Origin of the sequence: Bradyrhizobium canariense, assembly GCF_018130465.1 — a bacterium.
Lineage (GTDB): Bacteria > Pseudomonadota > Alphaproteobacteria > Rhizobiales > Xanthobacteraceae > Bradyrhizobium > Bradyrhizobium canariense_C.
Genome location: NZ_JAFCKJ010000014.1, coordinates 54,221 through 108,461, shown reverse-complemented (window position 1 = coordinate 108,461; position 54,241 = coordinate 54,221). Strand labels below are relative to the sequence as shown.

General features: G+C 64.3%; 57 protein-coding genes, 1 tRNA gene and 1 pseudogene (2 of these 59 cut by a window edge). 34 read left to right on the top strand and 25 right to left on the bottom strand.

Translation table 11 applies throughout. The features are described from left to right. A protein-coding gene (locus tag JQ591_RS28975; protein WP_211399413.1) for a hypothetical protein crosses the window boundary here: on the bottom strand, positions 1–250 show its 5' end (the start). The gene continues 344 nt to the left of window position 1, outside the view; the window shows 250 of its 594 coding nt (coding positions 1–250); it begins with the start codon at positions 248–250; the stop codon falls past the left edge of the window. A 152-nt stretch (positions 251–402) separates the two neighbouring features. Beyond that, positions 403–807: a DUF4260 domain-containing protein gene (locus tag JQ591_RS28970; protein ID WP_211399412.1), complete on the bottom strand. Its 405-nt coding sequence runs from the start codon at positions 805–807 to the stop codon at positions 403–405. A 139-nt stretch (positions 808–946) separates the two neighbouring features. Between JQ591_RS28970 and JQ591_RS28965 the strand changes: the two genes are divergently transcribed. Then, positions 947–2,479, top strand: a complete 1,533-nt coding sequence (locus JQ591_RS28965; protein ID WP_211399411.1) for an acyl-CoA carboxylase subunit beta — start codon at positions 947–949, stop codon at positions 2,477–2,479. A gap of 120 nt (positions 2,480–2,599) precedes the next feature. Further along, positions 2,600–2,947, top strand: a complete 348-nt coding sequence (locus tag JQ591_RS28960; RefSeq protein WP_211399410.1) for a hypothetical protein — start codon at positions 2,600–2,602, stop codon at positions 2,945–2,947. Between the two features lie 24 nt (positions 2,948–2,971). Here JQ591_RS28960 and JQ591_RS28955 read toward each other — a convergent pair whose 3' ends face one another. From JQ591_RS28955 to JQ591_RS28945, 3 genes are all read right to left on the bottom strand, one after another. Continuing rightward, positions 2,972–3,124: a hypothetical protein gene (locus tag JQ591_RS28955; protein ID WP_211399409.1), complete on the bottom strand. Its 153-nt coding sequence runs from the start codon at positions 3,122–3,124 to the stop codon at positions 2,972–2,974. Between the two features lie 96 nt (positions 3,125–3,220). After that, positions 3,221–3,868 (bottom strand): glutathione S-transferase family protein, encoded by a 648-nt coding sequence (locus JQ591_RS28950; RefSeq protein ID WP_211399408.1) that lies wholly within the window; start codon positions 3,866–3,868, stop codon positions 3,221–3,223. Between the two features lie 209 nt (positions 3,869–4,077). Next, on the bottom strand, positions 4,078–6,036 hold the full coding sequence (locus tag JQ591_RS28945; protein ID WP_211399407.1) for an alpha/beta hydrolase domain-containing protein: 1,959 nt from the start codon (positions 6,034–6,036) through the stop codon (positions 4,078–4,080). A 278-nt stretch (positions 6,037–6,314) separates the two neighbouring features. On the opposite strand from JQ591_RS28945, the gene JQ591_RS28940 reads away from it, so the two are divergent. Continuing rightward, a complete protein-coding gene (locus tag JQ591_RS28940; RefSeq protein ID WP_211399406.1) occupies positions 6,315–6,584 on the top strand; it encodes a twin-arginine translocation signal domain-containing protein in 270 nt (89 codons plus the stop codon). 163 nt (positions 6,585–6,747) lie between these two features. Here JQ591_RS28940 and JQ591_RS28935 read toward each other — a convergent pair whose 3' ends face one another. The 3 genes from JQ591_RS28935 to JQ591_RS28925 all read right to left on the bottom strand — a co-directional run bounded on the left by JQ591_RS28935 (position 6,748) and on the right by JQ591_RS28925 (position 9,050). Further along, positions 6,748–6,999, bottom strand: coding sequence for a GCG_CRPN prefix-to-repeats domain-containing protein (locus tag JQ591_RS28935; protein ID WP_211399405.1), 252 nt, complete (start codon positions 6,997–6,999; stop codon positions 6,748–6,750). Between the two features lie 217 nt (positions 7,000–7,216). Then, positions 7,217–8,227 carry an alpha/beta fold hydrolase gene (locus JQ591_RS28930; RefSeq protein ID WP_211399404.1) on the bottom strand — a complete coding sequence of 337 codons (1,011 nt, stop codon included), beginning with the start codon at positions 8,225–8,227 and terminating at the stop codon, positions 7,217–7,219. Positions 8,228–8,351: 124 nt separating this feature from the next. Continuing rightward, entirely contained in the window at positions 8,352–9,050 is a 699-nt protein-coding gene (locus JQ591_RS28925) for a winged helix-turn-helix domain-containing protein (protein ID WP_211399403.1), read from the bottom strand. A gap of 155 nt (positions 9,051–9,205) precedes the next feature. On the opposite strand from JQ591_RS28925, the gene JQ591_RS28920 reads away from it, so the two are divergent. The 3 genes from JQ591_RS28920 to JQ591_RS28910 are packed head-to-tail and all read left to right on the top strand — an operon-like array spanning position 9,206 to position 10,761. Further along, positions 9,206–9,514 (top strand): NIPSNAP family protein, encoded by a 309-nt coding sequence (locus JQ591_RS28920; RefSeq protein WP_211399402.1) that lies wholly within the window; start codon positions 9,206–9,208, stop codon positions 9,512–9,514. Between the two features lie 35 nt (positions 9,515–9,549). Beyond that, the gene (locus tag JQ591_RS28915; protein ID WP_018456489.1) at positions 9,550–9,900 is read left to right on the top strand and encodes an antibiotic biosynthesis monooxygenase family protein; all 351 of its coding nucleotides are present in this window, start codon (positions 9,550–9,552) and stop codon (positions 9,898–9,900) included. A gap of 51 nt (positions 9,901–9,951) precedes the next feature. Continuing rightward, a complete protein-coding gene (locus tag JQ591_RS28910; RefSeq protein WP_211399401.1) occupies positions 9,952–10,761 on the top strand; it encodes an isocitrate lyase/PEP mutase family protein in 810 nt (269 codons plus the stop codon). 58 nt (positions 10,762–10,819) lie between these two features. Here the strand turns inward: JQ591_RS28910 and JQ591_RS28905 are convergent, their stop codons facing one another. Further along, on the bottom strand, positions 10,820–11,212 hold the full coding sequence (locus tag JQ591_RS28905; RefSeq protein ID WP_211399400.1) for a hypothetical protein: 393 nt from the start codon (positions 11,210–11,212) through the stop codon (positions 10,820–10,822). Between the two features lie 163 nt (positions 11,213–11,375). Between JQ591_RS28905 and JQ591_RS28900 the strand changes: the two genes are divergently transcribed. Beyond that, positions 11,376–12,026: a trimeric intracellular cation channel family protein gene (locus tag JQ591_RS28900; RefSeq protein WP_211399399.1), complete on the top strand. Its 651-nt coding sequence runs from the start codon at positions 11,376–11,378 to the stop codon at positions 12,024–12,026. A 1-nt stretch (position 12,027) separates the two neighbouring features. Here the strand turns inward: JQ591_RS28900 and JQ591_RS28895 are convergent, their stop codons facing one another. Continuing rightward, a complete protein-coding gene (locus tag JQ591_RS28895; protein WP_211399398.1) occupies positions 12,028–13,254 on the bottom strand; it encodes a c-type cytochrome in 1,227 nt (408 codons plus the stop codon). Between the two features lie 281 nt (positions 13,255–13,535). On the opposite strand from JQ591_RS28895, the gene JQ591_RS28890 reads away from it, so the two are divergent. The 9 genes from JQ591_RS28890 (at position 13,536) to JQ591_RS28850 (ending at position 26,990) form a co-directional block, all read left to right on the top strand. Then, complete coding sequence (locus tag JQ591_RS28890) at positions 13,536–17,027, top strand: indolepyruvate ferredoxin oxidoreductase family protein (RefSeq protein ID WP_211399397.1); 3,492 nt, start codon at positions 13,536–13,538, stop codon at positions 17,025–17,027. Between the two features lie 621 nt (positions 17,028–17,648). Beyond that, positions 17,649–18,806 (top strand): thiolase domain-containing protein, encoded by a 1,158-nt coding sequence (locus JQ591_RS28885; RefSeq protein ID WP_211399396.1) that lies wholly within the window; start codon positions 17,649–17,651, stop codon positions 18,804–18,806. Next, positions 18,806–19,195, top strand: coding sequence for a Zn-ribbon domain-containing OB-fold protein (locus tag JQ591_RS28880; RefSeq protein ID WP_211399395.1), 390 nt, complete (start codon positions 18,806–18,808; stop codon positions 19,193–19,195). The genes JQ591_RS28885 and JQ591_RS28880 overlap by 1 nt, the downstream gene beginning before the upstream one ends. Positions 19,196–19,394: 199 nt before the next feature. Then, positions 19,395–20,255: a MaoC family dehydratase gene (locus JQ591_RS28875; RefSeq protein ID WP_211399394.1), complete on the top strand. Its 861-nt coding sequence runs from the start codon at positions 19,395–19,397 to the stop codon at positions 20,253–20,255. Between the two features lie 161 nt (positions 20,256–20,416). Next, positions 20,417–21,295, top strand: coding sequence for an SDR family oxidoreductase (locus JQ591_RS28870; protein WP_211399393.1), 879 nt, complete (start codon positions 20,417–20,419; stop codon positions 21,293–21,295). Between the two features lie 104 nt (positions 21,296–21,399). Beyond that, a complete protein-coding gene (locus JQ591_RS28865; RefSeq protein ID WP_211399392.1) occupies positions 21,400–22,353 on the top strand; it encodes a dihydrodipicolinate synthase family protein in 954 nt (317 codons plus the stop codon). A gap of 4 nt (positions 22,354–22,357) precedes the next feature. Next, positions 22,358–23,173: an NUDIX hydrolase gene (locus JQ591_RS28860; protein ID WP_211399391.1), complete on the top strand. Its 816-nt coding sequence runs from the start codon at positions 22,358–22,360 to the stop codon at positions 23,171–23,173. 80 nt (positions 23,174–23,253) lie between these two features. Further along, the gene (locus JQ591_RS28855; RefSeq protein ID WP_211399390.1) at positions 23,254–24,180 is read left to right on the top strand and encodes a DMT family transporter; all 927 of its coding nucleotides are present in this window, start codon (positions 23,254–23,256) and stop codon (positions 24,178–24,180) included. 122 nt (positions 24,181–24,302) lie between these two features. Next, on the top strand, positions 24,303–26,990 hold the full coding sequence (locus JQ591_RS28850; protein ID WP_211399389.1) for a PAS domain S-box protein: 2,688 nt from the start codon (positions 24,303–24,305) through the stop codon (positions 26,988–26,990). Between the two features lie 103 nt (positions 26,991–27,093). On the opposite strand, the gene JQ591_RS28845 is transcribed toward JQ591_RS28850, so the two are convergent. Beyond that, positions 27,094–27,444, bottom strand: a complete 351-nt coding sequence (locus JQ591_RS28845) for a GrlR family regulatory protein (RefSeq protein ID WP_211399388.1) — start codon at positions 27,442–27,444, stop codon at positions 27,094–27,096. A 253-nt stretch (positions 27,445–27,697) separates the two neighbouring features. Between JQ591_RS28845 and JQ591_RS28840 the strand changes: the two genes are divergently transcribed. After that, positions 27,698–28,195 (top strand): hypothetical protein, encoded by a 498-nt coding sequence (locus JQ591_RS28840; protein WP_211399387.1) that lies wholly within the window; start codon positions 27,698–27,700, stop codon positions 28,193–28,195. A 49-nt stretch (positions 28,196–28,244) separates the two neighbouring features. Here JQ591_RS28840 and JQ591_RS28835 read toward each other — a convergent pair whose 3' ends face one another. After that, complete coding sequence (locus tag JQ591_RS28835) at positions 28,245–28,628, bottom strand: VOC family protein (RefSeq protein ID WP_211399386.1); 384 nt, start codon at positions 28,626–28,628, stop codon at positions 28,245–28,247. Positions 28,629–28,808: 180 nt separating this feature from the next. Between JQ591_RS28835 and JQ591_RS28830 the strand changes: the two genes are divergently transcribed. From JQ591_RS28830 to JQ591_RS28820, 3 genes are all read left to right on the top strand, one after another. Beyond that, a complete protein-coding gene (locus tag JQ591_RS28830; RefSeq protein WP_211399385.1) occupies positions 28,809–29,381 on the top strand; it encodes a hypothetical protein in 573 nt (190 codons plus the stop codon). A 159-nt stretch (positions 29,382–29,540) separates the two neighbouring features. Continuing rightward, positions 29,541–30,098 carry a hypothetical protein gene (locus JQ591_RS28825; RefSeq protein WP_211399384.1) on the top strand — a complete coding sequence of 186 codons (558 nt, stop codon included), beginning with the start codon at positions 29,541–29,543 and terminating at the stop codon, positions 30,096–30,098. Between the two features lie 152 nt (positions 30,099–30,250). After that, positions 30,251–30,327, top strand: a tRNA-Arg gene (locus JQ591_RS28820). 573 nt (positions 30,328–30,900) lie between these two features. On the opposite strand, the pseudogene JQ591_RS35485 reads toward JQ591_RS28820, so the two are convergent. Next, positions 30,901–30,975 (bottom strand): annotated as a pseudogene (locus tag JQ591_RS35485) (hypothetical protein); the annotation flags it as partial. Between the two features lie 822 nt (positions 30,976–31,797). Between JQ591_RS35485 and JQ591_RS28810 the strand changes: the two are divergent. Beyond that, complete coding sequence (locus tag JQ591_RS28810; RefSeq protein WP_211399383.1) at positions 31,798–32,181, top strand: hypothetical protein; 384 nt, start codon at positions 31,798–31,800, stop codon at positions 32,179–32,181. Between the two features lie 238 nt (positions 32,182–32,419). Here the strand turns inward: JQ591_RS28810 and JQ591_RS28805 are convergent, their stop codons facing one another. From JQ591_RS28805 to JQ591_RS28795, 3 genes are all read right to left on the bottom strand, one after another. Beyond that, the gene (locus tag JQ591_RS28805) at positions 32,420–32,572 is read right to left on the bottom strand and encodes a hypothetical protein (RefSeq protein WP_018455284.1); all 153 of its coding nucleotides are present in this window, start codon (positions 32,570–32,572) and stop codon (positions 32,420–32,422) included. A gap of 178 nt (positions 32,573–32,750) precedes the next feature. Further along, entirely contained in the window at positions 32,751–33,716 is a 966-nt protein-coding gene (locus tag JQ591_RS28800) for an AraC family transcriptional regulator (RefSeq protein WP_211399382.1), read from the bottom strand. Between the two features lie 463 nt (positions 33,717–34,179). After that, positions 34,180–34,452, bottom strand: a complete 273-nt coding sequence (locus JQ591_RS28795) for a hypothetical protein (RefSeq protein WP_106944274.1) — start codon at positions 34,450–34,452, stop codon at positions 34,180–34,182. Positions 34,453–34,767: 315 nt separating this feature from the next. On the opposite strand from JQ591_RS28795, the gene JQ591_RS28790 reads away from it, so the two are divergent. After that, entirely contained in the window at positions 34,768–35,229 is a 462-nt protein-coding gene (locus JQ591_RS28790; RefSeq protein ID WP_211399381.1) for a host attachment protein, read from the top strand. Positions 35,230–35,258: 29 nt separating this feature from the next. On the opposite strand, the gene JQ591_RS28785 is transcribed toward JQ591_RS28790, so the two are convergent. Next, positions 35,259–35,522, bottom strand: coding sequence for a hypothetical protein (locus tag JQ591_RS28785; protein WP_211399380.1), 264 nt, complete (start codon positions 35,520–35,522; stop codon positions 35,259–35,261). Positions 35,523–35,825: 303 nt separating this feature from the next. On the opposite strand from JQ591_RS28785, the gene JQ591_RS28780 reads away from it, so the two are divergent. From JQ591_RS28780 to JQ591_RS28770, 3 genes are all read left to right on the top strand, one after another. Next, positions 35,826–36,272, top strand: coding sequence for a hypothetical protein (locus JQ591_RS28780; protein WP_211399379.1), 447 nt, complete (start codon positions 35,826–35,828; stop codon positions 36,270–36,272). Between the two features lie 102 nt (positions 36,273–36,374). After that, positions 36,375–37,247 (top strand): DMT family transporter, encoded by an 873-nt coding sequence (locus tag JQ591_RS28775; RefSeq protein WP_211399378.1) that lies wholly within the window; start codon positions 36,375–36,377, stop codon positions 37,245–37,247. A gap of 98 nt (positions 37,248–37,345) precedes the next feature. Then, positions 37,346–38,092, top strand: a complete 747-nt coding sequence (locus JQ591_RS28770; RefSeq protein WP_211399377.1) for a hypothetical protein — start codon at positions 37,346–37,348, stop codon at positions 38,090–38,092. Between the two features lie 56 nt (positions 38,093–38,148). Here the strand turns inward: JQ591_RS28770 and JQ591_RS28765 are convergent, their stop codons facing one another. Together JQ591_RS28765 and JQ591_RS28760 are read right to left on the bottom strand one after the other, a co-directional pair. Beyond that, the gene (locus JQ591_RS28765; protein WP_211399376.1) at positions 38,149–38,466 is read right to left on the bottom strand and encodes a histone; all 318 of its coding nucleotides are present in this window, start codon (positions 38,464–38,466) and stop codon (positions 38,149–38,151) included. 66 nt (positions 38,467–38,532) lie between these two features. Continuing rightward, positions 38,533–40,008, bottom strand: a complete 1,476-nt coding sequence (locus tag JQ591_RS28760) for a cryptochrome/photolyase family protein (protein ID WP_211399375.1) — start codon at positions 40,006–40,008, stop codon at positions 38,533–38,535. Between the two features lie 96 nt (positions 40,009–40,104). Here JQ591_RS28760 and JQ591_RS28755 point away from each other — a divergent pair, with 96 nt between their 5' ends. After that, positions 40,105–41,835, top strand: coding sequence for a methyl-accepting chemotaxis protein (locus JQ591_RS28755; protein ID WP_211399374.1), 1,731 nt, complete (start codon positions 40,105–40,107; stop codon positions 41,833–41,835). A 57-nt stretch (positions 41,836–41,892) separates the two neighbouring features. Here the strand turns inward: JQ591_RS28755 and JQ591_RS28750 are convergent, their stop codons facing one another. Beyond that, positions 41,893–42,552: a peroxiredoxin gene (locus tag JQ591_RS28750; RefSeq protein WP_092030414.1), complete on the bottom strand. Its 660-nt coding sequence runs from the start codon at positions 42,550–42,552 to the stop codon at positions 41,893–41,895. 391 nt (positions 42,553–42,943) lie between these two features. Between JQ591_RS28750 and JQ591_RS28745 the strand changes: the two genes are divergently transcribed. Next, entirely contained in the window at positions 42,944–43,516 is a 573-nt protein-coding gene (locus tag JQ591_RS28745) for a hypothetical protein (protein WP_211399373.1), read from the top strand. A gap of 64 nt (positions 43,517–43,580) precedes the next feature. Here JQ591_RS28745 and JQ591_RS28740 read toward each other — a convergent pair whose 3' ends face one another. From JQ591_RS28740 to JQ591_RS28720, 5 genes are all read right to left on the bottom strand, one after another. Beyond that, a complete protein-coding gene (locus JQ591_RS28740; protein ID WP_211399372.1) occupies positions 43,581–45,449 on the bottom strand; it encodes an alkaline phosphatase family protein in 1,869 nt (622 codons plus the stop codon). Between the two features lie 874 nt (positions 45,450–46,323). Continuing rightward, positions 46,324–46,641 carry a response regulator transcription factor gene (locus tag JQ591_RS28735; protein ID WP_211399371.1) on the bottom strand — a complete coding sequence of 106 codons (318 nt, stop codon included), beginning with the start codon at positions 46,639–46,641 and terminating at the stop codon, positions 46,324–46,326. 48 nt (positions 46,642–46,689) lie between these two features. Then, on the bottom strand, positions 46,690–47,913 hold the full coding sequence (locus JQ591_RS28730) for an ABC transporter permease (RefSeq protein WP_211399370.1): 1,224 nt from the start codon (positions 47,911–47,913) through the stop codon (positions 46,690–46,692). Then, on the bottom strand, positions 47,910–48,635 hold the full coding sequence (locus JQ591_RS28725) for an ABC transporter ATP-binding protein (protein ID WP_211399369.1): 726 nt from the start codon (positions 48,633–48,635) through the stop codon (positions 47,910–47,912). Before JQ591_RS28725 ends, JQ591_RS28730 begins: the two co-directional genes overlap by 4 nt. After that, on the bottom strand, positions 48,632–50,059 hold the full coding sequence (locus tag JQ591_RS28720; RefSeq protein ID WP_211399485.1) for an efflux RND transporter periplasmic adaptor subunit: 1,428 nt from the start codon (positions 50,057–50,059) through the stop codon (positions 48,632–48,634). Before JQ591_RS28720 ends, JQ591_RS28725 begins: the two co-directional genes overlap by 4 nt. Before the next feature lie 590 nt (positions 50,060–50,649). Here JQ591_RS28720 and JQ591_RS28715 point away from each other — a divergent pair. The 7 genes from JQ591_RS28715 to JQ591_RS28685 all read left to right on the top strand — a co-directional run. Then, on the top strand, positions 50,650–51,297 hold the full coding sequence (locus JQ591_RS28715) for a response regulator transcription factor (protein ID WP_211399368.1): 648 nt from the start codon (positions 50,650–50,652) through the stop codon (positions 51,295–51,297). 171 nt (positions 51,298–51,468) lie between these two features. After that, a complete protein-coding gene (locus JQ591_RS28710; protein WP_211399367.1) occupies positions 51,469–51,870 on the top strand; it encodes a curlin subunit CsgB in 402 nt (133 codons plus the stop codon). Positions 51,871–51,990: 120 nt separating this feature from the next. Next, positions 51,991–52,383: a curlin gene (locus JQ591_RS28705; protein WP_211399366.1), complete on the top strand. Its 393-nt coding sequence runs from the start codon at positions 51,991–51,993 to the stop codon at positions 52,381–52,383. Positions 52,384–52,414: 31 nt separating this feature from the next. Then, the gene (locus JQ591_RS28700) at positions 52,415–52,792 is read left to right on the top strand and encodes a curlin (RefSeq protein ID WP_211399365.1); all 378 of its coding nucleotides are present in this window, start codon (positions 52,415–52,417) and stop codon (positions 52,790–52,792) included. A gap of 83 nt (positions 52,793–52,875) precedes the next feature. Next, on the top strand, positions 52,876–53,289 hold the full coding sequence (locus JQ591_RS28695; RefSeq protein WP_283817966.1) for a curlin: 414 nt from the start codon (positions 52,876–52,878) through the stop codon (positions 53,287–53,289). 20 nt (positions 53,290–53,309) lie between these two features. Next, complete coding sequence (locus JQ591_RS28690) at positions 53,310–53,600, top strand: hypothetical protein (RefSeq protein ID WP_211399364.1); 291 nt, start codon at positions 53,310–53,312, stop codon at positions 53,598–53,600. Between the two features lie 211 nt (positions 53,601–53,811). Next, positions 53,812–54,241 carry the 5' portion of a hypothetical protein gene (locus JQ591_RS28685; protein ID WP_211399483.1) on the top strand. The gene runs 11 nt beyond the window's last position, so the window shows 430 of its 441 coding nt (coding positions 1–430); it begins with the start codon at positions 53,812–53,814; the stop codon falls past the right edge of the window.

Genomic DNA, 54,241 nt, shown 5'->3' with positions numbered 1-54,241 from the left:
TTTGCTTGACCATGGCGTCGGACGCCATCTCACCGGCCTCGCGCAGCTCGGTGTTGCGCGTGTTCTCTTCGTGCTCCCGGTGATAGAGGCGTTCCGCCGACATCGCCCGCTGCGCCAGCGACTCGATCAGCGCGGCCGCGCGCAACAGCATCTCGCCGTTCCGCCCCGACACCATGCTGGCCATGCGCCGCAGGAAGTCGGTGGTTTCGGACGATGGGTTCGGCGGCAGTGGGACAACCGTCGCGGACATGAGGTGATGCTTGCAGCCGGAAATGATGACCGCCGCCGTACCGACTGAGCTCACGCAACATTCGGCGCCTGATCGCGAGCCTGGAGCAAGCCTGAATCGGCAGGTCCGGTCAACCGGGCCGGGCCCCCAAATTTGCCGGCAGCGCGCGGGGTTCAGGTACCCTTCTGCCGGCCGATCCGGCCGAGATGGGTGAAGCCGAACCCGGCCGAATATTTCAGGCCATAGCCCAGTGCCCGGTCGATGCCGATATGAGCGAGCCAGATCAAGGCGATGGACAGGGTGAGCGGCGAAGCCAGGCCGAAGCCGAGCGTCAACAGCGTCACCGGCGCCATGTAGCTGTGGGTGGCGTTGTAGACCAGCGCGCCGAATTTGGCGTCGGCAAGATAGGCGAGGAAGCTCAGATCGGGGACGAGGAAGAGCAGGGCAAAGACTGCCCAAGAGCCGTCCCAGGTCCAGTAGAGCATCACCATCCCCACAAACAGGGTCAGGCCCTCCAGCCGCAGCAGGATGTTGACGCCGCCCGTCGCCGCGCCGGTCTCGACCGTTCCTTCGGTCATGCTCACCTCCCAAGGCAAAACGTTGTAATCCCTCACGGTTTCGGCCCGGACAAGGCAGCCCTGCGAGGCCGAAAGGCGCTTTCCGGCTCGCAAAATGCCGTGTTAGAACCCCGCATCACTTAAGAACTGGCGGGAGCAAATGAAACACATCCTGGACGCCCTTGAAGACCGTCGCGCCGGCGCAAAGCTCGGCGGCGGGGAGAAGCGCATCGAGGCGCAGCATGCCCGCGGCAAGCTGACCGCGCGCGAGCGCATCGAGCTCTTGCTCGACAAGGGATCGTTCGAGGAATTCGACATGTTCGTCGAGCACCGCTCCACCGAATTCGGTATGGAGAAGAACAAGGTGCCCGGCGACGGCGTCGTCACCGGCTGGGGCACCGTCAACGGCCGCAAGACTTTTGTCTTTGCCAAGGACTTCACGGTGTTCGGCGGCTCGCTGTCCGAGACCCACGCGCTGAAGATCACAAAACTCCAGGACATGGCGATGAAGGCGCGGGCGCCCATCATCGGCCTCTATGATGCCGGCGGCGCCCGCATCCAGGAAGGCGTCGCCGCGCTCGCCGGCTATTCCTACGTGTTCCGCCGCAACGTGCTTGCCTCCGGCGTGATCCCGCAGATCTCCGTCATCATGGGCCCCTGCGCCGGCGGCGACGTCTATTCGCCTGCGATGACCGACTTCATCTTCATGGTGAAGAACACCAGCTACATGTTCGTCACCGGCCCCGACGTCGTGAAGACCGTCACCAACGAGGTCGTCACGGCGGAAGAGCTCGGCGGCGCCTCGGTGCACGCCACGCGCTCCTCGATCGCCGATGGCGCCTTCGAGAACGACGTCGAGACGCTTCTGCAGATGCGGCGCCTGATCGACTTCCTGCCGTCCAACAACACCGACGGCGTGCCGGAATGGCCGAGCTTTGACGACATCGGCCGGGTCGACATGTCCCTGGACACGCTGATCCCCGACAATCCGAACAAGCCCTACGACATGAAGGAGTTGATCCTGAAGGTCGTGGACGAGGGCGACTTCTTCGAGATCGCGGACGCTTTTGCCAAGAACATCGTCACCGGCTTCGGCCGCATCGCGGGCCGCACGGTGGGCTTCGTTGCCAACCAGCCGATGGTGCTGGCCGGCGTGCTCGACTCTGACGCCTCACGGAAAGCCGCGCGCTTCGTTCGTTTTTGTGATGCCTTCAACATCCCGATCGTCACCTTCGTCGACGTGCCGGGCTTCCTGCCGGGCACCGCGCAGGAATATGGCGGCCTGATCAAGCACGGCGCCAAGCTCTTGTTCGCGTACTCACAGTGCACCGTGCCGCTGGTCACCATCATCACCCGCAAGGCCTATGGCGGCGCCTTCGACGTCATGGCCTCCAAGGAGATCGGCGCCGACATGAACTACGCCTGGCCGACCGCCCAGATCGCGGTGATGGGCGCCAAGGGCGCGGTCGAGATCATCTTCCGCGCCGACATCGGCGACCCCGACAAGATCGCGGCGCGAACGAAGGAATACGAAGACCGCTTCCTGTCCCCCTTCATCGCCGCCGAGCGCGGCTACATCGACGACGTCATCATGCCGCACTCGACCCGGAAGCGGATCGCGCGGGCGCTGTCGATGCTGAAGGACAAGAAGGTCGAGACGCCGGCGAAGAAGCACGACAATTTGCCGTTGTAGAGACGCGTAACCCGGATGAGCGTAGCGACATCCGGGTTTTCCATCCAAGTCCCGCATGTCGCTTCGCTCATGCGGGACTACTGATTTTGCTTCTGGCTTGGCATCCTCGATCCAAATCGAATGACCGAAGACGATCCAACCGACGAGATTTCCGACATCGAAGATCGGATCGAGGCTTTGGCCGAGATCGCGGAGCGATGCCGGAAGTACATTCTGGCGTCCAAGATCGCCATTGGTGGCGGAGGCGCGCTGCTGTTGAGTACGATCCTCGGCTTGTTGGGGGCCGGTCAGACTACCGCGCTGGGATCCATCGCTCTGGTGCTCGGCGGAATTGTTTCACTTGGCTCGAACGTCAGCACGTTGCGGCAGACGGACGACGCTATCGGTGTTGCGGAGGCGCGCCGTTTGGCATTGATCGGTAGGATCGACCTTCGCGTGGTCGCCGATACGCCGATGAAGCTGGTGTGACGCGGCGCTTGGCGGGCGCCAATGTCACGCCGCGGCCCTGCGCGTCAGCACCTGCAGCTCCTCGCGGCATTCGGCTGCAAACGCCTGAAGCTGCTCCACGGTGTGCCGGTCGAGGATTGCCTTTGCCAGTCTTTCGGCGCGGGCAAGCTGGTCTCTGAGATATGCGATGCGGGCCATGTGTCACCTTCCGCAGGGGTTATTTGATGGCGGCGAGCCTACGGCTAACACCGGGCTAGTTATGTGAGGCACGTCACATGCTAGGCAGGCACGGCGTCAGCGGTTCGCGTCCGCCGCAGCGAAATGCACCATCTGGTCGGCGTGGGCCTTGGCGAAGGCCGGGCGGGCGGTGGCGCGCGCGACGTAGGCGCGGCAGGCCGGATGCTCCGTCAACCCGTCGAAGTGATCGACGAGGCGCAGCACGTCCGACATCAGGATGTCGGCGACGGAGAAGGAGCCCGCGAGCCATTCGCGGCCGGCCAGCACCGGCTCCATGTGCTTGAGGCGAAGCTTGAGAAAGTCGTCGAAAAACTTCACGGCTGGTGAGCCGTCATCATTTCCGGTGAACCTGAAAAGTGCCCAGGGCAGGCTCGCCATCTCCACGGAGTTGAGTGCTGCAAACAGCCATTCCGTCGCCTCAACGCGGCCGCGCGGATCTGATGGCATCAGCTTCGCGCTGAGTTCGCCAAGATGCTGCAGGATCGCACCGCTCTCGAAGATGGAAATGTCGCCGTCGGTCAGCCACGGTACTTGGCCGAAGGGCTGATGCGCGAGATGCGCGGCGCCGCGGTCGTCGAAGGGCACGCTGGCGACGCGGTAGGGCAAGGCGGCCTCTTCGAGCGCCCAGCGTACGCGAAGGTCGCGCACGAACCCGCGCGGCAGTTCGGGAACCCAATTGAAGGTGGTCAGGGTGAGGTCGGCCATGCGGTGTCTCCGTGCTGTCTGGGCATAGGACGGACGAGGGGCGCGCGTTCCGACAGCGGGGTGGAATTTTTTGCAAAGTTGGTAGGGTGGATTAGCCGAAGGCGTAATCCGCCAACGTCTGCTCCGCCGGATAGAGAAGAGGTGGATTACGCCAGCGGATTGCGCTTCGCGCAGCCGCGAGCTAATCCACCCTACGGCCGCTGGCTCCCTCACTGCCCAAGCTTCGCCAGCTTGCCTTGCTTGGCCGCCTCGACCGCGCGCTCGGCATCCTCCGGCAGCAGCAACCGCTCCGCGACCTGCCGCGCCGCCTCACGTCGAACCGCGGCCGCATACGCGCCGTCATCCGCATAACGCTCCGCGATCGAGAGCCGCGGATCGTGCACTTCCTTCCGCGCCGCTTCCGTCGGCGCGAACGGCACTACCGCGCCCTGCAGCGGATACAGCGCCGTCGGGCCAAATCCCTGCGCCCGCGGATTCCACGCCGTGTAGGTCGCGCGTGGCACCGCGAGTGCGAGCTGGCGGATACCGGCGATGGCCATGCCGTCATTGTCCGCCTTTGGCACGAACACGGGATAGCGGCCGATCTCCTTCGGCGGCAGCACGCTCTGGTCGGAGAAGGCGGCGAGCGTGTGGATGCCGGCGTAGGGCAGGCCGGGGATATCCGTCGGTACGGCGCCTTGCGCCGACACGAGCGTGCCGTGGGCGCGCATGGGAACGCGGCTTGCGGGCGGCTTTGTGCCGTCGCCGATCCAGGCGTTGAGGTCGGTGAGCAGCGCACGCATGGGCCCGCCCGCATGCATCGGGTTTTGCGGCAGCGACATCGCGGGCACGCCCTTGCGCATCACATCGCTGGCTTCCGCGAAATGCGGAGTGCCCGCGATCATGTAGGCGCGGACGTTGTCGGGGAGGTCGAGATGGTTGCCGGCCAAATCGGTGACCAGCAGCGAGGCGTGCGAGGCCCACCATTCGTGCTCGCTGTCGGTCTGCATCACCTTCGGACACGTCGCCGAGAGCGCGCAGCGGCGGAGCAGGCCATCGGTCTTGCCGGAGTAGGGATCGCTGAGGCTCGCATAGGTGAAGGGGAAGAGATCGGCCTGCCACGCCGGATCCTGCGGATGGCGCGGGTTGCGGCCGGGCTGGCCGAAGCGAACGTTGGTCGCCATACGTCGCGTGCCCGCGACATGCGGCATCAATCCGTCGAACACCGTGCGTCCCGAAAGATCCTCGTTGAAGCCGAGATAGAGGTAGTCCCGCAGGAAGCGGCCGGATTGCGAGACGCCGAAGCCGATGGCGCGGCTGACCGACGGATGCAGGCCGCTGAGCAGCGGGTTCGCCTGGGTCTCGTCATGGCGGAGGAAGCTGACGACGTCGCGCACGGCGGCATAGCCCATGCCGAGGGCGACCGGATCGCGCGCGGTGTAGGTGATCTCGTAGAGCGCGCCGGCGTCAAAACCGTCGGGCCTGACAATCTCCACCGTCACGGGATCGATGAGCTTTGCGGAGAGGCTGGAAGGCGTCTGCCGTGCGTCGGCCCAGGCCGCGCGCACCGTGACGTTGAGATTGGCGGGATCGGCTGCCGGCCAGGTCAGCGTCGCGCGCGACGGGTTGGTCGTGTTGTCGAAGACGAATTCTTCGCGCGCCGGGCCGCTGACGTTCTTCAGCACCGGCGCGGCAAGCGCGAGCTGTCCCGGCTTGGAGGGGATGTCACCCTGCCAGCCGACCCAGACCATCGTAAAACCCTGGCGGTGCAGGAAGCCGATGCCGGCGTCCTCGGCCTTGTCCGCGTTGTTGGCGCCGGGCTGGGCGGAATCGTCGAACAGTTGCGGCGCCAGCTTGCGGCCGCGATTGGGCACTTCCAGCAGCAGCGTGCCGTTGCCGTGCGTGGGATCGGATGGCCTGAGGATCACGACATCGGCGGTGGCCTCGACTTTTCCGTCGGCATTGCGCGGCGCGATCGCGAGATCGGTGATGACGGCGTTGCGGTCGTCGGCCGGGTTGAGTGCGATGGTCGCGCGTGCGGTGATGCGCTCGTAGGTTCCGACATTGCCGAAGTTGCGTCCGGCAAAGGCGGGCTCGCGCGCGAGGATGTCGAAGCGGACGATTTCGGCAGGTGAGGCGGCCGGCCACAACGAGGCGATCGCAACGAGACCCGTGATGATCCTGCGCATGGCCATTCCTCCCTTATTGGCGCGACGGTAAAATCCGCCGCGCGGGCTTTTTGTTGTCGCCACTATAACCGGCTAAGCTAACGCCGAACAACAGGAGGAAATCCGATGCCGTCAGCCTTCTTCGTCGTCCGCGCCATTGTCAACGATGCCGGCAAGCACCGGGCTACGGGGACACTGATCGTTTCGCAACGAACCTGAACGCGCGATTCAGCTTTGGTTCATGTCGTGACCACGACACTCCCTCTGCATCACTTGCTCGATAGCCCAGAGGACATGTCATGGAGCGCCGGAACTTTTTGAAATTTGCAATCGGTGTCGCGGCCGGAGCTGCCGCGTTCACGACCGCCGCACAGGCCGCGCCGCTGGCGCCGCAGCCGCTCGGTGATGTCAGCATGCCGCAAGGCAATCCAGACGCTCATCCCGCAGTCACCAGCAGCGATGAAGCCGCGCAGTTGAAGCCGGAAGAAGTGCATTGGCGCGGCCACGGCCGCTGGCATCGCCGTCACTGGGGCTGGCGCCGCCACCGCTGGCATCGCCGCCACTGGTAAGCGCTCGTCGATCGACGCCCGAACGGGGATCGCGGTTGCGGTCCCCGTTTTGATTCGGAGCCGCTGCAAGGAATACGCGGACCATTCGTTTGGAGACGTTCAAAAAGAAAATGGCCGCGCAGGCTTCCGCCGCGCGGCCATTTCGCAATGCGAACAAACGAGATCAGAACGGGCGGCAGCGGCCGGCGTACCAGCGGAAGCCGTAGGGGCACACGCGTGCGCGCGGCACGACGACGACAGGAGCCGGCGCAACCACGATCGGACCCGGGCGTACAACGACCGCACCGCGCATCGGGCGGCAGCCGCCATAGGCGCCGCGATACCAGCCGGGGCCGCAACCGCCGGCGGCGCTGGCCGCCTCGCTGAAACCAACGACCGCGCTGGCGAGCATCACGGCGGCAAACAGGTATTTCATTTGGTCTTCCTTCTCGTCCTTGGGGGGAGGTTTTGGGGGCAGGATTGGGGCAGGTTCTAGGAGGGCTTGGCGCTTTCGGCGCACCATGAATCAAAAGACACGATTCGACACGTTAAAGTTCGCAACATGCCAACACGACGCGCCCCAAATCTGCCAATCGTGACCTGAATGCGGCATGAACATTCCCCGCACGCGGCCCCGGACGACAGCGATGACGCTAGCGGCCGAGAAAGCCCAGCACCAGCTCCTTGTACTTCTCCGGTGATTCCAGGAAGACGAGGTGGCCGGTGTCCGGGATCACCTCGGCCCGCGCATTCGGCATCTTCGCGGCCAGTGCCTTCGCCAACTCGGCGTTCTGCCCCATTTTCGCGCGCAGCGCCTCCGGTGCGTTCGGCCGGCCCGGTGCGTTGTGGTCGTCGGCACCCATGATGAACAGCGTCGGCTCGGTGATCAGTGCGACCTCGTGCGCCACCGGCTCGCGATAGATCATCTGGCCGGAACTGACGAAGGCGCGCAGCCAGCGCGGATAGTCCGGGCTGCCCTTGATGTTGAAGCGGGCGTCGATGAACGGCGTGATCGCCTCCGCCGGCAGCTTGATCGCGTAATTGGTCTGGAGCTGCTTGCGATAGCCATCGGCCGTGAGCTTGTCCTCGGTCTCGATGATCTTCTCGGTCGGCGTTGGCGGCACGTAGAGGCGGTAGTCTTCCAGCCCAATTGGGGCCGTCAGAACAAGGTGAGCGACGCGGTCGGGATAGGCGCGGGCGATGCGCACCCCGAGCATGCCGCCGAGCGAATGGGCGACGATCTCGGCCTTGTCGATCTTCAGGTGATCGAGCAGCGCGATGGTGTTGCGCGCCAGCGTGTCGAAATGCAGCTCACCTTGCGGCTTGGAGGATTTGCCGAAGCCGATCTGGTCCGGCACCACGACGCGGAAGCCGGCCTGGCTCAGCATCTTGATGACGGGCGCCCAGTAGCTCGACGGAAAATTGCGCCCGTGCAGCAGCACGACGGTGCGGCCGTTCGGCTGCGCGGGGGCCACGTCCATATAAGCCATGCTGAGCTGCTCGCCGTCATTGACAATAGGCAGCAGGTGTACGGGGTAAGGATAGGCAAAGCCTTCGAGCGCGATGCCGTAGGGCTCACGCGGGGCGGTGTCGGCGGCGCGAGTGGTGGTGAGTGGAGAGGCGATGAGGGCGGCGACGAGCGCGGCCGAAGCGAAGCGGTTCATTGGGGGGTCTCTGGGGGGCACGGAACGATCCGTTCGCTTAAAGACGTGGATGGCTGGGTCAAGCCTGGCCACGACGACGGCACCCGTTCACATGCGATTGTGCAATCTCACGCCTTTCGCGTGATCAGTCCCGCCCATCACCGAACAACGCGGCAAACTGCTTCTCGCCGGTGCGCGTAAAATTCACCACGCGGCTGCCGGGCGTGGCGTCGCGGGCGGCCCATTTCAGTTCGGCGAAACGCTGCATCATGGCGGCGCCCAGCGTGCCGGCGAGATGGTGGCGCCGCTCGCTCCAGTCGAGGCAGGCCTTGCAGACCGGCCGGCGCGGATGGGTGAGCATGTCGGGCGAGATCTGCAAATGCTTCGCCAGGAAGCGCTCGCCCTCGGCCGTCAGCTCGATCTCCTGCTTCTTCTGCCTGACCAGGTTTTGCGCGCGCAGGGTGTCGAGCATCTGTACGCCGAGATCGCCGGCGAGATGGTCGTAGCAGATCCGCGCACGTCGCAACGCCGGATCCTTCGGCCCGGTGCGCACGCGCATATGGCCGGTTCGCGCGGCGAGGCCCGCAAGGCCCTCCAGTACGCCGGCGACGTCGTCGTCGGTGAGCCGGTAGTAGCGGTGGCGGCCCTGCTTCTCCGGCTCGATGAGGCCACCGGCCTCGAGCTTGGAAAGATGCGAGCTCGCGGTCTGCGGCGTGATGCCGGCCTCCTGCGCCAGCTCGCTCGCGGTGAGCGCGCGGCCGTTCATCAGCGCCGTGAGCATGTTGGCGCGTGCGGGGTCGCCGACGAGTGAGGCGATCATGGCGATGTCTGGACCTGATTTCATGCTTCGATGGTAGCCGAAGCATCGCGGTCGGGCAAGCGCGTAGCGTGTTGCCACAGACACGTCATTGCGAGCGCAGCGAAGCAATCCAGACTGCTTCGGCGGCGACGGTGTCGCTTTGCTCATCGCAATGACGCCAGAGAAAACAGGAGCCCATCATGTCCGTCACCGTCTTCATCCGCTACCAGCTCGATCCCTTCAAGCGCGCGCAGTTCGAGGAGTATTCAAGGCGCTGGCTCACCATCATCCCGAAATGCGGCGGCGACCTGATCGGCTATTTCATGCCGCACGAGGGCACCAACAACATCGCGTTTGGGCTGATCACCTTCGATAGTCTGGCCGCGTACGAGGCCTATCGCGCCCGGCTGCGTCAGGATACGGAAGGCATGGCGAACTTCCACTTCGCCGAGGAGCACAAATTCATCCTCGCGGAGGAGCGCACCTTCCTGCGCCAAGTGGCGTTGTAAGTGGTATTGTAGGCCATCAACTCAAGGAGACGCCCATGATCGCCGTGATCTTCGAGGTCTGGCCGAAGCCGGAACACCGCCAGGACTATTTCGACCTCGCGGCCGACCTCAAGCCGATCCTGCAAACCATCGACGGCTTCATCTCGGTCGAGCGTTTCGAGAGCCTGACCGAGAAGGGCAAGATCTTGTCGGTGTCGTTCTGGCGGGACGAGGCCGCCGTGCAAGCCTGGCGCAACACGATGGAGCATCGCCGCACCCAGGCCAAGGGCCGCGCAAAGATCTTCGCCGACTACCATTTGCGTATCGCCAGCGTCATTCGTGACTACAGCATGAATGATCGCGAGCAGGCGCCGAAGGACAGCCGCGCGGTGCACGACGCGCACTAGCGCTCGCGGCGGCACGTCCCCATCTCTGCGCGGCCAACAAGGGAGAGAAACATGCATGTGACAACTGCTGACAAGCGCGCGACCTTCAGGAAGATGCACGAGAGCGGCTGCTTCATCCTGCCCAATCCGGTCGACGTCGGCAGCGCGAAAGCGTTGCAGCATCTCGGTTTCAAGGCGCTCGCGTCGTCGAGTGCGGGCTTTGCCTGGACCATCGGCAAGGCCGACAACCACGTCTCCGTCGAGGACGTCTGTCAGCATCTGGCAGCATTGAGCACCTCCGTCGACATCCCCGTGAACGCGGATTTCGAGGGCGGCTTTGCGGTCGAGCCGGACAAGGTCGCGGACAATGTCGAGCGCTGTGTGCGTACCGGCGTTGCCGGCCTCTCGATCGAGGATTCCACCGGCGACAAGGACAAGCCGATCTACGAGCGCGCGCTCGCAGTCGAGCGCATCAAGGCGTCGCGCAAGGCGATCGGCGACAGCGGCGCGCTGCTGGTCGGCCGCTGCGAGGCGTATCTGTGGGGCGTGACGGACCTCAAGCTCGTCATCGACCGGCTCGCCGCTTACGCCGATGCCGGCGCCGATTGCCTTTACGCGCCGGGCCTGAAGAGCCGCGAGGACATCGCCGCGGTGGTGAAGGCGGTGCATCCAAAACCGTTCAACCTGCTGATCGGCGGCTCCGGGCTGTCATTGCAGGAAGCCGCCGATCTCGGTGTGCGCCGGATCAGCGTCGGCGGTTCACTCGCGCGCGCCGCCTGGGGCGGCTTCATGCGCGCCGCAAAGGAGATGGCGGAGAAGGGCACCTTCGCGGAACTCGCGAGCGGCTATCCCGGCGGCGAGCTCAACAAGATGTTCAGCTAGAGACAGACGACAGCGGCGGGATGTGAATCCCGCCGCTGTTGCAGGTTGTTGCAAATTGTTACTTCGTTCCGTCAGATGGCGCCTGCGTATCCGGGGCCGGCTTGCTCGGTGCGGCGCCCGTGGTCACGCCCGGCCCGGTGTTGGTGCGCGGCGTCACGTCGCGCATGCCGGGAGGTGCAGCCGGGTTGGTCGCCGGCGCCTGCTGGGCGGTCTGCGTAGCCGGCACGTTGCTCGCCTCGTTGCCGGTGTGCGTGTTGTTCAGGCCGTAGAACACGGCACCCAGCACCAGCGCAATTGCTACTGCAAACATCGCAACCTTGCCGCTGGAGGCTGGGCCTTCGCCAAGCTCGGGGTCGGCCTGAAGCTGGGCATCCCGTCGCGCCGCATTGCGATACTCATCATCGGCGAGATTCGGGCGATACGGATCGTTGATAAAACGGTCGTCAGCCATCGATTTGGTCTCCTCGATTATTGCGGCTGGACAACCCATAGATGCGAGATTCTGTTCCGCCCTTTCTAATGCTTTCGTCGGATGTTGCCCCTGCGCCGGGAATCGGGAACCTGTTCACTTGGGAACCCAAAGCGTAAGTTCCGCTGGGGAAAGGGAACCAACGATGTGGAGCTTGCCGCCGAGCGATAGCGTGCTGCATCTGTTGTCGCTGGTCGCGGTCGCGGCGCAAGGCATGACCGCCGCGCTCGCAGCCGGCCGCCGCAGCATGGACTGGCTCGGCGTCTGCTTCCTCGGCTGCATCACGGCGCTCGGCGGCGGCACCTTGCGCGATCTCTTTCTCGGCCATTATCCGCTGGCCTGGGTGCAAAACCCCATCTACCTCGCGCTGGCCGGGGGCGCCGCCTTCCTCACCATTCTGATGGCGCGCCTGGTGCACCGGCTGAAGCTGGCCTTCATCGTGCTCGATGCCATCGGCCTCGTCGTCTTCACCATGACCGGCTGCGACATCGCCTGGCAGATGGATGCCACGCTGCCGATCGTCATCGTCTCCGGCATGGTGACCGGCTGCGCCGGCGGCGTGTTGCGCGACGTGCTCTGCAACGACGTGCCGCTGCTGTTCCGCTCCGAGCTCTATGCCAGCGTCTCGGTGGTGACGGGACTGTTCTATGCGACCGCCTTCGGCCTCAAGCTGAACGCAGAGCTATGGACTGTTTTGACGTTCGTGCTCGGCATCAGCTTCCGTCTGCTGGCGGTGCGCTACAAATGGGAGATGCCGAAGTTCGTGTTCACGGAAGAGGAGGAGCGAGAGCCTTGAGCTACGGCTCCTGCTTCCGCGCCTTCGCCACCTGCGCCGGCGTCACCAGCGGAGCGGCATTGCCCCAGGAATTGCGGATATAGTTCGTCACCGCCGCGATTTCGTCGTCGGACAGTTGCTTCGCATAACCCGGCATCTCGCCGGTGTTGGGCGCGCGCGGCGTCGTCACGGTGTGGGCGCCGTCGAGGATGATGCGCAAGGTCGAGGACGGATTGACCGATTGCAGCAGCGCATTGGCGGGCAGCGGTGGATAGATCCGCGGCGCGCCCGAGCCATCGGCCTCATGGCAGGCAATGCAAAGCTTTGCATAGACGGCCTGGCCGGCCTTCATCTCGGCCTCGTCAGGCGGCGTCACGATCGTCTCACGCCGTGCCGGCGGCAGGCTCTTCAGGTAAACCGCGATCGCGCGGACATCGGCATCGCTCATCTTCGCGGTCGAGTTGACGACCACCTCCGCCATCAGCCCACCGGCATGGCTCCTGGCGTTGCGCCCGCTCTGAAGATATTCGGTGATGTCCTCGGCGCTCCACGATTTCAGCCCGGTGCGGGCGGCGCCATCGAGCCTTGGCGCGTACCAGCCGCCGACCTCGTTGCCCGCGAGTGCCTGCGCCTGCTTGTCCGCGCCAAAATAGTTCTTCGGCGTATGGCAGGCGCCGCAATGACCGAGCCCGGTGACGAGATAGCCGCCCCGATTCCACGCTGCGCTCTGGCTCTGGTCCGGCTCGAACAGGCCCGGCTTGAAATATGCAATGTTCCAGATCCGCATCAGGCCGCGATAGCCGAAGGGCCAGCGCAGTTCCGGCGGCTTGTTGCGGCTCGTGACGGCCGCGAGCGTTCCGAGATAGGCCCGGATCGCCAGCGTGTCGTCCTTCGTCATCCGCGTGAAATAGGGGTAGGGGAACGCCGGGTAATAGTTCGAGCCGTCGGGCGCGATGCCGGTGCGCACGGCACGGGTGAAATCGGCATCGGTCCAGGCGCCGATCCCGGTGTCGCGGTCCGGCGTCAGGTTCGGCGCGTAGATCGCGCCGAAGGGCGTGTCGATGCGCTTTCCGCCCGCGAACGGTTTTACGGGATCGGCGGTGTGGCAGCCGGCACAGTCGCCCGCCTCCACCAGCGCCTTGCCGTAGGCGATCAGCTCCGGCGACGGCTCGGCGGCGACGGCCGCGCTCGCAACCGCACTGCACAACGCCACGCCCACGAGCGCCAGGCCAGCGAGAATCGTCCGCATCGAAAGCCTCTCCTGCGACCCCTCGACCTCGTCCCGCATGACCGGGGCGTCAATTCGTTTCGCGACGGCGGGGGTATGGTGACACAAATTGAAAATCGCCGATGCCATTGCAGCCACGAAATTGCGATTTTTACCCGGCGCCGCCTTTGGTCCAGATTTGTGATGCGGAGCGTGAAATATCCGACATAGAGTGGCGAAGATGGTCGGCGCGCCCTAGCTAAAAACAACGGGCAGGCAACGGCTTAAGCAGCCAAGCGCTCAAAAGGGCGGAAGAGGACATAATGGGCATCAACCAGGGTCCGATCAGTCTCGATCAGAAATACACCCAGGACACCGGACATATTTTCACGACCGGCATTCAGGCCCTGGTCCGGCTGCCGATGGCCCAGATCCGGCGCGACCGTGCCGCGGGGCTGAACACCGCGGGCTTCATCTCGGGCTATCGCGGCTCGCCGCTCGGCGGCTATGACCAGCAGCTCTTCGCCGCGCGCAAGCATCTCGAGCAGTACAACATCAAGTTCCAGCCCGGCGTGAACGAGGACCTCGCGGCGACCGCGGTCTGGGGCTCGCAGCAGCTCAACCTCTCGCCCGGCGCCCAGTATGACGGCGTGGTCGGCATCTGGTACGGCAAGGGCCCCGGCGTCGATCGCTGCGGCGACGTCTTCCGCCACGGCAATGCCGCAGGCTCCGCCAAGAACGGTGGCGTCTTGTGTCTCGCCGGCGACGACCACGGCGCCAAATCCTCGACGGTCCCGCATCAGTCCGACCACGCCTTCATGTCGGCGCTGATGCCCTATCTCTACCCGTCGAGCGTCCACGAGATGATCGAGATGGGCCTTCTCGGTATCGCGATGTCGCGCTACTCGGGCTGCTGGGTCGGCATGAAGGTGATCACGGAGACGGTGGAGACCACCGCCGAGATCGACCTCACCGACGAGATGACGCCGTTCGTGATCCCGACCGATTTCGAGATGCCAGAAGGCGGCCTCAATCTGCGCTGGCCCGACGACCGCTTCGCCCAGGACCGCCGCCTGCAGGACTACAAGGGCTTTGCCGCGATCGCCTTTGCGCGCGCCAACAAGGTCAATCGCATCACCATGGACTCGCCGAACGCCCGCTACGGCATCATGGCGTCCGGCAAGAGCTACGAGGATATCCGGCAGGCGCTGCGCGAGCTCGGTATCACACCCGAGGTCGCCGCCAAGATCGGACTTCGACTGTACAAGATCGGCATGCCGTGGCCTCTGGAGCCGGAAGGCGTCAGGCAGTTCGCTGTAGGTCTCGAGGAAATCTTCATCATCGAAGAGCGCCGCGAGATCGTCGAGAATCAGGTGAAGCAGGAGCTGTTCAACTGGCGCGACGATGTCCGTCCCCGCATCATCGGCAAGATGGACGATCACGACAAGCGCTTCCTCCCCTTCGCCGAAGAACTCAGCGTCGCCTCACTGGCCAGCTCGCTCACCGAGCGTCTGCTTCGACTTGATCTCAATCCCGAAATTGCAACGATGTTGCGCGCCAAGGCCGATTGGTTCAACGGCCGCCAGGCTTCGCAAATGCAGGCGACCGCGCCTGTCGCCCGCACCCCGTATTTCTGCTCCGGCTGCCCGCACAACACATCGACCAAGGTGCCCGAAGGCAGCCGCGCCTTTGCCGGCATCGGTTGCCACTTCATGGCGCTGTGGATGGATCGCTCCACCGAGACCTTCACACACATGGGCGGCGAGGGTGTGACGTGGGTCGGCGTTGCCCCCTTCACCAAGGAAGAGCACGTGTTCGCCAATCTCGGCGACGGCACGTATTTCCATTCCGGCAGCCTCGCGATCCGCCAGGCGATCGCCTCCGGCGCCAACATCACCTACAAGATCCTCTATAACGACGCGACCGCAATGACCGGCGGCCAGCATGTCGACGGCGAATTGTCGCCGCAGCAGATCACCTTCCAGCTTCACAGCGAAGGCATCCGCGAGATCTATCTGGTCTCGGAAAATCCCGACGCCTATCCAGCGAGCGAGATCGCGCCCGGCGTCAAGACCGCGCATCGCGACGAGCTCGACACGGTCCAGAAAACGCTGCGCAAGGTCAAGGGCGCGTCCGCGATCGTCTTCGTGCAGACCTGCGCCGCTGAAAAACGCCGCCGCCGCAAGCGCGGCACGCTGGAGGATCCGGCGCGCCGTGTGCTCATCAATCCCGCGGTGTGCGAAGGCTGCGGCGATTGCTCGGTGCAGTCGAACTGCATTTCGGTCGAGCCGCTGGAGACAGAGATGGGGCGCAAGCGCGCCATCAACCAGTCGACCTGCAACAAGGATTATTCCTGCGTCAAAGGCTTTTGTCCGTCCTTCGTCACCGTCGACGGCGGCAAGATGCGCAAGCGCGCGCCGGCGGGCGTTGGCGATATCGGCGCGCTGCCTGAGCCGGCATCGCGCCCCAACCTGGACAAGCCCTACAACATCGCGGTCGGCGGCGTCGGCGGCACCGGCGTGCTGACGATCGGCGCGCTGCTCGGCATGGCCGCGCATATCGAGGGCAAGGCCTCGATGATCCTCGACATGTCGGGCCTGGCGCAGAAGGGCGGGGCGGTGCTGAGCCACGTCCGCCTGTCGGATCATCCGGCCGAGGTGACCTGCTCGCGCATCGTCACCGGCACGGCCGACGTCGTGCTCGCAGCCGATGAGGTGGTCGCGGTCGCCAAGGACACCATCTCGCTCTGCGATGCCAGCCGCACCCGCGGCATCATCAACAGCCACGTCATTCCCACCGCCGACTTCGTCCTCAACCGCGACTTCAATTTCCAGACCCGCAAGCTGAACGGCTTGCTGGAAACCGCGCTGCACAAGGACTCGGTGTTCTTCGACTTCACCAAGCCTGCCGAACAGCTGCTCGGCGACAGCATCGCCACCAACATGATGATGATGGGTTACGCCTATCAGAAGGGCCTCTTGCCGTTGTCGGCGGAGGCGATCGAGCAGGCGATCGAGGTCAACGGCGTCTCGATCAAGATGAACAAGGAGGCCTTCCGCCTCGGCCGCCTCGCGGTCGCCGACCCCGCGCGTCTCGCCAGCATGCTGAAGGGCACTGACGAGGTCGTTGCGCCCAAGGCCCTGGACGCAATGACGCTCGACGAGGTCATCGAGCATCGCGCCAAGCACCTCACCGCGTATCAGAACGGCCGCTTGGCCAAGCGATACCGCAAGCTGGTCGATCAGGTCAGCGAAGCCGCCAGGCAGGGCGGCTATGACGAGGCCCTGACGCGCGCGGTTGCGGTCAACTACGCCAAGCTGCTGGCCTACAAGGACGAATACGAAGTCGCGCGCCTCTTCACCGACGGCGCGTTCGAAAAACAGCTCCGCGACCAGTTCGAGGGCGACTTCAAGTTCAACTTCAACCTGGCACCGCCCATCCTCAGCCGCGGCGTCGACGCGCTGGGGCGCCCGAAGAAGCGCGCGTTCGGCCCGTGGATGCTCCCGGTGTTCCGCGTGCTGGCGAAATTCAAGGTGCTGCGCGGCACGCCGCTCGACATCTTCGGCCGCAGCGCCGACCGCAAGCTCGAACGCGATCTGATCGCCGGCTACGAGAAGGACGTCGCCACCGTGCTCGGCCTGCTATCGCCACTCACGATCGACATCGCGGTGGAGCTGCTCTCGTTGCCCGACCGCATCCGCGGTTACGGCCCGGTGAAGGAGAAGGCGGTCGCAGACGCCAAGGCCCGCTACGCCCAGCTCGCAGCGGACCTGGCAAGCCCACCGCCGGCGCCGAGGCAAATCGCGGCGGAGTAGGGCGGTCTCGCAGGGTGGGCAAAGGCGCAACGCGCCGTGCCCACCATCTCGCCGGGATGGCACCAGAAGACGCGGGCAGGCTTCGCTTTGCCCACCCTACGATTTCCTCTTTGAAATCAACCACCGTTCTACTGTGCATGGGGTTGTTTTCGCGAAATTGGATTGTTTCGATAAAACGAAAAGCGCTTGTGCCGTCGGGCAAAACACTTTTAGGATTTTGGCTGTCGCGCCCGTCATTGCGAGCGCAGCGAAGCAATCCAGAAATGCGTCCGCGGAAAGACTCCGGATTGCTTCGCTGCGCTCGCAATGACGGTGAGTGAGAGAGCGAGGCGGCTATCTACGACCGTCACCCTGAGGTGCTCGCCTCTTCGGCGAGCCTCGAAGGGCGACAGCCCGGCTGTTGCCGCGCGGGATAGGCCGTAGCATCTCGGCCGTGCATCCTTCGAGGCTCCCGATGGGCGCTCCGCACCCCATCGCTCGCGCCTCAGGATGACGGATTGGATAAGCACTTGCGCCAAGCCGCTGCCCTCTCGCGGGGCGGAATATTTCCGCGCTTGCCAATCAGGCCACTGCGGTTCAGAAAAAAGAGCCAAGAAGAAACGCCAGCGGAGACCTTAAGTTTTGACCATCAAGGGCAAGGCCTACATTGCCGGGATTTTTGAACACCCGACCCGGCATGCGCCGGACAAATCCACCGCCCAGCTCCATGCCGAGGTCGCCAAGGGCGCGATCGAGGATGCCGGGCTGAGCAAGGACGATGTCGACGGCTATTTCTGCGCGGGCGACGCGCCGGGCGGCGCCTGGCCGATGGTCGATTATCTCGGCCTGAACACCAAGAAACTCCGCCATGTGGATTCCACCGAGACCGGCGGCTGTTCCTATATCATCCATCTCGGCCACGCCGCCGAAGCGATCGCCGCGGGCAAGTGCTCGATCGCGCTGATCACGCTGGCCGGAAAACCGCGCACCGGGGCGATGCCGCCGCGCGCGGCGGGCGCCGAAGCCGATTTCGAGCTGGCTTATGGCGCGACCACGCACAATGCCTATGGCATGTGTGCCATGCGCCACATGCACGACTATGGCACCACCAGCGAGCAGCTCGCCTGGATCAAGGTCGCGGCCTCGCATCACGCGCAGTACAACCCGCATGCGATGCTCAAGGACGTCGTCACCGTCGAGGACGTCCTGAACTCGCCGATGATCTCCGATCCCTTGCATCGCATGGATTGCTGCGTCGTCTCCGACGGCGGCGGCGCGCTGATCGTGACCACGCCCGAGATCGCCAAGAGCCTGAAGAAGCCGCTGGTCAGGCTGATCGGGCATGGCGAAGCGATGAAGGGCCCGCGCGGCGGCAAGGATCTCGACCTCACTTACTCCGCCGGCATCTGGTCCGGTCCGCGTGCGTTCGAGGAAGCCGGCATCACGCCGAAGGACATCAAATACGCCTCGATCTACGACAGCTTCACCATCACCGTGCTGATGCAGCTCGAAGACCTCGGCTTCTGCAAGAAGGGCGAGGGCGGCAAGTTCGTCGCCGACGGCAATCTGATCTCGGGCGTCGGCAAGCTGCCGTTCAACACCGATGGCGGCGGCCTGTGCAGCAACCATCCCGTCAACCGCGGCGGCATGACAAAAATCCTCGAGGCCGTGCGGCAGCTGCGCGGCGAGGCGCATCCGAAGGTGCAGGTGAAGAACTGCGATCTCGCCATCGCGCACGGCACCGGCGGTCTCTTGGGCGTCCGCCACGCCGCCTCGACGGCCATTCTGGAGCGCGTGTGATGAGCGAGACGAAGAAATATCCGGCGCCTGTCACGAACCCGGAGACCGCAGCGTTCTGGGACGCCGCGAAGCAAGGCAAGTTCATGATCAAGCGCTGCACCGCGTGCGGCGAAGCGCATTACTTCCCGCGTGCGATCTGCCCGTTCTGCTATTCGGACAAGACGGTGTGGGAGGAGTCTTCGGGCGAGGCCACGATCTACACCTGGAGTCTGATGCGGAAATCGCCGACGGGTCCTTATGCGATCGCGTATGTCACGCTGAAGGAAGGGCCGTCGCTCCAGACCAACATCGTCGACTGCGATCTCGAGAAGCTGAAGATCGGCCAGAAGGTGAAGGTGGTGTTCAAGCCGACCGATGGCGCGCCATTGCCGTTCTTTACGCCGGTGTAGTTTCTTCCTTCCCCCCTTGTGGGGGAAGGTGGCGCGAAGCGCCGGATGAGGGGTATCGTTCCGCGGAAAGACTTTCGATGTGGAGCCAACCCCTCACCCAAACGAGTTTGCTGCACGGCTCTCGCAGCCCTCTCCCGCAAGGGGAGAGGGCACTTCGACTGGCAGCGGCGCATAAGAATCCGGGGAGGAAACCAAGAAGATGTCCGCCAGATACGACGAACTCAAAGCCCTGAAAAACCTCGGGCAGAAATACGCCTACAGCGATCGCGAAGTGATGCTCTACGCCTATGGAATCGGCCTCGGCGCCGATCCGATGGACGAGAACGAGCTCGCTTTCGTCAACGAGGGCACCCTGACGCCGCGGCCGCTCAAGGTGGTGCCGACCTTTGCGTCCGTTGCCGCGTGGGGCGCGGGTCCGGGCGAGATGAACCTCAACCGTGTGATGGTGGTCGACGGCGAGCGCGACATCACCTTCCACCAGCCGCTGCCGGTGGCTGCGCACATCACCGCCGACTCCTCCGTCGTCGAGGTCTACGACAAGGGCAAGGACAAGGGCGTGGTGATCAGCCACCAGACCGTGCTGAAGAACGAGAAGGGCGAGAAGCTGGCAACGCTGGTCGCCTCGCGCTTCGCCCGCGGCGACGGCGGCTTTGGCGGACCGAACCTGACCCAGCCGGATCCGCACAAGATCCCGTCGCGCGCACCGGACACGACCATCGACATCGTCACGCGTCCCGACCAGGCGCTGGTCTATCGCCTCTGCGGCGACCGCAACCCGCTGCACTCCGATCCCGAATTCGCGAAGAAGGCCGGCTTCCCGCGTCCGATCCTGCACGGCATGTGCACTTACGGCATCACCTGCCGCGGCGTGCTCCAGACCTATGCCGATTACGACGCCTCCGCCTTCCGCCAGCACGTCGCGCGGTTCTCCTCGCCGGTCTATCCCGGCGAGACCGTGACCATGGACCTCTGGAAAGACGGCAGCACGATCTCGTTCGAAGCCAAGGTGAAGTCGCGCGGCGTCACCGTGATCAAGAACGGCAAGACGGTGCTGGGTTAGGCGGTCTCGTGCCCCGGACGCAGCGCAGCGCTTCTTCAGCGGTGCGCTGCTGAGCCGGGGCCCAGAAGGTGGCTGCGAAAGGTTGGGTCCCGGCTCTGCGACGCAGCGTTTCACGCTGCATCGCGTCCGGGACACGAGAAAACAAACAGGGAGAGGCCACCATGGGACTACTCGACGGCAAGGTTGCGCTGATCACCGGCGCGGGCGGGGGCCTCGGTGAGGCCTACGCAAAGCTGTTCGCGCGCGAAGGGGCCTCCGTCGTCGTCAACGACCTCGGCGGCCCCCGTGACGGCTCCGGCGCCGACAAATCGATGGCGCAGCTCGTGGTGGATGCGATCAAGGCCGAAGGCGGCAAGGCCGTCGCCAACGGCGCCGACATCTCCACCATGGAAGGCGGCCAGTCGGTGTTCGACGACGCCATCAAGCACTTCGGCCGCGCCGACATCCTCGTCAACAATGCCGGCATTTTGCGCGACCAGACCTTCTCCAAGGCCAGCGAATCCGACTGGGACAAGGTCATCAAGGTGCATCTGAAGGGCACCTTTTGTTGCACCATGCCGGTGTTTCGCTGGATGCGGGAAAACGGCGGCGGCGTCATCGTCAACACCTCCTCGACCTCGGGCCTGATCGGCAATTTCGGCCAGACCAATTACGGCGCGGCCAAGGGCGGCATCTGGGGCCTGTCCAACGTGCTGGCGATCGAGGGCCGCAAATACAACATCCGGATCTGGACGCTCGCGCCGGGCGCGCTGACCCGCATGACCGCAGACCTGCCCCGCTATAAGGAGAACCCCGGTGCGGCGCTGGGGCCGGACGGCATCGCGCCGGCCGTGCTATACATGGTCAGCGACTTGTCCGGCGACCAGACCGGCAAGGTGCTGGGCGTGTCCGGGCCCCGCGGCGTGCGCGAAATGCGGATGATGGAAATGGACGGCTGGAAGCCGCCGCACACGGGCTGGAATGCCCGGGACATCGCCGATCATGCCAAGGAGATCTTCTTCTCCGAAGAGCAGATCAAGATGGGGGCGCGGCGGTTTTAGCCATTGTTGTCGTTCCGGGGCGATGCAAAGCATCGAACCCGGAACCTCGAGATTCCGGGTTCGCGCTGCGCGCGCCCCGGAATGACGGAGAAAGAGAGAGACTGATGAAACTCACCGCCGACGCCAAGGGCACCTTCGCAATCGCGCCGACGCCGTTCCACGACGACGGCCGGATCGACGAGCGCTCGATCGACCGCCTGACCGATTTCTACGAGGAGGTCGGCTGCGACGGCGTCACGGTGCTAGGCATCCTCGGTGAGGCCCCGAAGCTCGATGCCGCCGAGGCCGAGCAGGTGGCGGTACGCTTCGTCAAGCGCGCCAAGAAGATGCAGGTGATCGTCGGCGTCTCCGCGCCGGGTTTTGCCACCATGCGCTCGCTGGCGAAGGCCTCGATGGAGGCCGGTGCGGCAGGTGTGATGATCGCGCCGCCGCCGTCGTTGCGGACCGACGACCAGATCATCGGCTATTACAAGCAGGCGGCCGAGGCCATCGGTCCCGACGTGCCCTGGGTGCTCCAGGACTATCCGCTGACCTTGTCGGTGGTGTTCACCCCCGCCGTGATCCGCAAAATCGTCACCGACAATCCGAACTGCGTGATGCTCAAGCATGAGGATTGGCCGGGATTGGAAAAGATCTCGACGCTGCGCAATTTCCAGAAGGACGGCTCGCTGCGGCCGCTCTCGATCCTCTGCGGCAATGGCGGGCTCTTTTTGGACTTCGAGATGGAGCGCGGCGCCGACGGCGCCATGACCGGCTATGCCTTCCCCGAACTCCTGATCGACGTCGTGCGCCTTTCGAAGGAAGGCAAGCGCGACGCCGCCCATGATCTGTTCGACGCCCATCTGCCGCTGATCCGCTACGAGCAGCAGCCTGGCGCGGGCCTTGCCGTGCGCAAATACGTGCTGCAGAAGCGCGGCATCATCGCCTCCAGCGCCCAGCGCAAGCCCGGCGCCACCATCACGCCGGCGGCGAAGGCAGAGGTCGAGTACCTGCTGTCGCGCGTCGCCCGGGTCGACAAGCGCGCCAATCTCGGCCCGCAATCCAGCGCCGCAGGTTAGTTGAATGGCCGAGGCATCAGCATCACGCCCTGCGTCGACGATCCTGCTGCTGCGCGACGGCGCGAAGGTCGACGGCAAAAGCCGCGACGAAATTGAAGTCTTCATGATGGTTCGCCATCATCAGATCGAGTTCAATTCGGGCGCGCTGGTGTTTCCCGGCGGCAGCGTCGATGCCGGTGATCAGGAGATCGTCGCCCGGTCCGATCTGTATTCGGGCGGCGAGGGCCTCAGCGAAGCGGACCGCGGTTTTCGGATCGCCGCGATCCGCGAGACCTTTGAGGAAAGCGGCATCCTGCTGGCGCGGTCGAAGGATTCGGGCAAGCCTGTTGATGCCAGGCGCGCCGGCGAGATCGCCGATGCGCATCGCGTCGCGCTCAACGAGCACAAGATCAGCTTCCTGAGCATTCTGGCCGACAACGGCCTCCAGCTCGCGCTCGATACGCTCGTCCCTTACGCGCACTGGATCACGCCCGAGGGCATGCCAAAACGTTTCGACACCTGGTTCTTCCTTGCGGCAGCACCGCCCGACCAGCTCGGCGCGCATGACGGAAGGGAGTCGACCGACTCGATCTGGGTCTCGCCGCGCGAGGCGGTGGAGGGCGGCGAGAGCGGCCGCTTCAAGCTGCCGTTCCCGACCACGCGCAATTTGATCCGGCTCGCCAAGCAGGGCAGCGTGAGCGCCGCGCTCGACCACGCCCGCGGCATGTCCGTCGTGACGGTGATGCCTGTCATGACCAAGACCGCAACCGGCCGTCAGCTCCGCATTCCCCGCGAGGCCGGCTATGACGGCGAGGTGTTCGAGGTCGGGGCGGTCGGCTAGGACACTTCGACACAAAGCGAAGTATCGGCGAGGGCAGACGCGCTAGGTTCCGTCCCTGACAACGGGACGGAGCGCGCGACATGGACAACCGGCAGGACAACCGGCAGGACAACAACGTCGCCGTCGAGCTGGCGCTGCTGCTCGCGCTCGCAACGCTCTGGGGCGGCTCCTACACCTTCATCAAGCTCGGCGTCGCCACCATTCCGCCGATCACGCTGATCGCAGCGCGCACCACGATTGCGGGCCTGCTGCTGCTCGCGATCATGTGGGCGCGGGGCATCAGGATGCCGACGGATGCCGCGACCTGGCAACGCTTCGCCTTCCAGGCCGTGCTCAACAGCGTGATTCCCTGGACGTTGATCGCCTGGGGCGAGCGCCATGTCGACGCCGCGCTCGCGACCATCCTGAACTCGGCCGGCCCGATCTTTACCTTCCTGCTCACGGCCGTTGTGACGCGTCACGAGGCGACGACCCCGCGAAAGCTGGTCGGCGTGGTCGCCGGCATGGCCGGCATCCTGCTGATCGTCGGCGTCGATGCCTTCCATGATATCGGAAGCGGCCTCGTCGCGGAGGCCGCCATCGTTGCCGCCACCATCTGCTACGCCTGCGCCGCGATCTTCGGTCGCAGCTTCAAGGGCCTCGATCCCATGGCGCCCGCGGCCGGCTCGCTGCTGGCGGGGGCGGCGGCGCTGATCCCGGCCTCGCTCATCGTCGAACAGCCCTGGACGCTGTCGCCCTCGCTGAGTTCCGTGCTGGCGCTGCTCGCGCTGGCGACCTTCTCGACCGCCGCTGCCTTCGTGATCTATTTCCGCCTGATCCAGACCCTGGGCTCGGTCGGCACCACCGCGCAGGCCTATCTCCGCGTGCCGATCGGGGTTGCCATCAGCGTCGCCTTCCTCGGCGAGAGCCTGAGCCGGACCGCCTGGATCGGCCTTGCCTGCGTCGTCCTCGGCGTCGCCGCCATGACCATCCCGGCCCGGCGGCCGGCCGGCGTCAAAACGTCATAAAGCTGAGGCCGAGGGGCGGCAGGGCTGTCATATTAAGGATATTCGGCGGCCAGACGCATGTTCCCCCGGGACCGCAATACGTCGTATATTGGACCTCCAATAGCCCGGTCCTCACATCACCAATGTCCGCCGAATTGACGCCGACCCCTGAGAAAAAGCAAATATTCTCACTGTCCATCGGCCAGCTCACCTTCGGCAGCTTCCTTCTGGTGCTGGCGGTGATCATCGTCACCTCGACCGCGAGCGTGATCGCGATCCGGCACATCGACACGACCTTTGCCGAGTTGCAGCGGCTCCAGAGCGTCGGCGACCTCGCCGAGGACATCGACCGCCGCATGAACGAGCTGCGGCTCGCCGCGCGCGACTTCGTCACCGACCCCGGCGCCGGCATCCAGTTCAAGCAGGTGGGCGAGGCGGCCTCGACGCTCAGCGACATCCTGAAGAAGACCCGCATCGAGCTCGTGCCCGAGCAGCAGGACATGATCGACGGGGTCACCGAGCGGCTCGCGACCTACCGCAGCGGCCTGGAGCGGATCTCGACCTTGATCGACCGCCGCGCCCAGCTGCTCGCCGGCCTGCCACCGCTCCGCGACCAGTTCGACGCGGCTGTCTCCGGCACCGCGGACCGCGAGCTGGCGTCCCGCCTGTCGGAGGCGCAGAGCCGGATCGCGCTCGGATTGCTTGCGCGCAACCCGTCCGCGGCCGAGCAGGCGGCGCAGAGCATGCGGATGATGGGCGTCGCCGATTCCAAGCTGAGATCGGCCGTCAACGACTACGCCGAGGCGATCATCGCGGTCGCCGTCCGTGAACGGCAGATCGCCGACATCGACCGCGAGGTGCTGGGAACCGAGGGCCGGCTGATCGGCCGCGTCACCGAGCTGCTGCGCGAGGTCAGCGCCCGGCGCGGTCACGTGCTGTCGCGCGACTTTGCCCGCACGCTGACGGAGGCGCGCTGGCAGAGCATCGTGCTCGGCACGATCGGCGTGCTGATCGGCATGGGTGCGGCGTTGTTCGTGGTGCGCAGGACGGTGCGTCCGCTCGCCCAGATCGCGCGCTCCATTCGCGCGCTTGCGGCGGGCGAGAAAGACACCTCGATCCCGTCCGCCGACCTCGACAATGAGATCGGCGACATTGCGCGGGCGGCCGAAGTGTTCCGCCGCGCGCTGGAGGAGGCCGACACGGCGCGCGAGGCGGCGGTGCGCGCATTGACCGAGCAGCGCCTCGCCGAAGAGAGCTATCGGAAACTATTCGAGGGCTCGGTCGACGGCATCTATGTCACGACACCGGCCGGTGATCTCCTCAACGCTAATCCGGCGTTGGCGCGGATGATGGGCTACGACAGCCCGCAGCAGCTGATCGACAGCATCAACGACATCGCCCACACCATCTACCTCAATCCCGAAGCGCGCGTCGAATATCAGCGGCTGATGGCCCGCGACGGCATGGTGCGCGAGTTCGAATACCAGGTGCGCCAGCGCAGCGGCAACATCCTGTGGCTGTCTGACAGTGCCACCGGCGTCCGCGACGAGGCGGGCAACATCGTCCGCTACGAGGGCACACTGCGCGACATCACCGACCAGAAGCGCGCTGAAGACGCCATCGCCGAAGGACGGCGCCTGCTCCAGCAGGTCATCGACACCGTGCCCGCGGTGATCAACGTCAAGAACCGCGACCTGCGCTACGTGCTGATGAACCGTTACATGGCCGGCATCTTCGGCATCGAGCCCGGCGATGCGCTCGGCCGCACCACGGCGGACCTGATGTCGCGCTACGGCGCGGCCAAGTCCGACGAGAGCGACAAGCGCGTGCTCACGCTTCGAAAAGGTCTCGGCTTCTACGAAGAGGAGTACAAGGACTCTTCCGGCCACATGCGGCAATGGCTGGTCAACAAGCTGCCGTTGCTCGATGCCGAAGGCGAGATAGAGCGGATCGTCACCGTGGCGCTCGACATCGGCGAGCGCAAGCGCGGCGAGCAGGAGATGCGGAAAGCCAAGGAATCCGCCGAGACCGCGCTGCGCAATCTGCGCGAGACCCAGGCCTCGCTGATCGAGGCGGAGAAGCTGGCGGCGCTCGGGCGCCTCGTCGCCGGCGTCGCGCACGAAGTCAACAATCCCGTCGGCATCAGCCTCACGGTCGCCTCCGCGCTGGAGCGCAAGACCGCGATGTTCACCGCCGAGGTCGAGCGCGGCGAGCTCCGCCGCTCCACGCTCAACGACTACCTCAGCACCAGCCGCGACGCGTCCTCGCAGCTCGTCTCCAATCTCAATCGCGCGGCCGAGCTGATCCAGTCGTTCAAGCAGGTCGCCGCCGACCGCAACTATTCGGACCAGCGCAGCTTCGATCTCGGTGACCTCACCGAGCAGGTGGTGATGAGTCTGCGGCCCGGCCTGCGCAAGCACAATCTGACGCTCAATGTCGAGTGCCAGCCTGATCTGACCATGAACAGCTATCCCGGACCGTACGGCCAGGTGCTGACGAATCTGTTTCTCAACGCGGTGGCGCACGCCTTCCCGGACGGCCGGCCGGGGACCATCGACATCCAGGTGCGCGAGTCAGGCAAGGACAATGTCGAGATCCTCTTCTCCGACAATGGCTGCGGCATGTCGCTCGACGTCCGCCGCCGTGCCTTCGATCCGTTCTTTACGACGCGGCGCGACCAGGGCGGCACCGGTCTCGGGCTGCATATCGTCTACAGCATCGTCACGAACAGGCTCGGCGGACGGCTCGATCTGGATTCCGAACCGGGCAGCGGCACGCGCATCCAGATCGTCCTGCCGCGCGTGGCGCCGCTCGAGCAGGCCGCGGAATAGCTGGAGTGTTTTCGAGCGAAGTGGATGCCGGTTCGCGTGATGAAAACGCGTCAAAACGACAATTCACAGCTTCGGTTCTGATTCAATCAGAACCGCAAATGCTCTAGTCGACCTCTGCGAGCTTGTGCAGCGTCGCGCCGAAGATCTGGCTGGCCTTGCCGACCAGCGCGGTGCCCGTCATGTCCCCGCGCGTCTCTGTGAAGGTGCCGCTGAGGCCGATGCCGACCGCGGCCGGGCCGCCGAACAGCGGATTGTCGTCGCCCCGCGGCGAGGTGTGACGCTGGACCAGCACCTCGCCCTTGAAGGTGTTGTCCTTCACCGTGTAGCTGCCGGTGTAATAGAGGTAGGCATCGCCGCCAAGAATCTTGCCGTCGCGAAAAAGAATCACGCCGCTGCCCTTGCCGACTCGACCATCGAGCAGGTTCACGTGAATCGAATAGAGGCCGTTCTTCATAACGTCCCGAGGCCGGCCGCCATCGCCCAATAGCGTAACCGGTGGGGCAGTTATGCCAAAGCGCATGCGCTCACGCAACGCGGGAGTTTGGCTGCCGGCCTCGCATGCCCGTGAGCCGTAGTTGTCCCGTCTTGTCTATGACGCCGCCATGACGGTCTGATCATGAAGCGAGGCCAGTCGTTGCGAATCAAGTTGGCCCGCGAAATGCATAACCATTGTTGCACTGGCCGCGGGGTGCTGGAGCAAGACAAACGTGAGCAACTGGATCGATTCCGGCGGCGAGAAGCCGCGTCTGTACAGTGTGCGTCCCACGATTTGCGAAACACGACAACGGCGGATTGGCGGCGCGGCACGCTGGCGAAGCGTGGCGAGCCTCGCTTGCGCCTCGGCCCTGATCTCACTCGCAGCCCCCTTCGGGCACGCGCGCGACCGCGGCCAGTTCGTCAACACCAATGCCGAATTGAAGGCCTGGTTCGACGGCCTGCGAAGCGGCAAGGGGCCTTGCTGCTCCGATGCAGACGGCTCGGCGCTCTCGGACACCGACTGGGACAGCAAGGACGGGCACTATCGGGTCCGCGTCCCGCGCTACGGCTCCGTGCGCGAAGGTCAGCAGCAGGAGCTCGTCTGGGTCGACGTGCCCGAGGAGGCCGTGATCTCGGAGCCGAACCGGGTGGGGCGCACCATGGTCTGGCCGATCTACGGCTACATGGGCGTCGCCATCCGCTGCTTCATGCCCGGTAGCATGACTTAGGCGCACCGGGCGGCACGTCGCCCGGTGGACCGATGCGGCGCGCGCCGGGTCAGGTGTATTTCTTGTCGCGCTCGAGCAGCTCGATGGAGATGCCTTCGGGGCCGCGGATGAAGCAGATGCGCACGCCGGGGCGGATCGTGGTCGGTTCGCGCGTGAAGGTGACGCCCTTGGCCTTGATCTCGGCGGCGACGGCGTCGATGTCCTTCACCGTGAGACCGAAATGGTCGAGGCCCTGATGCGGGTGCGGAGGCGGCGGGCTGACCGCGTTGTCGCCCTCGAGTGGCGCAATGAAGATTTTTGCGCCGCCGAGGTTCACGTCGATCCGTCCGGGCGCTTGCACGATCTCGCCACCGAGGATGTCCCGCAGCCAGGCCGCCGTGGCCTCCGGATCGGGGCTGCGCAGATGGACGTGATCCCAAGTGACGACTGGCATTTCATGTTCTCCCGACGGGTCTTCAATGTTGCAGCGCATGTTAGCGGCCTCGGCCGGTGACCGCCACCGCTCTTGCCGACTCGCTAGCTGCGCGGGAACCTTAGTTCCTCTTCCGGATTAAGGTAAGCAGTGGCCGAATCCGTTGTCGAACGTGCTTCCGCCGCGATCGGTGGTGCAACCATGAACGCTGGGTTTGACCGCATCGGGTTAAGGCGTTTCGCCGGGACCGGCGAACGACTGGCGCGGGCGGTGACGATCGCGAGCGTTTTATTTGGGCGAGGCCTGCTGTGGCTGTTGGCGGCCATCATCGTCGGTTGCGGCGTCTGGATGCTGCTTCCCCTCTCCAGAGGCAACAGTGCCGAGCCGGTGACGTCTGACGTGACAGCGGTCGAGACGGCGCCTTCGGGCAATGCGGCAGCCGTGTCGCCGGCTTCCGAAGCTCAGATTCCGACGACAACGGCAGAACTCGGTCGGATCAGGATTTCATCTCAAACCTGGCGCCGCGGCGGCCTTGGTTCGAAGGCGCTGGTGACGTTCACGCTGCGCAATGACAACGACTATGCCGTAAAGGACGTCGAGATCGTCTGCGCTTTTGCGCGGCGCGATGGCAGTCATCTCACCGACCGCAGCCGCGTTCTGGCGGACCCGGTCAGCATGAAGAGCCGCAAGACTTTTGCGCGCATTCCGGTCGGCTTCGTCAATGTGAATGCCGATCAGGCGAAGTGCTCGCTTGCGGCAGCACGTCGCACGTAAGGGCGGCATTTTCCGGTAGCGGAAAAGTTACTGTCCTGGGGACTTGGCCAAAAACTTGGCGTCGCCATTTGAACCGAACGGCTGGGCCAGGAACCAATTAAATGATCGCCTGTTAAGGCGGAGAGCCCACGCGGGGATGCGGGGGGCGGAGCGCGGCCAATGCCCATCTTTCGGTATTTCATTTTTGTCGGTGGAGCCTTGCTCGCACTGCTGTTCGCGGTGAACTACGTTCTGCCGGCGTCACCTGTGGCGCAGGCTGTCGCAACCGCAAGCAACGAGCAGCCGTTGATCCGGATCCGGTCCGATCGCCACCTGCCGGAGCGCGTTGTGCTCGACACCAGTCAGCCGACGCTTGCCGCCCCTGCGGTGAAGATCGCTGCCGTCGCGGCTCCCAAATCGCCGGTGGAGCCACCTGTGGAGGGCCTGTCACCGGCTTTGGCCGAGATATCAGCCAAGGCGCGGGTCCGCGAGACGTTTGCCCAATTCACGCCGGCCGCGAAGGGCGCTGCCGCTGTGGTCAAGAAGACCGAAGGCAACGCACAGCTTCAGGCGCAAGTTCAGGCGCAGACCCAGCTTCCTCAGGCCCAGCCCCCTCAGATCCCGGCGCAGCCGCCCAAGCGCAAGGTCGCCAGAACGCATCCGGTGCCGCAGCAGGGGCGGCCGATGATGGTGATGGCGCAGCAGCCGCATTTCGGCTTCTTCAACAGCACCTGGTAAGGGCGGGTCTGACCCGTCTCGAATCGGGGCGGGAAGGGCTTTTTATTGGCCGGCCTCTCTGCTAATTCGAACCCATCCGAACGTCGTCCGGCCTGCTGGCTCGCCAGCAGCGATCTGGGGCGTCTCGGTTGCGGCCCATTGCCTGGGCCAGGGCGCTCGTAGCTCAGCTGGATAGAGCATCGGATTTCGATTCCGAGGGTCGGGAGTTCGAATCTCTCCGAGCGCGCCACTTCGGTACAAAACTGGGCACTCCAAAACCTGCCGATTTTGCGCCCGATGCGGCGACGAGAGTGCGCAAGAGCACGCTTTTCGATCCCATGATGCGAACTTCTTTCGCGTCCACCTCAATGCGCTGGGCCAGCGCGCGGAGGTGGTCACGGCGATAGCCGCCCGACTCGGTCCGCATGCGCCTGCGGGCCTGGCTGGCGAAGGTCTTGAGCGCTTGGGGCGTGATGCCCGGCCCAGCCCGATCGAGCGCATCCTCAGCCCGCTCTGCGTCGGCGCGGGCCTGGTCGCGGATGGCCTTAAGCTCGGTCACGCGCTCCTTGAGCATCGGGTCGGACACGTCTGCGATTCCGTTTTCGATCGCGTCGTACAGCCGCTTGAGTTTGGCTTCTGCTTCCGCCCCACGCTTGCGCAATTCGGCAATATGCTCCGTTCGACGCTCGGCGCGCTCCTTCCGGCGATTCAGGACGGCCGACAGGACTTCCTCGAGACGTTTGGGCTGCAAAAGGCGCTGCTCGATGTGCTCGGCCACCACGCTGTCCAGCTTTTCCATCGGAACGGTGCGGCCCTTGCAACCGGTCTCGCCCTGCCGGGCCTTGGTCGAGCAGGTGTAATACCTGTATCTCCCACTCTTCCCGGTCCTCAGCGTCATTGCTCCGCCGCAGGCAGCGCAAAAGCAGATGCCGGTAAGGAGGGTGGGTCCGCTGACGACGCGCGGCGCGCCCATTGCGGGGCTGCGCGCTTTCAGCAACGTCTGCACCGCCTGGAACTCGGCAGCCTCCGGCGCTTCTCATCGCGTCATGTCGACCCTATACCAACTGATTCCGGTCCACCTCAACAGGAGGCATCTGAATTTGCGCAATCTACAGCCAACGATACAATAAATGGCACATCAGATTCGCGGTCAAAGGAAAGCAGGTATCAACTTGCTACTGTTTTCAGCGTTCCTTGGATGATCCCAATGCCTGTGACCGCGAGAGTGCTGGAAACTCTGATTGACAGTGAGCTAGCGCACGTCTCGGACGCACGAGTAGTTCGGCACGTTCGAGGAATGCTCGTTGATCCTCACGTGGTGTTTCGAAACTGGGATTACGGTGACCCGGGCCAGCAATACCCATGCTGGATGGTGTTCCGGGACAGGAAGTCGGGTGGCGAGATTGCGTATTGCGAATACGGCTTCGGGCCACGTTGCCCTTGGGGTTTGGTAAGCTCTGGCGAGAAATACCAGGGCATGGGCATGGGCATGGACTCCGCGTGGTATCCGACGTTTCTGGATGCGTTTTTCGAGTCGGCCGCCTGCGTGGAGCTTCCGATCTGGAAGGTGATCAGGGTCGAAGCCGATGGAGCCCGCACTCCTTTGACAGAGGAGGGGGCATGGGACGCGACGTGGCACCGGATTTCCGAGTTACGGGCTCGCGATCCGGCCGGCCGCTACGAGTGCGGTCACGGCACACTTTCACCCGGTTGAGTCGCAATGACGGAAGATCTCGACCTTGAAGTGCTTGTGACATTTCTCCAGCGCGTTCCGGGGATCAGTGGGATCATTGGGAAAGGGCGGTTCGACCATGGTCTCTGGTGGGTGAAATTCGGAATCGACATCGATCACCCCTTAGCTTGGAATGTCGTGCAAGAGCTCGGATGCGTGTTGAACTACCTGTCTGTGAACGAGCAATTGCCTACGGTATTTATGCCCGTATCCCCGGCGCCCTATCTGAACGGTGGGCCTCGTCAGTTTCTCTCGTGGGTCATTGAATCGAAGTCCACGGATTTTTCCGCATCGGACGCGGCGAGATGGCTGGAAGGGCGGCTTCCACGACCGGTCGACGATCTTTCCCAGTGGTCAGATTTGGAAGATTGAAACCTCAACGGTTAGCTATCGACGGCACTTGGCTGGCACGTCTGCAACAAGCCTCCAACCGAGCCGGCGCGAGGGGGCGTACGTGGGGGTGGCAACTGCGCACAATTGACGGCGGTAGCGTGTGATTAAGCAATGCGTCATAGTGCTACCGCGAACTCGTAGTGCCCATCTTCATCGGCCGTGGCGCGCCACTTGTCGGGCCAGAGTAATTCGGATCTGGCGGCGAGGCCGTGAGCCTCTATTTGCCCTGGATTTTCAGCCCGTTGGGACCGACATTGATTTGCAGGCCATCGGGCTGCTTCTTGGTCTGGTAAAGATTGTAGCCGAGCACGGCCGCCGTGACGACCAGAGCACCGATGATCAGAAACAATACGTTGCGGCTGATAGACATTCTTTTCCCTGAACCATTTGGTTGACGCCGAGAAAAACCCCGCGCGTAGGGGCGCGGGGTGCTTCGATGCGAATCCGGGGCTGGCCGGCGGCGCGCTGCTGGACTGGGGTAATGCGGTTCGAAGGAACTGGTTCCCTTGCTGCTGGCCCCACATGTGCGAGGCGAGAGCCGTGTCTGATCAGTCTGCCGGGAGACCGGGTCGCCGGCCTCTGGCCAGCGTGTCGGACGGCGCTTCGTGGAAGATCGCGCGGTAAGCTGCGGCAAACTCCCCCAGATGATGAAAGCCCTGGGCGCGCGCGCATGTGGCGACGGTGGCGCCGCCGCCTTTGAGAAGGCGAGACCGGGTCGCCCACAGTCTTTTCAGGCGAATGTACTGATGCAGGCTCATGCCGCGCACTTTGCTGACGGCGCCGCCGAGCGTCCGGATCGAGACGCCAAACTCGCTGGCGAGATCGGCTGTATAGATCGGAGCAGTCGGATGGGCTGCGATGTAATCGTCGATCCGCTGCACGAGTTTGATCGACCGCTCGCCCTGGACCGAGGCACTCCGGTCTGAGAGCGGATCGATGCAAAACAGATCGTCGAGCGCGAGCAGCAGGCCTTCCTGGAGATGGGCGGCGACCTCGGTGGTTTCGAACAGGACCGGCTGCACCGACGCGGTTCGCAAAATGTCGAGCAGGAGCTGCCGTGTGTGGAGCAAAGCGGGGCGGTTCGCGCCATAGGCCCGCAAATCGTCCGCCTGATCGAACCAGCCTCGGTCTCTCACGCCGGCTGAGAAGATGATCATCGCATGATGATTGGTCCGGGGCTCGACGAAATGGCATTCATCGTTGCCGCGGAGCGCCATGAAGAAACGCGCGTCGAGATCCATGCCCTTGGAATTGACCTGAAGGTCGTCCGTCATGGGCAGGATCACCATCCCGCCGGGCATCCGATAGGCGGCGTCGAGGATGCGCGCGAACGAGCGCATCATGACGACGCGGCAGCCGGGCAGGGAGACGACAGCGCGAGCCGCTGCGAAGTTCTGGACGTCGAGCGGAATGCTTCTCGCATCCTCCATCGACTCGATCGGCCGAAACGCATCGACGTCGGCAAAGCCGATCAATTGAAGCGCCGAGGATGGGGCGAGGGCGTCGAACAACATGCGCGTGGCCGGCTGCCGCAATATGACAATCAAATGAACGTCGGTACATCGCCATCAATGGCGAAACATCGCGCCTCAGTAAACCGAATTCCGGGCCGTAGTATTGCGGACATCATGGCATGAAGCCTGGCGGATCGATGCCGTCGTCAACGGTCTCGGCTCATCGTTCTCGGCTCATCGGCTGGCCGGAGGCGAGGTCGATGAAATGGAGCCGCGTACAGGCTGGACAGGCGAAGGAGGCAAAGCTCCGTCCCTCCTGTCTCTGTTGCTTCTCAAGATGCGTCTGCACATTCATGCCCGTCTGAGGGCATCGAAACACGATCAAATCGACCATCGTCGCAGAATGACGGCGTGGCAGATTTCGTCTTTGATCTAGATCAGTTTTGGAATGACTCCAGGCCAACGGCGGCCGCGAAATCCTTGATCTCGCAAAAAGCAAAGGGGCCCGGAGGCCCCTTTGGAATCACCAGCGGCGATAGCGGGGTCCGTAGTAGCGCGGGCCACCATAAAAGCGCGGTGCATATCGGGGACCGTAGTAGGGCCGCGGCGCGTAGTATCCATAGTAGTTCGGGCGCCAGAAACAGCGTCCCCAGGCGTCACAGACCATGCGGACCTGCTCGACGTCGGAAACCTGCGGCGTCGCAGGAGCAGGCGCGATGGGCATGGCAGACGCCGCCGGTGATGCGACCAACGCACCCAACAGGGACGCGGCGACGAGGCCAATTCTAAGCTTCATGATGTCTTCCTCCGCTTACGCAATACAGGATATCGAAGTTTGTTCTGATCAAATTGTGGCGGTACCGAAATGTAATGCTGATGAACAAATCTTCAGCCAGCCCGCCGCAGGCCTGACCTTTAGCTCCACCAGACTATCCCAGGTTTGAGCTCCTGACCAATGCTGCGCTTGCGTCGGCGTTGCCGCGCAGGACATCGCCGCCGTCCTTGATCCCGCGCAATTCACCGGTGCGGCTTCGTCCCTAAGCTCGTCGTCATGGCCGGCCCTTCGGGCAATTCGAAGAGCAGGCTCGCGAGGTCGCTTTGGAGCTGTGCAATGGACAAAATGAGAATCGACAAGGGTGACTGGCTGGTCGTGTGCGACGGGCGCAAGGCGCTCATTCTGGAAAACCTCGGCGACGAGATGTTTCCGAACCTCCATACCAAGGAGGTGCACGAGCAGCCCAATCCCTCGACCGGTGCGCAAGGGACCGACGCGCCGGGCAGGCTCCATGGCGCGGCCGGCAGCGCGCGCAGCTCGGTGGAGCAGACTGATTGGCACGACGAGGCCGAGCGCGCCTTCCTGCGCAGCCTGGCCGGCCGGCTCGATGCCGCCGTCAGCTCAGGCGAGACCTCGGCCTTGACCATGGTGGCCTCGCCGCGTGCGCTCGGGATGATCCGCGCCGACTATTCGGATGTGGTGCGCAAGGCACTCCAGGGCGAGGTCGGCAAGGACCTCGTCAAACTGCCGGTCTACGAGATCGAGAAGCAATTGCTGCAGTCGGGCGCCGCCAAATAGCGGCCCCGCAGAGGACGCGCCTGCGCCCCTCAGTAGCAGGGGTGCCGGCGGCGGTCCTGGCCGACATAGGCGGCCGCGCTCTGGTAGCAATGGTTGGTCGACGGGCCGTCGTAAAAGGCGAAGGTCCCGGGAGTGATGCCGGGGCCGTAATTGTGCAGATAGCTGATCGGGTAGGGCAGCGGGTTCGTGGAATAGCGGTGGTACCGGTGATGTCCCCGCGCCTCTGCGAGGCCAGGGGCAAGGATTGCGGCCGAAAGGACAGCAACCGCGGCTACAAGCTTCAACTTGCTCATCTCGAATCTCCGGAACCCGCACGAATAGGTCAGCCGTTTATAGCCAGTTCGGGCGGCCGGAACACCCATGCGGCGCCCGGAAATCGGGGTCAATCCTGCCGATTCCCGGGTGGGTGTGACAGAATTGCCGGACATGTGGTCCAGGCTTGCCCATTTTTGGCCTTTTCGGGATGCTTAACGAATTCCCCACACAAGTATGACCAAAGAGAATTCGGTTAAGAATCCGGTTGCCGGCCCCAGGGATCGTCTTGGGGGTCCTCCGAGGCCGGTCCCATTCCTGAAGGCTTTCGCCGTCACCTCGCCATGCGCATCACGCTTCTGAGCCTGCTGTTGCTCTCGGTCGTCGCCGCCACGCCGGCGCGGGCCGAGCTGCACATCACCCGTGACCACGGCGGCTATGTCGAGGAGTACAAGGTCAAGTACAAGCGCGTCCGCGAGAAGGGCGAGCGCGTCATCATTGACGGCATCTGCAACTCGGCCTGCACCCTGGTGCTCGGCATCGTGCCGATGAACAAGATCTGCGTGACGCCGCGCGCCAGCCTCGGCTTCCACCAGGCCTACTACGACAAGGCCTTCACCTTCGGCATCAAGGTCACCAGCGCGGAGGGGACGTCCGACCTGATGGCCTATTACCCCGACACGGTGAAGGACTGGATCCGCCGCAATGGCGGGCTCACCACCGACATGAAAAAGATCAAGAACGGCGTCGAGCTCTGGAAGATCATCGATCCCTGTCCGGAAGAATGGTGAGCGGCTGAGCCGTCCCGTCCGTCGCAGCGCAGCATCGTCCGGACGAAATTGGCCGAAATTCGCATTGCCGCATTGGCCCCCGGTGGGGCAATGAGGGCGGCAATGAACCATAATCAAGAAGCCCTGGCCGCCCGCGCCGCGCCGATCCTGTTCGTCCTGCTCTGGAGCACCGGCTTCATCGGCACCAAATACGTCATCAACAATGCCGATCCCTTGACCTACCTCGCCATCCGCATGGCGTTCGTGGTCGGTCTGATGGCGATCATCGCTGGCGTTGCGCGACCGAAATGGCCGGACCGTATCGGCATCGCGCACAGCGCAGTCGCCGGCATCCTCGTCCATGGCTTCTATCTCGGCGGCACCGCAATCGCGATCGCGCATTCGATTCCGGCCGGGCTCTCCGCGCTCATTCCGGGCCTTCAGCCGATCCTGACCTCGACCATCGCCAACCGCTGGCTCGGGGAGAAGGTGACGCCGGTGCAATGGGCGGGGCTCGTGCTTGGCCTCGGCGGCGTGGTGCTGATCCTGCACGGCCGTCCCATGACCGGCGAAGCCGGGCTCGGCTGGCTCGCCTCGGTGGTCTCGCTGATCAGCATCACGCTCGGCACGCTCTATCAGCGCCGCTACTGCAACCACATCGACTGGCGCGCGGGCAATCTCGTGCAGTACGTGTCCGTCACGATCTTCTTCGCGATCGGCGCCTTCCTGTTCGAGGACCGCGTGGTGCACTGGACGCGGGAGTTCATGCTCGCGCTGGCCTGGCTCGCCGTGGCGCTCTCGATCGGGTCGATCGGCCTGCTGTACTGGCTGATCCGCCATGCCGCCGCCACGTCTGTTGCAAGCCTGTTCTATCTGGTGCCCGCCGTGACGGCGCTAATGGCTTATCTGCTGTTCGGAGAAGAGCTCGATGCGCTGGCGATCGCCGGCATGACGATGTGCGCGGCCGCGGTGTTCGTGGTCAATCGACGCTTCTAGAACCGGCGGGCCGGGCCGCCGGAATACATCCCTGACGTGCGGGGTGCGTCCGTGTTAGGCTTGGGGCATTTCAGCCTCCCTTTCACACGGTGATTTCGATGAAGAAAGCGCGTCGTGCACTGCTCGGCAGATCCCTGAATCCGGTCCGGATTGCCTGCATCAATTATGCAGAGGAGATGATGAGTGAGCGGATGATGGTGCGGCTCACGGCCGCGCTGCAGAAATGCTATGACGAGCACTTCCTGCCGGTCTGGGGCTACCCCGTCGATCTCGACGTCACCCGCAAGCCGAAGCCCACCGACTGGCAGCTGGTCTATTTCGACGATGCGACCCACAAGAATTTCCTCGGGCGGCATGAATTGACGCATCGGGGACAGCCGATCTCGAAGATCTTCCTCAAGGCGCTGGCCGAGGACGATCCGGTCAGTCTGGCAGCCTCGCATGAGCTGTTCGAGATGGTGCTCGACCCCATGGCCAACCTGTGGGCCGACAAGACCCGGCACACCCAATACGCCTACGAGGTCTGTGACGCAGTGGAAGAGGACGCCTTCGTCGTCAACGGCTTCCCGATGTCGAACTTCGTCTATCCCTCCTGGTTCGAACCCTTCAAGCATCCCCGCGGCACGAAGTTCGACCACATGGGATCGCTCAAGGAGCCGTTCTCGATGACCGAGGGCGGCTACGTCATCAAGAAGGTGAACGGCAGGAGATTGATCAAGCAGTTCGGCTCACCCGAGAAACGGCGGCGCTTCAACGCCGAGGACCGGCGCGGCCATCGCAGCGAATTTCGCGATCCGAAAGGCGAGCATCACCCGGGCCGGCGCGCAGCCAAGCGGCGAGGGTAGGGTATCGCTCGAGCCGTCTCCGGGCGCGTCAGCCCCCGGAGACTTGAGCGTTGCGATCAGCGCTTGGCCTTCTTGGCCTTCTTTTTCGACTTGGCCGCTTTCTTGGCAGCTTTCTTGGTGGCCTTCTTTGCCGTTTTCTTGGCGGCCTTCTTCGACGACTTCTTTGCAGCCTTCTTCGAAGTCTTCTTGGTGGCCTTCTTCGCAGCCTTCTTGGCTTTCTTCTTGGAAGCCTTCTTCGGCGCTACTTTCTTCGCGACCTTCTTGGCGGCTTTCTTCACCTTCTTGACGGCGGTGACAGCGGCGTCCTTGGTCGCTTCCACGGCGGTGGTGATCGTGTCCATCGCCTGTTCGGTGATCGGCTTGTCGTCGTCCATATCGTCCCCCACGGTTTGCATGGAGCGATGACGATAGCGAGTTTCATAATTGTGTCAAAGCAACGCTCAACCTTTGCGGATCTTTGTGTAGGCGGCGAGCGCGCGCTCACGTCCCTTGGCATGATCGACGATCGGCTGCGGATAGGTCTTGCCGAGCGTGACGCCGGCGCTCGCAAGCTCGATCGGCGTCGCCTGCCAGGGCTTGTGGATCAGCTTGGCCGGCAGGTCTTTCAACTCGGGCACCCAGCGTCGCACATAGGTTCCATCCGGGTCGAACTTCTGGCCCTGGAGCACCGGATTGAACACGCGGAAATAGGGCGCCGCGTCGGCGCCGCAGCCGGCGACCCACTGCCAGTTGCCGGGATTGCTGCCGGCATCCGCATCGACCAGCGTGTCCCAGAACCAGCTCTCGCCGTCGCGCCAGTCGATCAGGAGGTGCTTCACCAGGAACGAGGCGACCACCATTCGCACCCGGTTGTGCATCACGCCGGTGTGCCAGAGCTCGCGCAGGCCGGCGTCGACGATGGGATAGCCGGTGCGCCCGCGCTGCCAGGCCGCGAGCGCCTTGGCGTCGGGCTTCCACGGGAAGCCGTCGAAATTCGCTTGAAGGTTTTCGGTAGCAAGGTTGGGATGGTCATGGAGCAGATGGCGGCAAAACTCACGCCAGCCGAGCTCGCTCAGGAACTTGTCGACGCCGGTTCCGTTCGCGGGATTTTCCGCCGCGGCGAACCGCGCGGCGTGCCAGACTTGGCGCGGGCTGAGCTCGCCGAACCTCAAATGCGGTGACAGGTGTGAGGTGCCCTCGCGGTCCGGGCGGTCGCGATCGCCGACATAGCCGAGTGCGGTGCGCTTGAGGAAGTCGCGCAGGCGGGCGCGGGCTGAGGCTTCGCCCGGCGTCCATGTCGCGCGCAGGCCGCCGGCCCAATCGGGCTTGTCCGGCTCGAGCTTCCAGGTCTCCAGCGCGTCGCTGGCGACCGTCGGCGCAGGACGCAACTCCTTCGGCGCCGGCAGGGGCTTCGGCGGATCGCCGAGCGACAGCACGCGCCGCCAGAACGGCGTGAACACGCGCAAGCCGCGGCCTTCCTTGTTGCGGATCGCCGCGGGCGGGACCAGCAAGTCGCCGGGGAAACTTTGCGAGTCCACGCCGATCTTTGCCAGCGCTGCTTCGAGCTGCCGCTCAACCGCCTGATGCGGCGCCTGTGCGATCCCATTCCAGTAGACCGCGCGCCCTCCGCTCTCGCGCGCCACCTCCGTGATCACCCTGGCCGCCGGCCCCTTGCGCAGGATCAGCGATCCGCCGCGCGTGGCAATGTCGGCACCGAGCGCCCGCAGCGACTGCGCCAGCCACCAGCGCGCCGCGGCGCCCGGCGCTCGCCCGGCCGCATCGTCCAGCACGTAGAGGCAGATCACCGGCGCGCCGGTCTTCGCAGCGGTCTTGGCGGCAGCGTGGAGGGCGGGGTGGTCGGACAGGCGGAGGTCATCGCGAAACCAGACGATGATGGGCGGCGGGCTTGGCGTGGTCAGGGTGTCCTCGTTTACCATTTGGAAAGCATGCGGCGTGCGGCGGTGTGAACGGTCGTTAATGCGACCGTAAGCGGCATGCACCACTATGCAGGAATTACAGGAGTCATTCCATTCATGTCCGACCGTGCAACGGCGAAGTTCCTGCCGCAGTTCAAGCTTGGCACCAAGGCCGTCCTGTGCGCCGTGCTGCTGATCGCCGTGAATACCGCGCTCGTGGTCGGCGCCGGCTATTGGTCGCTCACCTCCGCTTTCAACGATCGTGCGCTCCGCGACATCGAGGTGAGTTTGCGGACCCTCGCGCTGGCCTTTGCCGAGGTGGTTCCCGATGCGAAGATCACGATGCGGGATGGCGCGGTGGCGCGCGCCGAGATTCCCAAGATGCCGGAGTTCAGGGATCACGCCATCGTCGATCGCGCGGTGTCCTATGTCGGCGGCAACGCGACGCTGTTCGTGTTCGACGACGCGAGCGGGCAGTTCGTGCGACGCTCGACCAACGTGAAGAAGGAAAATGGCGACCGCGCCGTCGGTACCCAGCTTGCCGCCGATCATCCGGCGCAGGTCCTGCTGCGTCGTGGCGAGGCCTACAAGGGCCCGGCCACGCTGTTCGGCAAGTCCTTCATGACCGCCTATTTCCCAGTCGCCGACGCGACCGGCAAGGTCGCCGGCATCCTCTATGTCGGCATCCCGATGGCCCAGTACGAGAGCATGCTGGCCCAGGCGATCGAAAGCATGGCCGCCGCCGCCGGGTTCGCCGCGCTGCTGGTGCTGGTCCTGACCTTGCTGGTCGTCCGCCGCGTCACCAAGCCGCTGACCTCGGTCACGCGCTCGCTGACGGCGCTCGCCGAAGGCCGGAGCGACGTCGAGATCGATTGCGAGGATCGCGCCGACGAGATCGGCGAGATCGCCCGCACGGTCGCCGTGTTCAGAAGCAATTCGCAGGAGCGGGCGCGGATGCGCACCGAGCAGGCGGCGGCTTCGGCCGCAGCCGTCGAGCAGCGCAAATCCGACCTGCGCAATTTCGTCGAGCAGTTCCGCGGCAGCGTTGGCGGCATTCTCGACAAGGTGCTGACATCGTCAGGCGAGTTCGAGCGGTCGGCGCGGCAGCTCACCGAGACCGCGCGCGCCACCGCCGATCTGTCGGCGCGGTCGGCCGGAGCTTCCGAAAATGCCTCCGAGCACGTGCGTTCGGCGGCGTCGGCCTCGGACGAGCTGTCTCAATCGATCTCCGAAATCACCCGACGGGTTCAGGAATCGAACGCAATTTCCGCTGAGGCCGTGCGGCAGGCGGAGGCGACCGACCAGCGTATCGCGCAGCTCTCCGAGGCGGGCGCGCGCATCGGCGACGTCGTCAAGCTGATCACCTCGATCGCCGAGCAGACCAACCTCCTGGCGCTGAACGCGACCATCGAGGCCGCGCGCGCGGGCGATGCCGGCCGCGGTTTTGCGGTGGTGGCCCAGGAGGTCAAGACGCTGGCCGGTCAGACCGCCAAGGCGACCGACGAGATATCGAACCAGATCGCCAGCATGCAGCTTGCGACCGAAGAATCGGTCGTCGCCATCAAGGCGATCAGCCAGACCATCGAGCGCATCAGCGGTATCGCCGGCTCGATCTCGGCTGCGGTCGAGCAGCAGAAGAGCGCGACCCACAACATCGTCGCCAGCGTTCGCGCGGCGGTATCTGGCACGGCCGATGTCGCCGTCAACGTCCGTCACGCCGCCGAGGGCGCGAACGAGACGGGTGAGACGTCCAGCCGGATGTTTGCCTCCGCCCAGGCGCTGTCGGGCGAGAGCCTGCATCTGAAGGCCGAGGTCGACGGATTCCTGGACCGCGTGCATGCGGCGTGAGAGCCAACGTCGTCATTCCCGGGCGATGCCGACGCATCGCCCGGGGTGACAGTTGGGTTATTTCGGCTGCGGCACGATCCGGATGTAGGGCTTCGGCTCCTTCCAGCCCTGCGGGTAGATCGTCTTGGCTTCGTCGTTGGAGACCGAGCCCGCGATGATGACGTCGTCACCCTGCGACCAGTCGGCCGGGGTCGCGACGCGATGCTTGGCGGTGAGCTGGAGCGAGTCGATCACGCGCAGGATCTCCTGGAAGTTCCGGCCCGTGGTCATCGGATAGACCAGCACCAGCTTGATCTTTTTGTCCGGTCCGATGACGAAGACGTTCCGAACAGTCTGGTTGTCGGCGGCGGTGCGGACCAGGGGATCGCCTGAGATGGCGGCCGGCAGCATGCCGTACAGCTTGGAGACGTTGTAGTCGGTATCGGCAATCATCGGGAAGTTCGGCGCAGTACCTTGCGTCTCCTTGATGTCCTCCGACCATTTCGAATGGCGGTCCACCGGATCGACCGAGAGTCCCATCAGCTTGACGCCGCGCTTGTCGAATTCCGGCTTCAGCTTGGCGAGCGCGCCGAGCTCGGTCGTGCAAACCGGCGTGAAGTCCTTGGGGTGCGAGAACAGCAGCGCCCAGCTATTGCCGATCCAGTCGTGAAACTTGATCTTCCCTTCGGTGGTCTCGGCTTCGAAGTCGGGGGCGGTGGCGCCGATCGGAAGTGTCATGGTTCTACCTCATCGCATTGAATTTGCTTGATAATCATCTCTGGCCGTCACGCTTAGTATAGGGGCTCCGCGCCCCCAAGTGAACGTCAAGTGAACCGCTTCAAGTAAAATGTGAATTCCTTCTTTGAAGGCCTGATTTGCCAGCACCTTTTTGTTACAGCGGCGCCTGCGGCGAAACATCTCCACCGGGGCCACACGGGGTCGATTGCCCAGAGAAAGCCTTTTATGACCCGCATCACGCTCGCCCGACGCTCTCCGGAACCGAAATGGTCCTCGTAGCGACTAATCGGCAACCATTGAGAAAAGTCGCGATCCCCGTATCGAATCGTTAACCACCCCTTTACGCCCGCATGAAAATGCTGGTCGATCAGAAGAAATCTGGAAGTGAACTATGTCTGCCGCTGCGCATAAGTCTATTGAGTCGCCGTCCCTCGAACCGTCCTGCCGCGATACCTCGGCCCATGCACTGACCATCGTGCGCGACGGCGTGATCACGGGCGAAGGCCCGACCACCAAGGGAAGGGTGCACTTCTCCCGCTCGCTCGATGCCGATGACACCGCCTGGTGCGTCCGCATCCTGACCGCCACAGCCGTCAACGACCAGCCGGTCAGCCGCACTGAGGCCGAAGTGCTGTTCGAGATCAACGAAGCCGCAACCGAACGCACCGATGGCGGCCGGTTCGACGACCTGCTCGCCAAGGCGGTGGCCCATTATGCCGCGAGCGCCTCCGGCCTGAAGGTGCCGCCGCGCAGCGTCGCGCTGTCGGCCGAGTCTGATATCGAGGGCTGGGCGCCGTCCTATGCCTCCAAGGTCAACAGCGAAATGCTGGAGTGGATCGCCGGCCAGATGCGCGGCAAGCGCCAGAACAACCGCCGGCTGATGGCGATGGTGGCGACCTTCCTGGGCGCCACCGCGCTGCCTCTGGCGGGCCAATTGCCGAACGTGTTCGACATTGGGATGTAAGATCTGGGCATGTAACATGTGAGATTTTCGCGCCGCTCGTAAGCGGGCGAGAGAAGCGGCGGGGTTATTTCCCCGCCGTTTTTTGTTTGCCGGTGTCCGGCTCCAGCCCGAGCGTGCGGCCCGGGAAGCCGGCAGTGTCGAAATAGCGCTGGCTGCCGACGCGCTGGAAGTTCAGCACGGTCTGCAGGCCGTTCTCGGACTTCTTCGACTTCTCGACCCCCTTGTACGCTTTCGGCACGATGCCGTTGGGCATGGCCTCCGACATCACGCGGCCGACCAGGCCGCCGTTCTGCGACCCGCGCAGGCCGAGGAGCTGGGCGGCCGTCATGCCGACGTCGGCATTGCTGACCGGGATCTCGCTGATGTAGCCGGCTTTGAAATCCGGGCCGATGGCGGCCATGAAGTTCATGGTGTCGCCGCGGCTGAAGCTGCCATGCATGCCCTGGCCCTGGCGCAGCACGGTGTCGGCGACCTGCACCGAGCAGTTGGTCGGCGCCTCGCCGCAATCGCTGGCATAGGAGCGGAAGTTGACGACGATCGCCGGCGTCGGCGTCGCCGCCTTGCCGCGCAGGCTGATGCTCGACAGCGGCAAGGTACCAGGGAAGCGGCCGAGCTGGTCCTCGACGAACAGGCCGGAGACGTAGTCCTGCTCGAGCAGCGTCTTGATGGTCTTGGCCGCCAGCTTCTTGTCCCTGTTCGGCAGATAGATCAGGTCGGAGCCGCCATTGGTGGCGACGACGAGATCGGGCTTTTCCGGATCCTTGCCGAGCACGCCGTTGCCGGCCTTGGGATGTTTGTTGCCCTCGACCTTGGCGTTCTTGTCGTTGGGGTCGAACAGCGGCAGGTCGAGCGCCTTGGCCAGATCGAGCGCCAGAAAGCCCATTGGCAAGAAGTCCTTCGGCGTGTCGTCATAGCTGACCTTGGCCGAGGGGCTGGTCTTGCTTTCCTTGGAGATGGTCGAGAAGCCGTGGTCGGCCTGAACCATGATGTTGGTGTTGGCGGCAAGGCCGAGCTCGTCCAGCGCCTTGCGGAGCTGGGCGAGGTTGTTGTCGGCATTCTTGATGCCGGCCATCGAGGTCGGCCCGTTGATGCCGGGCATGATCTGGTTGAGGCTGTCGCCGGTGTTGTGCTGGCTGCCGTCGGGGTCGCGCGACCAGAAAACCAGCACGAACGGCTTGTTGCGCGCCTTGAACATCGGCAGCACGACCTTGGCCGCGACGTCGGCGAAATAGGCCTGCTGCGCGACGTTGGCGACAATGGTGCCCGGCGTCTTCGCATCGCCCGCCTTGGAATTGTCGCCGCGCGGCGGCGTCGCGAGGGGCAGGCCAGCCTTGGTGAGAGCGGCCTTGACCTCGTCCGACAGCGCCACGCCGTTCTTGCCGCCGGTGGAGTCGTCGAACACGACCGAATGCAGGCCGGGTTTCTCAGGCTTGTCGGTGTGGTCGAACTGGTAGGTCGGGCCGACCTTGCCGATAGCCGCCGTGCTCAGCCCCTTGTCGCGGGCCAACTTCAGGATCGTGTCTTCATTGAGATAGTCGCCCTTGAAATGCTCGTCGATGTCGCCGAGCACGGCGTCGTTCTCGATGAAGGGGACCACGGTATCGCCTGCGGGCACAGAGGTGTAGTTGGTCCAGATCGTGTTGGAGAACACGCCGGTATCACCGAGATAATGGCCGGTCGACATCGCCGAGCCGTTGGCCATGGTGAAGGTCGGGAACAGCGAGTGCGAATTCTTGAAATTGACGCCCTTGTCGCGGATTTCGGCCATTGCGGGGGCGGTCTCGGGTGTGACCTTCAGCGCCCGCAGACCGTCCGGAATGAACAGGATCAGGTTACGGGGCGTGTTGTTCTCGGCGGAGGCAAATCCCGTGGAGGCAAGTCCGGTGGACAGCACTGTCAGTCCGGCTGACAGCAACACCAGTGAACGACGCATCAAAATCTCTCCCTGCGAGGCAGCTTGGCCGCCAACCGCGGCCCCCGGCTTCGTTTAGTTTCGCTGCATGACGGTTTTGTTACAAGAGCGGAGCGGCATGCAGAAGTGATTGGGAGGCGGCCGGGCGTCCACGGATATCTCATTGCCTGCTCTCATGTCCCGGACGTAGCGCCGATCGCCGCTGCATGGGCCCCGGCTCTGCAGCGCACCGCTGAAGGAGCGCTGCGCTGCGTCCGGGGCACGAGACTGTTGTTGAATAACTGACATGGGATCGCATCCTCGCGGCGTGTTCGCCCGAGCTTTGCCTCGATGCCTCACCCCCAATGAAAGAGGGCGCAGGGAAGACCGGGAGCCGGCTGGCTCCTATTGGTCCGCTATGCCAGGAGCAGATTGCGCTACAATGCACAGCGGGGAAACAGGGCAACCGGAGCATCCCGGCCTTTCCCTGCGCAATGGTTGGAACGGCTTATGTCGTGCTCTCCCCGGGGAGCGATGCACTATTGCCCCCGTCGCCTTGCGGATGGCTGATGCGCGGACCCGGTTGGGCCGCCACATCACCGCAAGACTTGGCGCACAGACCCCGGGCGCCAGGACGACACGATTTGGCCGTACGCCGATCACACCGGTCGTGCGCGCGATGCCTTCGCTCACGGTTGCCCGCCCTGCGAAGCCTTTCGCGCCGATGTGATCCACGTCCACCGCCGTCCGGCCCGCGTTCGTGACGATCGCGATACGCCCCTCTTCCTTGGGCCGGAGTGAAAAATACCTAACAAAAATCCGAATTCTAATAAAGAGAAATATTTTATCGCGGTGCCGTTGACCCCGGACTTGGGTGTTTCGCCCGAAATGACGCAAGGGATTGTGGCCGGAACGGTCAATCCGGCGCGGTCGGCACCCGCGTATTCTGCGCGAGCGCCTTGGCCGGCGCTGCCGTCGTCGAATAGCCGCCGCCATTGGCCAGGTCGCGGCGGAGCGATGGCGGCGCCGCATGCAGCGCGAAGCTGATTGCGATCTGGGTCCGGTTCTGAAGGCGGTATTTGCGCATGATGTTGCCGATGTGCGCCCGCACCGTGTTCTCCGAGATCTTGAGTTCGTAGGCTATGTTCTTGTTCTGCATTCCGCGCGCGATCAACATCATCAGCTCGCGCTCGCGCGGTGTCGGCGTAATCGGAGCCTTTGGATCCGGGCTCATGGCTAGTACCTCCCTGGCCTTGGTTGTTGCGAACACCCCAGCATGTTCTCACTCCGTCTTGAGTGCCTCGATCGGGCTGAGCTTGGATGCCTTGTGGGCGGGATAAAAACCGAAGATCAGGCCGGTCGCGATCGAGAAGGCGAGGGCAAGGCCGATCGCCTGGCCATCAATTGAGGTGATCCATCCCGCCATACGAGCGACCGTCATCGAGAGCGTGACGCCGGCACCGACGCCGATCGCGCCGCCGAGCAGGCAGAGCACGAGCGCCTCGCAGAGAAACTGAAGGCGGATGTCCCGCATCCGCCCGCCAAGCGCGCGGCGAATTCCGATCTCCCGCGTGCGTTCGGTGACCGACACGATCATGACATTCATGATGCTGATGCCGCCAACGAGCAGCGAGACCGAGGCGATGGCGACGAGCAGGAGCGCGACGGTGCGGATCGCTCCCTGCTGCGCTTCCATGGCGGCGGCCGGATCCTGGACCTTGAAGTCGTCCTCCTGGCCAGCGGGGATACGGTGGCGCTGCCGCAGCAGGTTTTCGATCTCCGTTCGCGCCCCCGCCATCTGTCCGTCCGCAGCCACCTTGGCGATGATGTAGGCCACCGAATCCCGGTTGATGTTGCTTGCGCTGCCCAGGAAGCGCAACTTGGCCGTGGTGAGCGGCACGAAGGCGACGTCGTCCTGCGCCGGTCCCTTGCGATCGAGAACGCCGACCACTTCGAGCGGCACCTTCATGATCCTGATCTGCGCGCCGATCGGGTCGTCGCCGGGCGCGAACAGCTCACGCGCCACCGTGCTTCCGAGGATCACGACCTTGCCGGCTCCTGCCTCCTCGGCGCCGGAAAAATAGCGCCCGGTGGCAAGCTGCCAGTCGCGCACCATGAAGTGCCCGGTCGTGGTGCCGTTGATGGTCGTGTTCCAGTTCTTGCTCTCGTGAATGACCTGGGCCGTTCCTGCAATCGAGCCGGCCGCCGCCTGGATCTCGGGGATCTGCTCGAGGATCGCCTGCACGTCGCTCTCGGTCATCGTCAGCTTGCTGCCCTCCTTGAGACGCACGCCGCCCTGGTAGACCGCGCCGGGGTTGATCATCAGCACGTTGGCGCCGATCGAGCGGATCTGCTCCTGGAGGCGAAGCTGCGCGCCGGATCCGATCGCAAACACCGTCACGATGGAGGCAACGCCGATCACGATGCCGAGCATGGTGAGGATGCTGCGCAGCGGATTGAGGCGCAGGGCGTGCAAAGCGATCTGAAACCCCTGGAGCATCGTCATGGCGCCGCGCTCCGTTTCGGCAGGATCGGAGCCAGCGTTTCGTCGGCGACGAGCTCGCCGTCATGCAGGCGGATCGTGCGCCGGCACTGGGTCGCGATGCCGGGATCATGCGTGATCATCACGATGGTCTGGCCGGTCCGGTTGAGCGCGGCGAACAGGGCCAGTATCTCGGCGCCGGTACGGCTGTCGAGCGCGCCGGTCGGCTCGTCGGCGAGCACGATCAGCGGGGAGGCGATCAGTGCGCGCGCGATCGCGACGCGCTGTTGCTCACCGCCCGAGAGCTGCCGTGGGAAGTGGTGGGCCCGGTGCACCATGCCGACGGCCTCCAGGCTCTGCTCGGCGCGGGCCAGACGTTCCTTGCGGCTGATGCCGCAATAGACCAGCGGCAGCGCGACGTTCTCAATCGCATTGTGGCGAGCGAGCAGATTGTAGGACTGGAAGACGAAACCAATGCTGCGGGCGCGCAGGGACGACCGGCGATCTTCCGAGAGATCGGCGACGTCGGCTCCCTCGAGATAGAGCGCGCCCTCACTCGGCAGGTCGAGCAGCCCGATCATGTTCATCAGCGTCGACTTTCCCGAGCCGGACGGTCCCATCACCGCGACGATCTCGCCTCGTTCGATGTCGAAGCTGACATTGCGCACCGCAGCCACCGCTACGCCGTCGGCGCGATAGGTCCTGGAGACCGACTGCAGGCTGATGAGGGGCCGGAGGGCCGTCATGATCCGAACCTGATTCCGAGAAACTCCATGCCGGCCGGCCGGATGGCCTGACCAACGGCGACCTGACTGCCCTCGACGAGGTCTCCGCTCCTGAGCGCGACCTGTTCGGTGCCGGCCGCGCCGACGGTCACGGCAATGCGCTGGAGTGAGCCGCTTGCGGTGCGCGCCCACACCCCGCTGCGTGCAGCGGCATCCGGCTGCGTGCCGGAGGGCTGGAAGCGCAACGCGGCGAGCGGCACTTTCAGCACGTCGTCCTGCCGCTCGATCACGATCTTCACCAGGGCGGTCATGCCGGGCAACAACGCGCCGTCGAGATTGGAGGTCGCCAGGACGACGGTGTAGGTCACGACGTGCTGCTGGTTCTGCGGTGCCTTGCGCACCTGCCGCACCACCGCCTCGAAGCGGCGGTCCGGGTAGGCATCCACCGTGAAATGGGCGCGCTGGTCGGGGGCGATGCGCCCGATATCGGCCTCGTCGACCTGCGCGTGGATTTCCATGTCCTCCAGCCGGTGCGCGACCACGAAGGTGGTGCGCGATTCCAGTCCGACCGCGAGCGTCTGGCCCTCGTTGACGAACCTGCCGACGACGACGCCATCGATCGGCGAGCGGATCACGGTGCGGTCGAGATCGGCCTGGGCCGCAGCGAGAACGGCCGCCTTCTCCGGCACGGCCATTCGTGCCTGCTGCAGCTCCGCCTCGATCCGGCGGACGTCGGCCTGCGCCCCATCCACCGCATAGGAGTTGAGGGACATCAGGACCTCGGCTTCGCGTTCCTGGGCCAGACGCGCGGTGAACTCGGTCTGGGCGTCGTCGACCGTCGTCGTGGCCACCACGTTTTGCGACTGGAGTGCCAGCTTCCGCTGCAGGGTCTTTTGTGCCGAGCTCTTGACCGCCTGAGCGCTCTCGAGCTTGGCGGCGAGCACGTCCCGGCTCCCCCTCGCGTTCTGCAGATCGATCCTGGTGCGATCGAGCTTGGCCCGCGCGATGTCGACCAGGGAATTGGCAACGGCCAGAGAGGCCCTGGCTTCGTCGACCTTGGCCGCAAAGCTGCGCGGATCGATCAGGGCGAGCGGCTGATCCTTGGTGACGCTGTCGTTGAAATCGACATAGACCCGGGCGAGCTGCCCGGACAGTTGGGAACCCACCTCGATCGTCTTGACCGGCTGCAGGGCGCCGGTGACGGTGATGGTCTGCTCGATGCTGCCGCGCTGGATTGAGGCATAGCGGAACACGGGGGCATCGGAGCCGAAGGTCGGCGCTTCCAGTCCGGAAGGCGCAAGGAACTTCCGCGTCGATTGATAGGCGCGAGCGGCGCCGTCCGCGGCGTGTCCGGCAGCGCTGGTGATGACGTCAGGCCCCGCGCTGTAAATCGCGGTGAGGCCACACACAGTCCCGAACAAGGCAATGACAGGTACAAATCGCATATCAAAAGCCCGCCTTCCTGAAATGACTTTGCTGGCGGAAAGGTCGTTAATCGCGCTATGGTTGTATTCCATCAAAAGTAGTAATGGGGTATCGGCTTTACGTCGCCGCAATCAGGGCGACGGACGGGCGCGCCTCATGATCCAGTAGTAAAGTCCGAGGGCTGCGAGTTTTCGTGATTTGCGCGAAACGTATACGGGGCGTATTCCAAACGACGCGCGCGGTATCGAAACTCGATAGCTGACTGAACGTCCCGTCAGGTTTGCAGGCGATTGGCGTTCGTTTGGCGTATGGGTAGCGACGCCATGACGCAGCGGGCGATATCTCGGCGGCAGCGCTGGACTGCCGCAACCTCCAAATGGCATCTCGCCGTGACGCCGCCCATCGCGGCGTCGAACTCTTTCAATCACGAAGTCCGATATGTGAACGCCTTCACTCGTCGCCACGGAGTGTTGGCCCTAAGACGTGAGATCTGCGGACCGTTGAGATTCGCTCGGTCATCGCGCATGCCTCCAAGCACCTTGTTATCGCTTGCAAGAACAATGGATGGCAGCATTGCTGCATTGAGCGCCAAGTCCGGGAGCTTGTTGGAATGAGTTCAAATCAAGCCACAGTTTATGTCGTTGATGACGAAATTCAGATACGAAACGCGATCGGAAGCCTCTGCGAGGAGACGGGGCATCAGGTGAGATTGTTTGCCTCGACCGACGACTTCCTCGCGGAGACGCTGACGGTCGGACCGTCCTGCCTGGTGCTCGACATCCGCTTTCCCGGAACATCGCCGACCGGGCTCGAGCTTCAGCGCAAGCTGGCGGAAATGGGCGTGCCGATACCGATCGTCTTCATCAGCGGACACTCGGACGTCCGTGTCTCGGTCGAGGCCATGAAGCGCGGCGCAGTCGAGTTTCTTCCAAAACCCTTCCGCGAGCAGGAGATCCTCGATGCGATCAGGCACGGTATCGAGCGCGATCGCAAGCGGCTGGAGCGCGAGGACGGCGTGCGCGAGGCGCGGCAGCGCATCGAGACTCTGACGGTGCGGGAGCGCGAGATCATGCTGCTGATGGCCGAAGGGCTCGTGGCCAAGCAGATTGCGGCAAAGCTCGGCGTCAGCGAGGTGACGGTGAAGGTCCATCGGGCCCGGATGATGCGAAAGCTGGGGCTGCGATCGCCGATCGAGGTGGCGCGATTGATCGACAGCGTCGGACTGCAGGCGGAGCACGTCGATGTCAGACATGCGTAAATCCGGGCGTGCCGGCGGCGATATCGCCACGACGTCTAGTCCGTATCGACTAGCATGAACTGCAGTCTATCGCACGGAGCACGACCGGTTCAGAGTCATCCCTACGATGTCGGCCTCCTCCAAGACGGCATCAGAATCCAGTCAGACAACTTTGCTAGAAAGGGATACTCCATGCGCAAATTGTTTTTTGCTTCCGTTGCCGTGCTCGCCCTGTCCTCCGCCGCGCAGGCCGCCAACACCTCGACCACGGTGCAAGTGGGCCTGGTGAACGGTTCCAGCGTCTCGCAGCAGGGCCTCACCAACGACACCTCGTCGACCAGCCAGCTCGGCCTCGTGAACAGTGCGACCACGATGCAGGGAACCAGCGCTGCCTCGCTCAACAACGGCAGCACGGTGAACCAGATCGGCGTGCAGAACTCGGCGACCACCGGCCAGGTGGCGTTCGGCAACAACGGCAGCGCGATCACCCAGAACTCGTTCGGGCCTGCCGCGCTGCAGAACAACGCCGCCGCCGTCGGACAGCTCAGCGTGTTCGGCACCAACGGCAGCACCGTCTCGCAGACGGCGCACTGAACCACGTATTGTTTGGCCGGACGCATCCAGTGCGGTGCGTCCGGGCCATTCTCGAAAGCACCGCAATCGGGCCGGGCGATCAAATTGCGATGGCTTGCCCATTCTCGCGGAGGAAATCACATGCGGATCACCTATCTCGTTGCGACAGTCGTCACGTTTGGCGTGCTCACCACTGTCCAGGCCCAGGCCGGCAACTCGGCCAGCGTGCTGCAATTCGGCACCACCAACAACTCCTTCATCTCGCAGAGCGGGTCCACCAGCAACAGCGCGACCACGATGCAGTTCGGCGCCACCAATACTGCGACCACCCTGCAGACGGGATCGCTCCTCACCGTCAACACCTCGGTGATCGGGCAGGGCGGCACCACGGCGACAGCGTCCAACACGGCGCTGGCCGGCCAGGTCGGCGGCTCCAATTCGAGCCTGATCGGCCAGATCGGCGCGAACAACGCGGCTGGCGTTGGACAGCTCGGAATCCTGAACGGCTCGACGATTCTGCAGCAGACTCCGTGATCGCAAATCAATTTCGATAACGAGGCATACCATGAGACATTTTTCAGGCGCCGCCTGCGGCGTCCTTCTCGCCTTGTGCTGCATGGGCACCGGATCGGCCGGTGCGCAGACCGCCGACATCAAGACCATCGTGTCGCTCGGCGGCCCGCCGGTCGTGCTGAACCAGAACGGCCAACTCAACATGGCCGGCGTGTTCATGATCGGCGGCAGCACCAGCGCGACCGTCACTCAGAACGGCACGAACAACGCGACTGGAATCCTGCAATTCGGCGGGCCGGCGTCGGCATCGGTCGGGCAGGCGGGCGTGAACAATTTCGCGTTTGTCGGCCAGGCCAGCCAGTCCACCAGCAGTGTCCTGTCTCAATTCGGTGCGTTCAACTCGGCGACGGTCGTCCAGAATAGCCATTGAGCCGGGCGCGACCTCGCCGTCGTCAGACATGTAATGGGGGCAAGGCGATGAAATGCGGTAGACTGCTCCTCGCATTGGCGGCATTGCTCGCCGCCGTCAGCGTCGCGTCCGAGGTATCAGCCGGATCCGTCCAGCGCGGCGTGACGAACCGGAACGTGAGCATCGAAACGATCGTGCAGTTCGGCAACAACGTTCAGCCGGTCACGATCGAGGAGAACAGCCGCATCAATATCGCGCGCGTCATCCAGATCGGTGGCACGGGAACGGTCGATGCGACGATCATCCAGAACGGCACGCGAAATTATGTCGATGTGATCCAGGTGGGTGGCACGACCAATGTGGCGATCGGTCAGTCGGGCGTGAGCAACATTGCCGATATCACTCAGGTCGGCAATTCTACGAACGCCCTCCTGCTCCAGATCGGAGATATGAACACGGGAGCGGTTCGACAATTCGGGCGCTTCAACTGGCTGTCGATATTTCAGTTCAGCCGGTGATCGCGAAGGTGAGGTGCAACATGAGGTTCATCGTACTCGCAGCAGGAATGAGCATCATGACGGCAATGACGACCGGGCCGGCCGGAGCCGGCGAGTCAGGCAACGGCCATACCACAATGGTTCAGGACGAGAATGGCACGTCCGTCATTACCCAGAGCGGCGATCCGGCGCAGGCCGAGGTCAAGATCGAGAAGGAGCCTGGGCGCACCACAGTCTATCGCCGCAGCGGTGGCAACACCGCCATCGTGACGCAGGGCACCGGAAATCCACAGGACATGCTGGACTGGCTGCGCAAGCAGCAGGGCCGCTGACGCACGAGGTCCGAGCGCCGGCGTGGGCGCGTTCCACGGAACGAAGTGCCTGGGAGCGGCGGAATCCCGGGCGTCTTGCCGCACCTTGTTCCCTGTTAATCCCGTGCCTTAACCAATAATTAATTATACGTTTGCGGGTGGGCGACAGCCCGGCCTAGCGTGCGGTGGGGAGCCGCTATCCGCGAAGCCAAACGAGTTGGTGCGTATCATGATGTATGGCCGATCATTCGGGGCGTTGCTCGCCTCATTCAGCGCAACCGCGCTGCTCCTTGCCCCCGGTGACAGTTTTGCCCGACCCGGCGGCGCCGTTGCACATGCCGCCGCGTCATCCGGTCCGGTGGCACGTCCTTCGTTTGCGCCGGGCGCCAGGTTCCGCGGCCGCAACACGCCCTGGGTCTACTGGCCGGGCGGTGGCGGGTTCTACTATGACAATGCAGGCTACGGCCAACCTTTCGCCGATACTGGCCAGCCGGTCTCCAACGACGTGCGCTACACCTATACGTACGACGTTCCCTGGGACTGGACGCATCGCTTCCCGCCGAACGTGGTGCCGTCAGACCGGCCCTACGTGCCGAGCTGTCCGACGGAGCAGGTGACTGTGCCCGGCCGCGGCGGCGGCGACCACACCGTCAACATCATGC

Excerpts from the sequence above, each read along its gene's own strand:
- JQ591_RS28970 (WP_211399412.1), bottom strand. The coding sequence starts at position 807 with ATGACCGAAGGAACGGTCGAGACCGGCGCGGCGACGGGCGGCGTCAAC.
- JQ591_RS28965 (WP_211399411.1), top strand. The coding sequence starts at position 947 with ATGAAACACATCCTGGACGCCCTTGAAGACCGTCGCGCCGGCGCAAAG.
- JQ591_RS28960 (WP_211399410.1), top strand. The coding sequence starts at position 2,600 with ATGACCGAAGACGATCCAACCGACGAGATTTCCGACATCGAAGATCGG.
- JQ591_RS28955 (WP_211399409.1), bottom strand. The coding sequence starts at position 3,124 with ATGGCCCGCATCGCATATCTCAGAGACCAGCTTGCCCGCGCCGAAAGA.
- JQ591_RS28950 (WP_211399408.1), bottom strand. The coding sequence starts at position 3,868 with ATGGCCGACCTCACCCTGACCACCTTCAATTGGGTTCCCGAACTGCCG.
- JQ591_RS28945 (WP_211399407.1), bottom strand. The coding sequence starts at position 6,036 with ATGCGCAGGATCATCACGGGTCTCGTTGCGATCGCCTCGTTGTGGCCG.
- JQ591_RS28940 (WP_211399406.1), top strand. The coding sequence starts at position 6,315 with ATGGAGCGCCGGAACTTTTTGAAATTTGCAATCGGTGTCGCGGCCGGA.
- JQ591_RS28935 (WP_211399405.1), bottom strand. The coding sequence starts at position 6,999 with ATGAAATACCTGTTTGCCGCCGTGATGCTCGCCAGCGCGGTCGTTGGT.
- JQ591_RS28930 (WP_211399404.1), bottom strand. The coding sequence starts at position 8,227 with ATGAACCGCTTCGCTTCGGCCGCGCTCGTCGCCGCCCTCATCGCCTCT.
- JQ591_RS28925 (WP_211399403.1), bottom strand. The coding sequence starts at position 9,050 with ATGAAATCAGGTCCAGACATCGCCATGATCGCCTCACTCGTCGGCGAC.
- JQ591_RS28920 (WP_211399402.1), top strand. The coding sequence starts at position 9,206 with ATGTCCGTCACCGTCTTCATCCGCTACCAGCTCGATCCCTTCAAGCGC.
- JQ591_RS28915 (WP_018456489.1), top strand. The coding sequence starts at position 9,550 with ATGATCGCCGTGATCTTCGAGGTCTGGCCGAAGCCGGAACACCGCCAG.
- JQ591_RS28910 (WP_211399401.1), top strand. The coding sequence starts at position 9,952 with ATGCATGTGACAACTGCTGACAAGCGCGCGACCTTCAGGAAGATGCAC.
- JQ591_RS28905 (WP_211399400.1), bottom strand. The coding sequence starts at position 11,212 with ATGGCTGACGACCGTTTTATCAACGATCCGTATCGCCCGAATCTCGCC.
- JQ591_RS28900 (WP_211399399.1), top strand. The coding sequence starts at position 11,376 with ATGTGGAGCTTGCCGCCGAGCGATAGCGTGCTGCATCTGTTGTCGCTG.
- JQ591_RS28895 (WP_211399398.1), bottom strand. The coding sequence starts at position 13,254 with ATGCGGACGATTCTCGCTGGCCTGGCGCTCGTGGGCGTGGCGTTGTGC.
- JQ591_RS28890 (WP_211399397.1), top strand. The coding sequence starts at position 13,536 with ATGGGCATCAACCAGGGTCCGATCAGTCTCGATCAGAAATACACCCAG.
- JQ591_RS28880 (WP_211399395.1), top strand. The coding sequence starts at position 18,806 with ATGAGCGAGACGAAGAAATATCCGGCGCCTGTCACGAACCCGGAGACC.
- JQ591_RS28875 (WP_211399394.1), top strand. The coding sequence starts at position 19,395 with ATGTCCGCCAGATACGACGAACTCAAAGCCCTGAAAAACCTCGGGCAG.
- JQ591_RS28870 (WP_211399393.1), top strand. The coding sequence starts at position 20,417 with ATGGGACTACTCGACGGCAAGGTTGCGCTGATCACCGGCGCGGGCGGG.
- JQ591_RS28865 (WP_211399392.1), top strand. The coding sequence starts at position 21,400 with ATGAAACTCACCGCCGACGCCAAGGGCACCTTCGCAATCGCGCCGACG.
- JQ591_RS28860 (WP_211399391.1), top strand. The coding sequence starts at position 22,358 with ATGGCCGAGGCATCAGCATCACGCCCTGCGTCGACGATCCTGCTGCTG.
- JQ591_RS28855 (WP_211399390.1), top strand. The coding sequence starts at position 23,254 with ATGGACAACCGGCAGGACAACCGGCAGGACAACAACGTCGCCGTCGAG.
- JQ591_RS28850 (WP_211399389.1), top strand. The coding sequence starts at position 24,303 with ATGTCCGCCGAATTGACGCCGACCCCTGAGAAAAAGCAAATATTCTCA.
- JQ591_RS28845 (WP_211399388.1), bottom strand. The coding sequence starts at position 27,444 with ATGAAGAACGGCCTCTATTCGATTCACGTGAACCTGCTCGATGGTCGA.
- JQ591_RS28835 (WP_211399386.1), bottom strand. The coding sequence starts at position 28,628 with ATGCCAGTCGTCACTTGGGATCACGTCCATCTGCGCAGCCCCGATCCG.
- JQ591_RS28830 (WP_211399385.1), top strand. The coding sequence starts at position 28,809 with ATGAACGCTGGGTTTGACCGCATCGGGTTAAGGCGTTTCGCCGGGACC.
- JQ591_RS28825 (WP_211399384.1), top strand. The coding sequence starts at position 29,541 with ATGCCCATCTTTCGGTATTTCATTTTTGTCGGTGGAGCCTTGCTCGCA.
- JQ591_RS28810 (WP_211399383.1), top strand. The coding sequence starts at position 31,798 with ATGACGGAAGATCTCGACCTTGAAGTGCTTGTGACATTTCTCCAGCGC.
- JQ591_RS28805 (WP_018455284.1), bottom strand. The coding sequence starts at position 32,572 with ATGTCTATCAGCCGCAACGTATTGTTTCTGATCATCGGTGCTCTGGTC.
- JQ591_RS28800 (WP_211399382.1), bottom strand. The coding sequence starts at position 33,716 with ATGTTGTTCGACGCCCTCGCCCCATCCTCGGCGCTTCAATTGATCGGC.
- JQ591_RS28795 (WP_106944274.1), bottom strand. The coding sequence starts at position 34,452 with ATGAAGCTTAGAATTGGCCTCGTCGCCGCGTCCCTGTTGGGTGCGTTG.
- JQ591_RS28790 (WP_211399381.1), top strand. The coding sequence starts at position 34,768 with ATGGACAAAATGAGAATCGACAAGGGTGACTGGCTGGTCGTGTGCGAC.
- JQ591_RS28785 (WP_211399380.1), bottom strand. The coding sequence starts at position 35,522 with ATGAGCAAGTTGAAGCTTGTAGCCGCGGTTGCTGTCCTTTCGGCCGCA.
- JQ591_RS28780 (WP_211399379.1), top strand. The coding sequence starts at position 35,826 with ATGCGCATCACGCTTCTGAGCCTGCTGTTGCTCTCGGTCGTCGCCGCC.
- JQ591_RS28775 (WP_211399378.1), top strand. The coding sequence starts at position 36,375 with ATGAACCATAATCAAGAAGCCCTGGCCGCCCGCGCCGCGCCGATCCTG.
- JQ591_RS28770 (WP_211399377.1), top strand. The coding sequence starts at position 37,346 with ATGAAGAAAGCGCGTCGTGCACTGCTCGGCAGATCCCTGAATCCGGTC.
- JQ591_RS28765 (WP_211399376.1), bottom strand. The coding sequence starts at position 38,466 with ATGGACGACGACAAGCCGATCACCGAACAGGCGATGGACACGATCACC.
- JQ591_RS28760 (WP_211399375.1), bottom strand. The coding sequence starts at position 40,008 with ATGGTAAACGAGGACACCCTGACCACGCCAAGCCCGCCGCCCATCATC.
- JQ591_RS28755 (WP_211399374.1), top strand. The coding sequence starts at position 40,105 with ATGTCCGACCGTGCAACGGCGAAGTTCCTGCCGCAGTTCAAGCTTGGC.
- JQ591_RS28750 (WP_092030414.1), bottom strand. The coding sequence starts at position 42,552 with ATGACACTTCCGATCGGCGCCACCGCCCCCGACTTCGAAGCCGAGACC.
- JQ591_RS28745 (WP_211399373.1), top strand. The coding sequence starts at position 42,944 with ATGTCTGCCGCTGCGCATAAGTCTATTGAGTCGCCGTCCCTCGAACCG.
- JQ591_RS28740 (WP_211399372.1), bottom strand. The coding sequence starts at position 45,449 with ATGCGTCGTTCACTGGTGTTGCTGTCAGCCGGACTGACAGTGCTGTCC.
- JQ591_RS28735 (WP_211399371.1), bottom strand. The coding sequence starts at position 46,641 with ATGAGCCCGGATCCAAAGGCTCCGATTACGCCGACACCGCGCGAGCGC.
- JQ591_RS28730 (WP_211399370.1), bottom strand. The coding sequence starts at position 47,913 with ATGACGATGCTCCAGGGGTTTCAGATCGCTTTGCACGCCCTGCGCCTC.
- JQ591_RS28725 (WP_211399369.1), bottom strand. The coding sequence starts at position 48,635 with ATGACGGCCCTCCGGCCCCTCATCAGCCTGCAGTCGGTCTCCAGGACC.
- JQ591_RS28720 (WP_211399485.1), bottom strand. The coding sequence starts at position 50,059 with ATGCGATTTGTACCTGTCATTGCCTTGTTCGGGACTGTGTGTGGCCTC.
- JQ591_RS28715 (WP_211399368.1), top strand. The coding sequence starts at position 50,650 with ATGAGTTCAAATCAAGCCACAGTTTATGTCGTTGATGACGAAATTCAG.
- JQ591_RS28710 (WP_211399367.1), top strand. The coding sequence starts at position 51,469 with ATGCGCAAATTGTTTTTTGCTTCCGTTGCCGTGCTCGCCCTGTCCTCC.
- JQ591_RS28705 (WP_211399366.1), top strand. The coding sequence starts at position 51,991 with ATGCGGATCACCTATCTCGTTGCGACAGTCGTCACGTTTGGCGTGCTC.
- JQ591_RS28700 (WP_211399365.1), top strand. The coding sequence starts at position 52,415 with ATGAGACATTTTTCAGGCGCCGCCTGCGGCGTCCTTCTCGCCTTGTGC.
- JQ591_RS28690 (WP_211399364.1), top strand. The coding sequence starts at position 53,310 with ATGAGGTTCATCGTACTCGCAGCAGGAATGAGCATCATGACGGCAATG.